Origin of the sequence: Actinomadura sp. KC216, assembly GCF_004348535.1 — a bacterium.
Taxonomy (GTDB): domain Bacteria; phylum Actinomycetota; class Actinomycetes; order Streptosporangiales; family Streptosporangiaceae; genus Spirillospora.
This window is the reverse complement of sequence record NZ_SMJX01000003.1, coordinates 1-56,222: the sequence shown is the minus strand read 5'-3', so window position 1 is coordinate 56,222 and position 56,222 is coordinate 1. Positions and strand designations below refer to the sequence as shown.

General features: G+C 72.1%; 57 protein-coding genes and 1 pseudogene (1 of these 58 running past the window's edge). 30 read left to right on the top strand and 28 right to left on the bottom strand.

Translation table 11 applies throughout. The annotated features are described in order from the left end of the window. The 5 genes in view from E1264_RS00995 to E1264_RS00975 are tightly spaced (at most 23 nt apart) and all read right to left on the bottom strand, a layout consistent with a single transcriptional unit that may run on beyond the window. On the bottom strand, positions 1-1,257 hold the 5' portion of the coding sequence (locus E1264_RS00995) for an ABC transporter ATP-binding protein (RefSeq protein ID WP_132168540.1). It extends 516 nt beyond the left edge of the window; 1,257 of the gene's 1,773 nt are visible here — the first part of the coding sequence; the start codon lies at positions 1,255-1,257; its stop codon lies off the left edge, out of view. Continuing rightward, entirely contained in the window at positions 1,254-1,700 is a 447-nt protein-coding gene (locus tag E1264_RS00990; protein ID WP_132168538.1) for a lasso peptide biosynthesis B2 protein, read from the bottom strand. Before E1264_RS00990 ends, E1264_RS00995 begins: the two co-directional genes overlap by 4 nt. Then, complete coding sequence (locus E1264_RS00985; protein ID WP_132168536.1) at positions 1,697-1,954, bottom strand: lasso peptide biosynthesis PqqD family chaperone; 258 nt, start codon at positions 1,952-1,954, stop codon at positions 1,697-1,699. Before E1264_RS00985 ends, E1264_RS00990 begins: the two co-directional genes overlap by 4 nt. Positions 1,955-1,965: 11 nt before the next feature. Further along, positions 1,966-3,846, bottom strand: a complete 1,881-nt coding sequence (locus E1264_RS00980) for a lasso peptide isopeptide bond-forming cyclase (RefSeq protein ID WP_132168534.1) — start codon at positions 3,844-3,846, stop codon at positions 1,966-1,968. 23 nt (positions 3,847-3,869) lie between these two features. Further along, entirely contained in the window at positions 3,870-3,977 is a 108-nt protein-coding gene (locus E1264_RS00975) for a keywimysin-related RiPP (RefSeq protein WP_132168532.1), read from the bottom strand. A 508-nt stretch (positions 3,978-4,485) separates the two neighbouring features. On the opposite strand from E1264_RS00975, the gene E1264_RS00970 reads away from it, so the two are divergent. Then, positions 4,486-4,983: a GNAT family N-acetyltransferase gene (locus E1264_RS00970; RefSeq protein WP_132168530.1), complete on the top strand. Its 498-nt coding sequence runs from the start codon at positions 4,486-4,488 to the stop codon at positions 4,981-4,983. Between the two features lie 88 nt (positions 4,984-5,071). After that, positions 5,072-6,109, top strand: coding sequence for an SGNH/GDSL hydrolase family protein (locus E1264_RS00965; protein ID WP_132168528.1), 1,038 nt, complete (start codon positions 5,072-5,074; stop codon positions 6,107-6,109). A gap of 15 nt (positions 6,110-6,124) precedes the next feature. Here the strand turns inward: E1264_RS00965 and E1264_RS00960 are convergent, their stop codons facing one another. Then, positions 6,125-6,697, bottom strand: coding sequence for a TetR/AcrR family transcriptional regulator (locus E1264_RS00960; RefSeq protein WP_132168526.1), 573 nt, complete (start codon positions 6,695-6,697; stop codon positions 6,125-6,127). Between the two features lie 72 nt (positions 6,698-6,769). Between E1264_RS00960 and E1264_RS00955 the strand changes: the two genes are divergently transcribed. Together E1264_RS00955 and E1264_RS00950 are read left to right on the top strand one after the other, a co-directional pair. After that, positions 6,770-7,345 carry a dihydrofolate reductase family protein gene (locus E1264_RS00955; RefSeq protein ID WP_132168524.1) on the top strand — a complete coding sequence of 192 codons (576 nt, stop codon included), beginning with the start codon at positions 6,770-6,772 and terminating at the stop codon, positions 7,343-7,345. 36 nt (positions 7,346-7,381) lie between these two features. Then, positions 7,382-8,350, top strand: coding sequence for a CapA family protein (locus E1264_RS00950; protein WP_132168522.1), 969 nt, complete (start codon positions 7,382-7,384; stop codon positions 8,348-8,350). On the opposite strand, the gene E1264_RS00945 is transcribed toward E1264_RS00950, so the two are convergent. After that, positions 8,345-9,256: an SDR family oxidoreductase gene (locus E1264_RS00945; protein ID WP_132168520.1), complete on the bottom strand. Its 912-nt coding sequence runs from the start codon at positions 9,254-9,256 to the stop codon at positions 8,345-8,347. The genes E1264_RS00950 and E1264_RS00945 overlap by 6 nt on opposite strands. Beyond that, positions 9,253-9,849 (bottom strand): TetR/AcrR family transcriptional regulator, encoded by a 597-nt coding sequence (locus E1264_RS00940; protein WP_132168518.1) that lies wholly within the window; start codon positions 9,847-9,849, stop codon positions 9,253-9,255. The genes E1264_RS00945 and E1264_RS00940 overlap by 4 nt, the downstream gene beginning before the upstream one ends. A 158-nt stretch (positions 9,850-10,007) precedes the next feature. Between E1264_RS00940 and E1264_RS00935 the strand changes: the two genes are divergently transcribed. Then, positions 10,008-10,979, top strand: a complete 972-nt coding sequence (locus E1264_RS00935) for an endonuclease/exonuclease/phosphatase family protein (protein ID WP_243710683.1) — start codon at positions 10,008-10,010, stop codon at positions 10,977-10,979. A gap of 12 nt (positions 10,980-10,991) precedes the next feature. Here E1264_RS00935 and E1264_RS00930 read toward each other — a convergent pair whose 3' ends face one another. Genes E1264_RS00930 through E1264_RS00915 form a run of 4 tightly spaced genes read right to left on the bottom strand, consistent with a single transcriptional unit; the run spans position 10,992 to position 14,731 of the window. Beyond that, on the bottom strand, positions 10,992-12,128 hold the full coding sequence (locus tag E1264_RS00930; protein WP_132168514.1) for a nitronate monooxygenase: 1,137 nt from the start codon (positions 12,126-12,128) through the stop codon (positions 10,992-10,994). A gap of 33 nt (positions 12,129-12,161) precedes the next feature. Further along, on the bottom strand, positions 12,162-12,557 hold the full coding sequence (locus E1264_RS00925) for an OB-fold domain-containing protein (RefSeq protein ID WP_132168512.1): 396 nt from the start codon (positions 12,555-12,557) through the stop codon (positions 12,162-12,164). Positions 12,558-12,559: 2 nt separating this feature from the next. Then, positions 12,560-13,723, bottom strand: a complete 1,164-nt coding sequence (locus E1264_RS00920) for a thiolase family protein (protein WP_132168510.1) — start codon at positions 13,721-13,723, stop codon at positions 12,560-12,562. A 36-nt stretch (positions 13,724-13,759) separates the two neighbouring features. Continuing rightward, positions 13,760-14,731, bottom strand: a complete 972-nt coding sequence (locus E1264_RS00915) for a helix-turn-helix domain-containing protein (protein WP_243710682.1) — start codon at positions 14,729-14,731, stop codon at positions 13,760-13,762. A 54-nt stretch (positions 14,732-14,785) separates the two neighbouring features. Between E1264_RS00915 and E1264_RS00910 the strand changes: the two genes are divergently transcribed. Further along, positions 14,786-15,439, top strand: coding sequence for an HD domain-containing protein (locus E1264_RS00910; protein ID WP_165963899.1), 654 nt, complete (start codon positions 14,786-14,788; stop codon positions 15,437-15,439). 61 nt (positions 15,440-15,500) lie between these two features. Here the strand turns inward: E1264_RS00910 and ehuA are convergent, their stop codons facing one another. The 10 genes from ehuA to E1264_RS42905 form a co-directional block, all read right to left on the bottom strand. Next, positions 15,501-16,283, bottom strand: coding sequence for an ectoine/hydroxyectoine ABC transporter ATP-binding protein EhuA (gene ehuA, locus E1264_RS00905; protein WP_132168578.1), 783 nt, complete (start codon positions 16,281-16,283; stop codon positions 15,501-15,503). A gap of 145 nt (positions 16,284-16,428) precedes the next feature. Further along, a complete protein-coding gene (gene ehuD / locus E1264_RS00900; protein WP_207935640.1) occupies positions 16,429-17,082 on the bottom strand; it encodes an ectoine/hydroxyectoine ABC transporter permease subunit EhuD in 654 nt (217 codons plus the stop codon). Then, the gene (gene ehuC, locus E1264_RS00895; protein ID WP_132168502.1) at positions 17,082-17,798 is read right to left on the bottom strand and encodes an ectoine/hydroxyectoine ABC transporter permease subunit EhuC; all 717 of its coding nucleotides are present in this window, start codon (positions 17,796-17,798) and stop codon (positions 17,082-17,084) included. The genes ehuD and ehuC overlap by 1 nt, the downstream gene beginning before the upstream one ends. A 3-nt stretch (positions 17,799-17,801) precedes the next feature. Then, positions 17,802-18,695, bottom strand: coding sequence for an ectoine/hydroxyectoine ABC transporter substrate-binding protein EhuB (gene ehuB, locus E1264_RS00890; RefSeq protein ID WP_132168500.1), 894 nt, complete (start codon positions 18,693-18,695; stop codon positions 17,802-17,804). A gap of 106 nt (positions 18,696-18,801) precedes the next feature. Then, positions 18,802-19,767, bottom strand: a complete 966-nt coding sequence (gene thpD / locus E1264_RS00885; RefSeq protein WP_132168498.1) for an ectoine hydroxylase — start codon at positions 19,765-19,767, stop codon at positions 18,802-18,804. Further along, the gene (locus E1264_RS00880) at positions 19,764-20,159 is read right to left on the bottom strand and encodes an ectoine synthase (protein ID WP_132168496.1); all 396 of its coding nucleotides are present in this window, start codon (positions 20,157-20,159) and stop codon (positions 19,764-19,766) included. The genes thpD and E1264_RS00880 overlap by 4 nt, the downstream gene beginning before the upstream one ends. A 169-nt stretch (positions 20,160-20,328) precedes the next feature. Next, positions 20,329-21,591 carry a diaminobutyrate--2-oxoglutarate transaminase gene (gene ectB, locus E1264_RS00875; protein ID WP_132168494.1) on the bottom strand — a complete coding sequence of 421 codons (1,263 nt, stop codon included), beginning with the start codon at positions 21,589-21,591 and terminating at the stop codon, positions 20,329-20,331. 52 nt (positions 21,592-21,643) lie between these two features. Next, on the bottom strand, positions 21,644-22,192 hold the full coding sequence (gene ectA, locus E1264_RS00870) for a diaminobutyrate acetyltransferase (RefSeq protein WP_132168492.1): 549 nt from the start codon (positions 22,190-22,192) through the stop codon (positions 21,644-21,646). A gap of 615 nt (positions 22,193-22,807) precedes the next feature. Beyond that, complete coding sequence (gene pip, locus E1264_RS00865) at positions 22,808-23,776, bottom strand: prolyl aminopeptidase (RefSeq protein ID WP_132168490.1); 969 nt, start codon at positions 23,774-23,776, stop codon at positions 22,808-22,810. A gap of 186 nt (positions 23,777-23,962) precedes the next feature. Continuing rightward, positions 23,963-24,109 carry a hypothetical protein gene (locus E1264_RS42905; RefSeq protein WP_165963898.1) on the bottom strand — a complete coding sequence of 49 codons (147 nt, stop codon included), beginning with the start codon at positions 24,107-24,109 and terminating at the stop codon, positions 23,963-23,965. Positions 24,110-24,139: 30 nt separating this feature from the next. Between E1264_RS42905 and E1264_RS00860 the strand changes: the two genes are divergently transcribed. The 14 genes from E1264_RS00860 (at position 24,140) to E1264_RS00795 (ending at position 37,622) form a co-directional block, all read left to right on the top strand. Further along, positions 24,140-25,789, top strand: coding sequence for a hypothetical protein (locus tag E1264_RS00860; protein WP_132168488.1), 1,650 nt, complete (start codon positions 24,140-24,142; stop codon positions 25,787-25,789). 164 nt (positions 25,790-25,953) lie between these two features. Then, positions 25,954-27,660: a CTP synthase gene (locus E1264_RS00855; protein ID WP_132168486.1), complete on the top strand. Its 1,707-nt coding sequence runs from the start codon at positions 25,954-25,956 to the stop codon at positions 27,658-27,660. Further along, positions 27,657-28,286 (top strand): NUDIX hydrolase, encoded by a 630-nt coding sequence (locus E1264_RS00850; protein WP_243710681.1) that lies wholly within the window; start codon positions 27,657-27,659, stop codon positions 28,284-28,286. The genes E1264_RS00855 and E1264_RS00850 overlap by 4 nt, the downstream gene beginning before the upstream one ends. A 58-nt stretch (positions 28,287-28,344) precedes the next feature. Then, positions 28,345-29,379: a site-specific tyrosine recombinase XerD gene (gene xerD, locus E1264_RS00845; RefSeq protein ID WP_243710680.1), complete on the top strand. Its 1,035-nt coding sequence runs from the start codon at positions 28,345-28,347 to the stop codon at positions 29,377-29,379. A 190-nt stretch (positions 29,380-29,569) separates the two neighbouring features. Then, on the top strand, positions 29,570-30,436 hold the full coding sequence (locus E1264_RS00840) for a ParA family protein (protein WP_347813354.1): 867 nt from the start codon (positions 29,570-29,572) through the stop codon (positions 30,434-30,436). A gap of 79 nt (positions 30,437-30,515) precedes the next feature. Further along, positions 30,516-31,172 carry a hypothetical protein gene (locus E1264_RS00835; protein WP_132168484.1) on the top strand — a complete coding sequence of 219 codons (657 nt, stop codon included), beginning with the start codon at positions 30,516-30,518 and terminating at the stop codon, positions 31,170-31,172. 117 nt (positions 31,173-31,289) lie between these two features. Then, positions 31,290-32,159 carry a segregation/condensation protein A gene (locus E1264_RS00830; protein ID WP_132168570.1) on the top strand — a complete coding sequence of 290 codons (870 nt, stop codon included), beginning with the start codon at positions 31,290-31,292 and terminating at the stop codon, positions 32,157-32,159. Beyond that, the gene (gene scpB / locus E1264_RS00825) at positions 32,152-32,793 is read left to right on the top strand and encodes an SMC-Scp complex subunit ScpB (RefSeq protein WP_132168482.1); all 642 of its coding nucleotides are present in this window, start codon (positions 32,152-32,154) and stop codon (positions 32,791-32,793) included. The genes E1264_RS00830 and scpB overlap by 8 nt, the downstream gene beginning before the upstream one ends. After that, positions 32,790-33,521 (top strand): pseudouridine synthase, encoded by a 732-nt coding sequence (locus tag E1264_RS00820; RefSeq protein ID WP_132168480.1) that lies wholly within the window; start codon positions 32,790-32,792, stop codon positions 33,519-33,521. The genes scpB and E1264_RS00820 overlap by 4 nt, the downstream gene beginning before the upstream one ends. Positions 33,522-33,574: 53 nt before the next feature. Then, positions 33,575-33,937: a chorismate mutase gene (gene aroH, locus E1264_RS00815; protein ID WP_132168478.1), complete on the top strand. Its 363-nt coding sequence runs from the start codon at positions 33,575-33,577 to the stop codon at positions 33,935-33,937. A gap of 26 nt (positions 33,938-33,963) precedes the next feature. After that, positions 33,964-35,100, top strand: coding sequence for a prephenate dehydrogenase (locus tag E1264_RS00810; RefSeq protein WP_243710679.1), 1,137 nt, complete (start codon positions 33,964-33,966; stop codon positions 35,098-35,100). A gap of 84 nt (positions 35,101-35,184) precedes the next feature. Then, positions 35,185-35,847 (top strand): (d)CMP kinase, encoded by a 663-nt coding sequence (gene cmk, locus E1264_RS00805; protein WP_243710678.1) that lies wholly within the window; start codon positions 35,185-35,187, stop codon positions 35,845-35,847. Between the two features lie 50 nt (positions 35,848-35,897). Then, positions 35,898-37,271 (top strand): ribosome biogenesis GTPase Der, encoded by a 1,374-nt coding sequence (gene der / locus E1264_RS00800; protein WP_207935644.1) that lies wholly within the window; start codon positions 35,898-35,900, stop codon positions 37,269-37,271. Between the two features lie 138 nt (positions 37,272-37,409). Continuing rightward, on the top strand, positions 37,410-37,622 hold the full coding sequence (locus E1264_RS00795; protein WP_132168474.1) for a hypothetical protein: 213 nt from the start codon (positions 37,410-37,412) through the stop codon (positions 37,620-37,622). 41 nt (positions 37,623-37,663) lie between these two features. Here E1264_RS00795 and E1264_RS00790 read toward each other — a convergent pair whose 3' ends face one another. Beyond that, positions 37,664-38,275 carry a hypothetical protein gene (locus E1264_RS00790; RefSeq protein ID WP_132168472.1) on the bottom strand — a complete coding sequence of 204 codons (612 nt, stop codon included), beginning with the start codon at positions 38,273-38,275 and terminating at the stop codon, positions 37,664-37,666. A 106-nt stretch (positions 38,276-38,381) separates the two neighbouring features. Between E1264_RS00790 and E1264_RS00785 the strand changes: the two genes are divergently transcribed. The 7 genes from E1264_RS00785 (at position 38,382) to soxR (ending at position 45,339) form a co-directional block, all read left to right on the top strand. Further along, entirely contained in the window at positions 38,382-39,512 is a 1,131-nt protein-coding gene (locus E1264_RS00785) for a nucleoside 2-deoxyribosyltransferase domain-containing protein (protein WP_132168470.1), read from the top strand. 94 nt (positions 39,513-39,606) lie between these two features. After that, positions 39,607-40,002 carry a TOBE domain-containing protein gene (locus E1264_RS00780; protein WP_132168468.1) on the top strand — a complete coding sequence of 132 codons (396 nt, stop codon included), beginning with the start codon at positions 39,607-39,609 and terminating at the stop codon, positions 40,000-40,002. Positions 40,003-40,014: 12 nt separating this feature from the next. After that, positions 40,015-40,800, top strand: coding sequence for a molybdate ABC transporter substrate-binding protein (gene modA / locus E1264_RS00775; protein ID WP_132168466.1), 786 nt, complete (start codon positions 40,015-40,017; stop codon positions 40,798-40,800). Continuing rightward, entirely contained in the window at positions 40,797-41,624 is an 828-nt protein-coding gene (locus E1264_RS00770) for an ABC transporter permease (RefSeq protein WP_132168464.1), read from the top strand. Before modA ends, E1264_RS00770 begins: the two co-directional genes overlap by 4 nt. Beyond that, positions 41,621-42,676 (top strand): ABC transporter ATP-binding protein, encoded by a 1,056-nt coding sequence (locus E1264_RS00765; RefSeq protein ID WP_207935639.1) that lies wholly within the window; start codon positions 41,621-41,623, stop codon positions 42,674-42,676. The genes E1264_RS00770 and E1264_RS00765 overlap by 4 nt, the downstream gene beginning before the upstream one ends. 178 nt (positions 42,677-42,854) lie before the next feature. Further along, on the top strand, positions 42,855-44,672 hold the full coding sequence (locus tag E1264_RS00760; RefSeq protein ID WP_243710677.1) for a phosphoenolpyruvate carboxykinase (GTP): 1,818 nt from the start codon (positions 42,855-42,857) through the stop codon (positions 44,670-44,672). 118 nt (positions 44,673-44,790) lie between these two features. Further along, entirely contained in the window at positions 44,791-45,339 is a 549-nt protein-coding gene (gene soxR, locus E1264_RS00755) for a redox-sensitive transcriptional activator SoxR (protein ID WP_132168460.1), read from the top strand. Positions 45,340-45,382: 43 nt separating this feature from the next. Here soxR and E1264_RS00750 read toward each other — a convergent pair whose 3' ends face one another. After that, positions 45,383-47,782, bottom strand: coding sequence for a glycosyl hydrolase family 65 protein (locus E1264_RS00750; protein ID WP_243710676.1), 2,400 nt, complete (start codon positions 47,780-47,782; stop codon positions 45,383-45,385). Next, on the bottom strand, positions 47,779-48,528 hold the full coding sequence (locus tag E1264_RS00745) for a beta-phosphoglucomutase family hydrolase (protein ID WP_132168560.1): 750 nt from the start codon (positions 48,526-48,528) through the stop codon (positions 47,779-47,781). The genes E1264_RS00750 and E1264_RS00745 overlap by 4 nt, the downstream gene beginning before the upstream one ends. A gap of 156 nt (positions 48,529-48,684) precedes the next feature. Between E1264_RS00745 and gndA the strand changes: the two genes are divergently transcribed. After that, on the top strand, positions 48,685-50,103 hold the full coding sequence (gndA, locus tag E1264_RS00740; protein WP_132168458.1) for an NADP-dependent phosphogluconate dehydrogenase: 1,419 nt from the start codon (positions 48,685-48,687) through the stop codon (positions 50,101-50,103). 13 nt (positions 50,104-50,116) lie between these two features. Here gndA and E1264_RS00735 read toward each other — a convergent pair whose 3' ends face one another. From E1264_RS00735 to E1264_RS00730, 3 genes and pseudogenes are all read right to left on the bottom strand, one after another. Further along, positions 50,117-50,611, bottom strand: coding sequence for an SDR family oxidoreductase (locus E1264_RS00735; RefSeq protein ID WP_279489415.1), 495 nt, complete (start codon positions 50,609-50,611; stop codon positions 50,117-50,119). A gap of 112 nt (positions 50,612-50,723) precedes the next feature. Further along, positions 50,724-50,777 (bottom strand): annotated as a pseudogene (locus E1264_RS45810) (hypothetical protein); the annotation flags it as partial. 59 nt (positions 50,778-50,836) lie between these two features. Further along, positions 50,837-51,022, bottom strand: a complete 186-nt coding sequence (locus tag E1264_RS00730) for a hypothetical protein (RefSeq protein ID WP_132168456.1) — start codon at positions 51,020-51,022, stop codon at positions 50,837-50,839. A 224-nt stretch (positions 51,023-51,246) separates the two neighbouring features. Here E1264_RS00730 and E1264_RS00725 point away from each other — a divergent pair, with 224 nt between their 5' ends. Beyond that, complete coding sequence (locus E1264_RS00725; protein WP_132168454.1) at positions 51,247-55,401, top strand: hypothetical protein; 4,155 nt, start codon at positions 51,247-51,249, stop codon at positions 55,399-55,401. A gap of 10 nt (positions 55,402-55,411) precedes the next feature. Further along, the gene (locus E1264_RS00720) at positions 55,412-56,002 is read left to right on the top strand and encodes an HD domain-containing protein (protein ID WP_132168452.1); all 591 of its coding nucleotides are present in this window, start codon (positions 55,412-55,414) and stop codon (positions 56,000-56,002) included. Positions 56,003-56,222 lie beyond the last annotated feature (220 nt).

Here is a 56,222-nt window from a genome sequence, read left to right as displayed (position 1 = left end):
CCGGTGGCGGGACCTGCCCGTCGCGCCGGCCGCCACCCCGCCGGCCAGTACCTCCCCGCCGTCCGGGTCGTAGAAGCGCGCGGCCAGCGCGAAGATCGTCGACTTGCCCGCGCCGGACGGGCCGATCAGCGCCACATGGCCGTGCCGCGGCACCTCGAACGACACGCCTCGCAGGACCGGCCGCTCCGGCTGGTAGCCGAACCGGACGTCGCGGAACTCCAGCGCCGGGTGACGCCCGTCCTCCGGAGCCGCGTCGAGCGCCTGCGGCGGATCGCCGCCGGTCTCCCGTGCGCCGGTCTCCCGCGGGAGGGCGAGGGCCTCGGTGATGCGGTGCGCGGCGCCCGTCCCCTGCTGGACGGCGCTGAGCGACTCGAACAGCGCGCCCAGCGGCCCCGTCAGATAGAGCATGTAGAGCAGGAACGCGACGAGATCGCCGACGGAGCCGGCCCCGCCCGCGACGCGCGCCCCGCCGATCAGCAGCACCAGCAGGAACGACCCCGTCACCGCCAGCTCCGTCGCGGGCGCGACCAGCGCGTCGAACCCGGCCATCCGGACGCCGGCGGCGTGGGCGGCCCGGGCCCGGCCGCCGATGCGCTCGCTCTCCCGCGCCTCGGCCCGCGCGGCCTTGACGGTCCGGATCGCGCTCAGCGCCCGCTCCATGTCGGCGGCCATCTCGCCGGTCGCCCGCCGGCCGCGCAGCGACGCGGCCCGCATCCCGCGCAGCGCCGCGGCGAGCGCCGTCCCGGCGATCAGGACGACGGCGGCGACGCACGCGAACAGCGTCCAGTCGAGCCAGAGCATCAGCGCGATCGTGGCGGCCAGGCCGACGCTCCCCGTCACGGCGTCGGTGAGGCCGCCCGCGACGATCTGCCGCAGCGCGTAGGTGTCCGCGTCCGTCCGGGAGATCAGGTCGCCGACCCGGTGCCGGTCGTAGGCGGGCATGCGGAGCCGCAGCAGCCGGTCGATCAGGTTGAGCCGGATGCCGAGCACGATCCCCTCGCCGGTGCGCCCGAGCTGGAACCGGACCAGCGCCTGGACCAGTGCCTGGACGGCGAACAGCCCGACCAGCGCCGCCACCCCTCCCCACACCGTCCGGCCCGCTCCCGCGGCGTCGATCACGTCCCGCGCGACCAGCGGCTGGGCCAGCCCCAGCGCCGACGCGGCGAGGGTCAGCGCCACGGTGGCGGCGATCGGGCCGCGGTGCCCGGCGGCCAGCCGCAGCACGTCGCGCAACCCGCCGGGCGCGCCGGAGGTCACGGCGCCGGGCGGTCGCGCCGGCGGGGACGCGGCGGGACGGAGATCAGCGGGACGAGGTAGCCGTCCGGGACGTTCTCCTCGACGAGCCGCCCCTCCGCCTCCACCCACGCGTGCGCGCCGAAGGGGGGCAGCGTCCGCGCGCCGACGCACCACGTCGGCCAGCCGCCCCACAGCCGGCACAGCAGCGCCGTCGCGAGGGACCGGGGCAGGCAGCCGCGGGGACCGAGGCAGGTGAGGCTGACGCCGGTCACCGCGTCGCGCGCCGCCCGCGCCTGCTCGTAGGTGGCGGGCCGGGCGCCCGCGCGCAGGACGGCGAGGACCGTCTGGATGCGACCGGGCGGCAGGTGGGCGAGGAGCCGGGCCAGCGACACCGCGACCCTGGCCGCCGCGCGCCGCGCCGGCGGGCCCCCGGACGGGCGGTGCAGCGCGCTCGGCACGGTCACGAGGTCACCAGCCGGGCCGTCCGCAGGTGTTCCACCAGCGCGGTCACGTCCTGCAGCGCCTGCGCCGGGTCGACGTCGAACTCGTCGGCGAGGGCCGCGGCGGCCTGCGTCTCGCTGTCGCCCGCCGCCAGCCGCCTGAACACCGTCGCCGCGGTCGGGTTGAGCTGCCAGTAGTCTCCGCTGCGCTCGTCGAGCAGGACGGTCCCGTACGCGGTGTCCGCCGTGGACACGCCGGGACGCAGTCGCAGTGTCATCCGGTCTCCTCTCAGGTGGAAGGGGTGCCGCCGCCGGGGGAGGGCGCGGCGGCGGGCGGCGAGGCGGCGGTGGTCGCGGCGGGCCGGTCCAGGGTGCGGAGCCAGACTTCGCAGCCGACGGTGGAGTACAGGATCGCGTCACGCAGCTCGGGGGTCGCGGGACGCGCGGCCAGCGCCCGCAGCCGGGCGGCGTCGACCAGCCCGAGCCGGGCCAGCCGGGAGCCGTCCCACAGCTCCATGAGGTCGCCCTGGTGGGCGCGCAGGCCGTCGGCGGCGTCCATCGACGCCTCCGCCTTGTTCGACCGCGCCAGGCACTCGTCGGGGACGATGCCCCGCATCGCCGCGACCAGGAGCGGCTTGTACCGCCACGGCGTGACCCTCTCCTCGGGACGGACGGCGAGGGAGGCCTCGATCACCCGGTCGTCCAGGAAGGGGGAGGACATCGGGAGCCCGGCGCGGGCGCTCATCTGCTCCCACTGCCGGATGATGCGGGTGCACATCCGGACGCTCTGCAGGTCGGCGTGCTGCCCGCGGTCCGGCGCCAGCGGCTCGGCGGTCCGGGCGGCGTCCCGGATCAGCTCCTTGGCGGCGTGCTCCGCGTCGGGCGTCACCCAGTCGAAGAGCCGGGGTGCCATGTCCCAGCCGAGCGCGCCGACCACGGTCGGCTCCGGGGGGCGGCGGAGGTCCGCCGCCGCGCCGGCCAGCCAGCGCCGGTACGGGCGGCCGTCGGCCAGCGCCCGCGCCGTCGGGCCGAGCGGCCAGTCGAACAGCGCCCGGAACCCGCGGAGCCGGCCCAGCGCGGGCAGCGGCCGGCGGCGCAGCAGCCCGTGGTAGTGCGCCTCCGAGCACCAGGCGAGCTGGTCGCCGCCGATGCCCGTCAGGTGCAGGCGGCTGCCCTTCGCGACCAGCCGGGGGATGTGGCTGAGGACGCGGGCCCGGTCCATCATTCCGATGGTCGGCTCGTCCAGGGGGTCGTCGATGTCGAGGAGGCCCGCGTAGACCAGGGGCGACTCGTCCGCGGGCCATACCGCGTGCTCGACGCCGGGCAGGTGCTCGTGAGCCCGGCGGGCCCACAGCAGGTCCTCGTCGATGGGGTCGCGACCCGGCCACGTACTGGCGATGAGCTCGGCGGGGCCGCGGGCGGCGAGGAAGCAGACCGACGTGGAGTCCAGCCCGCCGGACAGGTCGCAGCTCATGGTGCCGCCGCCCTCCGTGCGCACCCCGACCGCCCGGGCGAGCGCGGTGCGCAGCTCGGCGGCCCCGGCGGCCAGGGGCTGCTCGGGTTCGGGCGGCGACCACCAGCGGCGCGTCCGGGCGCGGCCCTCCGCGTCCAGGAGGAGGTGGGCGCCCGGCTCGACGCCGTGGACGTCCCGCCACATCGGCGTGTGGGTGAGCGGATGGGGGACGGGCCACATCAGCCGCACCGCGATCTGCCGTTCGTCCAGCTCGGCGCCGGCCAGCGCGGCGAGGACGTCGGCGCGGTCGGCCGCCACCGTGACGCCGTCCACCCGCGCGTGGAAGACCAGTCGCAGCCCGGCCGCGTCGCCCTGCACGCGGGTCCGGCCGCCGAGGGCGGCGACCAGGTGGAAGCTGCCGGGCAGTGTGTGAGCGAGCCGGTCGAGCGTGGTGAGGGCCGTGAGCCGCTCCGCCTCCCGCTCGATCCGCTCGACGTCGTGTGGGCGGGTGCCGATCAGCGCCAGCCGGGCGTCGCCCGCCCCGGCCGCGGTGATCTCGGCGTCCGTCCAGTTCCCGATCAGCCACGGCCGCCCGGAGGGGTGCCGCAGCGTGCGGACGTGGGGCACGCCCGCGGCCACGGCGAGGGCGGCCTCGTGGTCCGGCAGGACCACGAAGAACGCCTCGCCGTGACCCGGCATGCCGCTGTGCTCGGACATTGGCATGGTGGAGGGCGCCGTCGTCAGTTCTTGCTGAGGATCAGACGGTCGTTGCCGCTGGTCTGGAGGAGGCCGGTCACCTTGCGGAAGGAGCCCGCCGCCACGAGGACGGGCGTTTCGTAACGCTTCATCTTCTCTCCTTTTCTCGTCGTGATTTCCCTTTGGGGAGCTCCCTGTTTCGCCCTCGCGAATGGCGAAACGCGCTGAAGCATCGCACGGCGGGAACGGTCTGGCCACCCTTCCGTCCCGATGACCTCGGACGGTGCCGCACGTCCGATGTGACCGAACCAGACCGGACAAATCCGAAGTATGCGAATAAATTCGACTGAATCGTCTCGTATAAGCGCGTCCGATAGGGCGATACGGCTAGCCTGGCGGATATTTTTCGATGACCATCCGGTGCATCACGCTTCGACCGCACGCCAGTGCCATGGCACGGGAATTTTGATTCCCGTCGCACCGAAATGGGGGCCAAGCCGCAGTGTCCCGGCAATGGCGATCAAAGGGGCGGCCCGTCCCGCCATATCGCGCTTCAGGCGGTGAAGCGGACCATTCCGAGCTCCCTCCTTCGCGGGTGCATGGCCGAATCTGTCCTTGAGGGGAGGGACCGGGGCGGCGGGGACGACCTACGATCATGGGATGGGGTACGAGGTCCGGGCGGCGCGGCCCGGGGACTTGGCGGGGCTGCCGGCGATCGAGAGTTCCGGGGACGCGATGTTCGCGGAGATCGGCATCGTGTTCCCGCCCGCGCCGACCGTGGTGGAGCAGATGATCGGGAAGGGCGCGGAGATTCTCGTGGCCGGGGACCCGCCGGTCGGGTTCGCGGCGGTGGAGGAGGTCGACGGGGCCGTCCATCTGGAGCAGATATCGGTGCGCGGCGACCTGGCCGGGCGCGGCATCGGCGCCCGCCTGCTGGACGAGGTCAAGGCGCGGGCCGCCGCGGCGGGATCGCCCGGGGTGAGCCTCCTGACGTTCCGGGACGTCCCATGGAACGGCCCCTGGTACGCCAGGCACGGGTTCGTGGACCTGCCCGAGGAGCGCTGGGGCCCGGAGATCCGCTCGTACTGGGACGCCGAGGTCAAGGCCGGGCTGCACGAGCTCGGCCCGCGCCTCGTCATGTGGGCGCCGCTCGCGTGACGGCCGGGAACCTTAGAAATCTACAACGTAAAGGCGGGAACCGGGACGGCGGCACGGACGTCTCGCCCATGTACAGCGAAGGAGGACGATGATCAGCCCGGTGTCGTGGCTGCGGGACCGTCTCGGCGAACGGGGTCCCGGGCTCGCCGTGCTCGTGGGACTGCTGGCGCTGGCCGTCGTCCCGCTGGTGGCGCTGCCCGCCGTGCGCTGCGAGGTGTTCGGCGCCGGCTGCCGCGAGCCGGCGCCGGGGGAGGTGCGCGCCGATCCGGTCGCGCAGCGGAGGGCGCCGACGCCGATCGAGGCGGCGACGCGCGGCTCCTACGTGGCCCTCGGCGACTCGTACTCGGCGGGGCTCGGCGCGGAGGCGACCGTGGCCGACAGGAACCCGCTCGCCCGGTGCCACCGGACGTCGAAGGCGTACTACCACGAGGTGGCGCGGTCGTTCCGGTTCGCGAAGGGCACCTCGTTCTGGGCCTGCTCCGGCGCGACCATCAACGACTTCCTGAACGGGCGGAACGGAGAGCCGTCGCAGCTCGGGCGCATCAGCGCCGACACCAGCCTCGTCACCCTGAGCATCGGCGGCAACGACGTCGGGTTCTCCACCGTCCTGTCCGGATGCGTGGTGAAGATGCCGTGGAGCAAGGGATGCACCCGGCAGGGCGAGGACGTCGCCGGGCGGATGGCCGAGCTCCGGCGGAGCCTGCCCGACCTGCTCGACAAGATCACCGCGCGGGCGCCCAGGGCGCGGGTGGTGCTCATGGGGTATCCGAAGGCGTTCTCCGAGGTCAGCGGTGTGGACGGGGACAACATCACCGTCGCCGACCAGCGGTGGCTGAACGCGCGCGCCTACGACCTGAGCCGGCTGATCCGCCAGTCCGCGCAGGAGGCCGACGCGCGGATCGCGGCGCGGAACGGGCAGGGCAGCGTCGAGTTCGTCGACGCCTACAGCGCGTTCGCCGGTCACGAGGTGGGCAGCAGGCACGCGTACATGAACGGGCTGCTGCTGAACCTGTCGGCGTTCTCTGCGGAGCCGCGCAGCTACCACCCGACCATCGCGGGCCAGCGCGCCCTGGCCGGCCTGTTCATCGAGCAGATCAAGAAGGGCCCCGGCCGCCCGCTGGCCTGAACCGGGAGGGTCCGCCTAGCGCGGGACGGCGCGTTCCACGGCGAGGGCCACCAGGTCCTGGACGTCCTCGTCGGTGAACACGCCCGGCAGGGTGAGGTGCTCCACGATCAGCCAGTTGAGGGCCAGGTAGAGCAGCCGGACCGTGGTGGCGTCGCCGGGCAGCCCGGAGTCCAGGTGGTAGGCGATGTTGGCCTCGACGTCCGCGCGGACCCGCTCGGTCAGGACGGCCCGCAGCTCGGGACGCCGTGTCGCCTCCAGCCGCAGTTCCAGCAGCGCCAGGTAGCCGGTGCGGAAGTCGGCGATCCGGCCGACGGTCTCGCGCAGCAGTTCGGTGACCTTGGCCAGGTCGCGCGGGCCTTCGAGCCGTCCGGCGAGGACGGACGCGTCCGGCTGCAGGCGCTCGTAGATGCGCCGGCCCGCCTGCGTGAACAGGTCGTCGCGGTTGGCGAAGTAGTTGGACGCGGTCCCTACGGGCACGCCCGCTTCGGCGTCCACCGCCCGGAACGTCAGCCCGCGGGCGCCCTCCCTGGCCAGCACCTCGATCGCGGCGTCGACGAGCGCCGCCCTCCGTTCGACGTTCCTCCGCATGGTTGACACCACTCCATCCGTAGTACTACTTTCAAACCACTTCATATAGAGTACTACGAACGGAGTGTCAATATGCGAAAGCTCGTGTACTACGTCGGTGCCAGCCTCGACGGCTACATCGCCGGGCCCGGCGGCGAGTTCGACTTCTACCCGCTCGGCGACGACATGATGGCCTGGATCAACGAGCGCTATCCGGAGACCCTTCCCACGCACATCCGCGCGCAGGTCGGCCTGGAGGGCGCGCCGAACCAGCGGTTCGACACGCTGGTGATGGGCCTCGGCACCTATCAGCCCGCACTGGACATCAACGTGACCAGCCCGTACGCGCACGTCCGGCAGTACGCCGTGTCCACCACGCTGGACGAGATCGCCGACCCGTCCGTGGAACTGGTCAGGGAACCGGCCGGGCTCGTCCGCGACCTCAAGGCCGAGGACGGCGACAAGGACATCTGGCTCTGCGGGGGAGGCAGGCTCGCCGCCGCGCTGCTCCCCGAGATCGACGAGCTGATCCTCAAGAGCTATCCGGTCGTCGCCGGGACGGGTGTCCCCGTCTTCTCCGGCGAGTTCCGTCCGACCCTCTTCACGCCCACCCGGCAGGAGTCGTTCGGCAACGGCGCCCAGGTCACCTGGTTCACCCGCGCTTCGTAGGCTGGACGGCGGAACTCCCGTCGATTGGGGGCCGCGATGACCGTCACCATGGCGCTCGCCGGAGACACCATGCTCGGACGCGGCGTGGCGGACGAGATCGCCCTGTCCGGTCCGCACGTCCTGTTCTCCGGCGGCGTCCGCGAGGCGTTCGCGGAGGCGGACCTCGCACTCCTGAACCTGGAATGCTGCGTCTCCGCGCGCGGCGAGAAATGGGCGGCGCCGGGCAAGCCCTTCCATTTCCGGGCGCCCCCGGACGCCGCCGAAGCCCTCACCGACCTCGGCGTCGACTGCGTGACCCTCGCGAACAACCACGCCCTCGACTACGGGCCGGACGCGCTCCAGGACTCCCTCGACATCCTGGAACGGGCAGGGATCGGCTGCGTGGGCGCAGGCACCGACGCCGAAGAGGCGCGGCGGAGCGTCGTCCTGGAGGCGGACGGCCTCCGGGTCGCGGTGGTAGGCGTCACCGACCACCCGTCCGACTTCGCCGCGGGGCCGGGCCGTCCCGGCGTCGCCCTTGCCGACCTCGAAAAGGGCGTGCCGGGCGACCTGCTGGAGCAGATCGGCCGCCTCCGCGCGGACAACGACGCCGTGCTCGTCCTGCCGCACTGGGGCCCGAACATGACGACCGAGCCGCTGCACTACATCCGGCGCGCGGCCCGAAGGCTCCTGGACGCCGGCGCGACCCTCGTCGCGGGGTCCTCGGCGCACGTCTTCCACGGCGTGGCCTGGCCCGTCATCTTCGACATGGGCGACTTCATCGACGACTACGCCGTCGACGAGCGGCGCCGCAACGACCTCGGGCTGCTGTTCCTGATCACGCTGGACGGCTCGGGCCCGACCCGGATCGAGGCGGTGCCGCTGCGCCTCGACTACTGCCGCACCCGCCTGGCCGCGGACGGCGACCACCGCTGGATCACCGACCGCTTCACCCGCGCCTGCGCCGCCTTCGGCACGCGCGTCGAGCCCCGCGGCGACCGGCTGGTCATCGACCGGCCGTCATAGCGGGTCGCCGAGCGGGCCGTACTCGTCCACGAGGGCTTCGGCCCAGTGGGCGGCGAAGTCGGGCTGCGTCCCGTCCACGTCGGTGAACCCGTACTCCTTGTAGAGGCCCCAGGTGGCGAGGGCCCGCCCGGTCTTGGCCATGACGCCGGGGTCGGCGGCGAGGGCGGCGACGGCCCGTCCGACGTAGGCGGGGGTCTCGGAGTAGGCGAAGTGCGGGTCCTTGGCGATGGCGTCCCGCCAGTTGTCCTCGGTGACGCCGAAATGGTCCAGGACGGCCTCCGAGCGCAGGAAGCCGGGCGTGATGGCCACGGCCGCGACACCGTGCGGCTTCAGCTCGGCGGCCTGCGCGAACGCCAGCCGGATCACCGCCGACTTCGCGAGATCGTAGAAGAACGAGCCGCGGTAGCGGGCGGTGTTGCCGTCGGTGACCTCCACCACGAGGCCCCGGCGGCGGGCGACCATCAGCGGCAGCGCGAACCGGCTGGTGATCACGTGGGTCTCCACGGCCTGCCGCAGCAGCCGCAGCCCGGTGCCGAGGTCCTGCTCCCACAGCGGATGCTCCCAGTCGGTCAGCGGGTCGCCGCCCCACACGGAGTTGACGAGCACGTCGAGCCGCCCGTCCTGCTCCCGCGCGATCCGGTCGACCAGCGCCCGGACCTCGTCCGGGCGGCTGTGGTCGGTGCGGACGGGGATGCCCGTCCCGCCCGCCGCGGTGACCTTCTCGGCGGTGTCCTCGATGGTCTCCGGGCGCCCGATGTCCGAACTCGCGGCCCCGCTGCTGCGGCCCGTCACGTACACGGTCGCGCCCGCGGCCCCGAGCTGGACGGCGATGCCCCGCCCGCCTCCGCGTGTCCCGCCCGCGACCAGGGCCACGGCGCCGCTCAGCGGACGCTTCTCCACGGTCATGACTTCCTCCGAACGTGTGGTGCCAGAACTGTGCCGATCTCGTGTTCGACCCGCTCCGCGAGCGTGCCCTGCCGGTCGAGCGCCCAGGTCAGCCCGGCCCCGGCGACGGCCGCGTGGACCGACCCGGCGAGCAGCGCCGCGTCCGCCCCGTCCCGCAGCTCGCCGCCGGACACGGCCGCTTCGAGGAGCATCTCGATCGCCCGCCGCTGCGCCCGGTGCATGGCGAGGGCGTGCTCGTAGAACTCGGGGTCGGTGAGGTCCATGCAGAGAAGGGCGAGGTGGTTGGCGTACTTCTGCGGCGTGGCGACGTCCGACACCCACTCCCGTGCCAGCGCGAACACCGCGGCCAAGGCCGAATCGCACTCCTCGCGCGCCCGCTCCTGAAGGACCTGCGCGTCCGGGACGGACCGGGCGGCCAGCGCGAGCAGCAGCCCCCGCTTGGACCCGAACCGCTGGACGAGCGTCCCCGGCACCAGGCCCACCTCGTCGGCCACCGCCGCGAGCGTCAGCCTCGCCGGACCGACCCGCCCGATCACCTCGACCACCGCCCGCAGGATCACCGCGTCATCGACCCCTCGCGGCCGACCCGCCATCCTCGACCCCCTCATTAGTAAATGAACGTACATTTATTAAACCACATGCCCGGCGGTGGACCGGCTCCGCGAGGGCACGCGCCGCGGAACGACCTTGGAATCCGTCCCGTGAGAAGATGCCGCGACCAGGCCGTTCGTCGAGTGGATCAGGATCCGTGGTGGAACAGTCCCGACCGGACGGCGCGGAGGCGGACGACGACCGGTCGGCCTGGACGCGGGGCCGGGTCCTCGCCGCGCTCTCGGCGTTGACGGCCGGGCTGCTGGCGTTCCATCGGGCCGTCCCCAACACCGTGGGCCGCCTGGGCAGCCTGCTGGAGACGTTCCTGCCCTGGCTGGGCCTCTTGGTCGCCGTCCTGCTCGTCGCGGCACTGCTGCGCCGTTCGGCCCTGGCGCTGGCGGCCCTGCTCCTCCCCGTGGCGGCCTGGGCGTACCAGTTCGGCGGGCTGCTGCTCCCGGTGCACGATCCCGGCGCGAAAAGCCTGGTCGTCGTCCAGCACAACGTCAGCGACGAGAACCGCGACCCCGCCGGGACCGCCCGTGCCCTGGCCGACGCCAAGCCCGACCTCATCGCGATGGAGGAACTGGAGCCCCCGGCCCTGTCCGTCTACGAGAAGACCCTCGCCGCCGGGTTCCCGTACCGGGCGGTCCACGGCACCTTCGGCCTGTGGTCGAGGCACCCGCTGACCGGCGTCCGGCCGCTGGACGTCAAACCCCCGGGCATCACGGAGTCCTGGGACCGCGCGCTGCGGGCCGTGGCCCGCACACCGCACGGCCAGGTCGCCGTGTACGTCGCGCACCTGCCCTCGGTCCGCGTCCGGCCGAGCGGGCTCGCGTCCACCTGGCGGGACGAGAGCGCCCACCGGCTGGGCACGGCCCTCACCGCCGAGGAACTCAAGACCGTGATCCTGCTGGGCGACCTCAACGGCACGGTCGACGACCGCGGCCTGTCCCCGCTCACCGCACGCCTGGACGGGGCGAAGCGCGGCCTGGCCTTCAGCTACCCCGCATCGTTCCCGGTGGCCCGGATCGACCAGGTCATGGCCCGGTCGGCGACCGTCCGCCACATCCGCACCCTGCCCGCCACGGGCAGCGACCACCTCCCGGTCGCCGCCCACCTGACCCTCGCCTGAACGGGCGACAGGTCAGTCCGCCCTGGTGATGGCGTTGAGGCGGTCGACGGCGGTGGCGAAGTCGTCGACCATGTCGTAGACGACCTGGCGGGCGGGCTTGACGGTGTTCATCAGGCCGACGCACTGGCCGACGAAGTAGTTGGCGAGGGCCCGCGCGCCCGGGTTGCCCGACTCGGCGATCTTGGTGATCTGCCGCATGGCGCCCTCGGCGACGATCATCTGGAGCGGCATGCCGAGCGGGCCGGGGCTGGACGGTGCCTCCCACTCGTCGGTCCAGGCGGAGCGGAGCTGGCGGGCGGGCTTCCCGGTGCGGGAGCGCGAGCGGACCGTGTCGCGGGACGTGGCGGCGAGCATCTTCTCCTTGACCGCCGGGGACGTCTCCGCCTCCTCGGTGGTGAGCCAGACGGACCCGCACCACACGCCGGACGCGCCGAGGGCCAGCGCGGCGGCCATCTGGCGCCCCGTGGCGATGCCGCCCGCGGCGAGGACGGGGACCGGCGCGACGGTGTCGACCACCTCCGGGACCAGGACCATCGTGGAGACCTCGCCGGTGTGCCCGCCCGCCTCGCCGCCCTGCGCGACGATCAGGTCGGCTCCGGCGGCGACCTGGCGGCGGGCGTGCTCGGACGTCCCGACCAGCGCCGCCACCGGGATCCCGGCCGCCCTCGCCTTCTCCACCATGAGCGGCGGCGGGGTGCCGAGGGCGCTGGCGATGAGGCCGACCGGGTGGGCGAGGGACACGTCGATCAGCTCGGTCGCGCCCTGGTGCGTGACCTGCGTGCCGCCGCGCGCGTTGGACCGCCTGGCCCGCTCGAAGTCGGGCAGCGGGACGTCGTACTTGGCGAACAGGCCGATGAGGAACGTCCAGTGCTCGTCGGGGATGGCGGCGAGCAGGGCGTCCAGGCCCCCGCCGCCCTCCGCCGCCTTGTCGATCTTGCCGGGGACGAGGACGTCCACGCCGTACGGGCGGCCGTGCACGTGCTCGTCGATCCACCGCAGCTCCTCTTCGAGCCGGTCGGGGGAGTAGGCGACGGCGCCGAGGACGCCGAAGCCGCCCGCGTTGGTGACGGCCGCGACGACGTCCCGGCAGTGGCTGAAGGCGAACAGCGGGAACTCGATGCCGAACCGCGCGCAGACCTCGGTGTTCATGCCCAGACGCTAGATGACCGAACCGTATTCGGTCTAGAGGTCGGAAGTGCTCTGGGGGCGGAAGAGGACGTACGACTCGCCCTCGTCCGGGTGGACGAAGGCCGCGCGGAGGGGGAGGCCCTCGCGCAGGCCGTCGCGGTCGACGCCGTCCAGGCGGGCGTGCAGCCACGGGCCCTCGGCCAGTTCGACCAGCGCGAGGAAGGCGGGCGGCTCGTCGGGGCGGTGGACGATCGTCCAGGTCACGAGGGTCGCCTCGCCGCTCGCCTCGGCCCAGCCCGGGTCCTCGTCGCCGCAGCCGGGGCAGGCCGCCGCGTCCGGTGCGAGCCAGCGGTCGCAGGGCGCGCAGCGCCTGACGACCAGCCGGCCGGCGGCGGTGCCGTCGAAGAACGGGTCGGTCCGGCCGTCGCGCCGGAGGACGCCGATCCGCATGGCTAGACCGCCCCCTTCGCGTGCGGGCTGACGATCAGCGTCGAGTGGTGGTCGAGGATGCCGCCGTTGCCGCTGACGAGGATCACGTCCGTGGACGGCGCCTGCCGCTCGCCGCCGTCCCCGCGCGCCTGGATCACGGCCTCCGACAGCGGCGTCATGCCCCACATGTAGTAGGCGGACAGCTGCCCGCCGCCGGTGTTGGTCGGCAGCGACCCGCCGGGCCCGAGCGCGCCGGACGCGGCGAACGCGCCGCCCTCGCCCTTGGCGCAGAACCCGTAGTCCTCCAGCGACACGAGGACGGTGTAGGTGTAGCAGTCGTACAGCTCGCAGACGTCGACGTCCGAGACCGTGATCCCGGCCATCTTCATCGCCGCCGCACCGGACGCCGCGGCGCCCGTCGTCAGGCCGAAGTCGCTGCCGCGCTCCTTGCGGTGCCCGGGATGCCCCTGCCCCCAGCCCCACAGGTGGACGGGCGGGCGCGCCAGATCGCGGGCCCTGCCGGAGCTCGTCACGATGACGGCGATCGCGCCGTTGGAGACGAGGCAGCAGTCGAGGAGGTGCAGGGGCTCCGACACCCAGCGGGAGTTCTGGTGGTCGTCGAGGGTGATCGGGTCGCGCATCTGGGCGAGCGGGTTGCGGGTCGCCCAGCCGCGGGTCGAGACGGCGATCGCGCCGAGCTGCTCGCTGGTGGTGCCGTAGCGGGCCATGTGCCGCTGGGCCGCCAGGGCGTAGTACGAGTTCACGCTGCGCAGGCCCAGCGCGGCCGTCATCCCGCCGAAGCCGTACCACTCGCGGGCGTCGCGGTCGTAGGCCGAGCCGGACGGCTGCTTCGGCTTGAGCGGCGCGTCGGCGAACACGCAGGCGACGGCGCTCGCCGACCCGCTCAGCACCGCCGTCGCGGCGTACGACACCATCGCTCCGGCGGTCGCGCCGAAGGAGTTGATCTGGGAGAGCAGGCGCAGGTCGCGGAGCCCGAGGGTTTCGGCCAGCTCGATACCGGGGGAGCCGCCCATGCCGTGGCTGACGAGCAGCCCGTCCAGGTCGGCGGTGGTCAGGCCCGCGTCGGCGGCGGCGAGCCGCACCGCGTCGGCGGCGAGCCGCCGAGGGCTCCGCCCGTACACCTTGCCGAGCTCGGTCATGCCGAGCCCCACGATCGCAGCGTTCATCATTCCCACCGTACCGAACGGCATTCGGCACGCCGTTCAGCGGGCGCGGAACGCGTTGCGGTACGCCAGCGGCGACGCGCCGACGCGGCGGGCGAAATGGGCGCGCAGCGTCACCGGCGAGCCGAACCCGGCCTCGGCCGCGACGCGCTCGACCGGCAGATCCGTGCTCTCCAGGAGCTGCTGCGCGCGGTGGACGCGGGCGCGCGACAGCCACTGCAGCGGCGTCGTGCCCGCCTGCTCGCGGAACCGGCGTGTCAGCGTCCGGACGCTGACCGACGCCTGCCGCGCGACGTCGTCCAGCGTCAGCGGACGGTGAAGGTTGGCCTCCAGCCAGGCCAGCGTCGGCTGGAGGGCCGTCTCGCCGTGCTCCGGGTCCTCATGGCGGATGAACTGGGCCTGGCCGCCGTCCCGCTGCGGCGGCATGACGATCCGGCGCGCGGTCCGGGCCGCGGTCGCCGAGCCGTGGTCGCGGCGGACGAGGTGCAGGCACAGATCGATTCCCGCGGCGACGCCCGCCGACGTGAGCACGTGGCCGCCGTCCACGTACAGCACGGCCGGGTCGACTTCGACGTCCGGATGGCGGCGGGCCAGCGAGGCCGCGTACCGCCAGTGCGTGGTCGCCCGCCGTCCGTCCAGCAGGCCGGCGGCGGCGAGCACGAACGCGCCCACGCAGATCGACGCGATCCGGGCGCCGCGCGACGCCGCGCCGCGCAAGGCGTCCAGCACCTCGGCGGGCGGATCGGCGCGCACGTCCTGATGCCCGGGGACGACGATCGTGTCGGCGGCGGCGAGGGCGTCGAGCCCGTACGGGCTGTCCACGCGCATGTGACCGAGGAACGGGGACGTCCGCGCCCCGCCGGGCTCCGTGCACACCCGCACCTCGTACAGCGGGACGTCGCCGGACGTGGTCGTCACCCCGAACACCTGGCCGGGGACGGCGAGGTCGAACGCCACCACACCGTCCATGGCGAGCACCGCGACCACATGCATGGCCAGAACGTAGCGCATATCGGCGGTCTGGACACTTCCGGGAACCCCGGCCTGCACCGGACGATCAACGGCATGACCGACCACTTCGCCGAATTCTCGATGCCCGACACCGACCTGACCCGCATGGCCTACGACCTGGTGTTCTCCCTGGGGCCCGAGCCGCTCGCGCGCCACAGCGTCCGCACGTACCTGTTCGGGCGCGCCATCGGAGAGGCGCAGGGCGTGCGTGCGGGAGCCGACTACGACGACGAGACGCTGTTCCTGGCGTGCCTCCTGCACGACGCGGGCCTCACCGAGCGCGGCGACGGCGCCGGCCGCTTCGAGGTGGACGGCGCCGACCTCGCCGCGGAGTTCCTGAGCCGGAACGGCCTGGACGGCGAGCGCGTCCGCGTCGTCTGGGAGGCGATCGCGCTGCACACCAGCGTGGGGATCGCGCACCGGATGCGCCCCGAGATCGCGCTCACCCACGCCGGGAGCGGCGCCGACATCGTCGCGCTGGGCGCCGGGGCGCTGCCCGAAGGTCTCGCCGACCGCGCGCACGCCGCCTTTCCCCGCGACGACGCGGGCCGCCGCCTGACCGGGATCATCATCGACCAGATCATCCGGAACCCGGCCAAGGCCCCGCTCGGGTCGTTCCCCGGCGAACTCGCCCGCCAGCACGGGGCGGGCGCCCCCGTCCCCGAATGGGCGGAGCTCGTCGCCGCCGCCTGGCCCGGCGTGCGTTGACAGCGGGCCGCCCGCGTCCCCGGGGCGTCGGGGGCGCGGGCGGCGGAACCTTCTCGGCCGGTCAGGACGCCAGGACGGCCTGGAGGAAGTCCCGGGTGCGCTGCTCGGACGGCTCGCCGAAGATCCGGTCCGGCGGGCCCTCCTCGACGATCTGGCCCCCGTCGAACATGAGGACCCGGTCGGAGATGTCCTTGGCGAAGGTCATCTCGTGGGTGACGCACAGCAGGGTCAGGTCGCTCTGCCGGGCGATGTCGCGCAGCAGGTCCTGGACGCCGACGACGAGCTCCGGGTCCAGGGCGGAGGTGACCTCGTCCAGCAGCAGCACCCTCGGCTGCATGGCGAGCGCCCGCGCGATCGCCACCCGCTGCTGCTGGCCGCCCGACAGCTGCGACGGATGCGCGTCGATCTTGTCGCCGAGCCCGACCAGGTCCAGCAGGTCCCGCGCCCGTTCGACCGCTTCGTCCTTGGACACCCCGAGCACCCGCACCGGCCCCTCGGTGAGGTTGCGCAGGACGTTCATGTTCGGGAACAGGTTGAATTGCTGGAACACCATGCCGACCTGCTTGCGCATCTCGTGCAGGTGCTTCTGGTTGGCCGGGACGCGCTTGCCGCCGCGCTCCATGTGCCACAGCGTCTCGTCGCCGATCCAGATGAGGCCCTCGTCGAGCTTCTCCAGCGTCATCAGCAGCCGCAGGATGGTCGTCTTGCCCGACCCGCTCGGCCCGATGAGCGTCACCCGCTCGCCCGGCGCCACGGTGAAGTCGAGCTCGCGGAGCACGACGTTGTGGCCGAACCGCTTGACCACCTTCTCGAAGCGGATGCCCGGCGCGTCGCCCTTCGGCAGCGGCGCGGCGGTCTTGCCCTTCTCCGTGGGGGCGCCCTTCTCCGTGGAAACGCCCTCGCCCTTCGGGGCCGGAGCATCCGGTGTCGTATCAGTTTTCTCCGAGGGGGGGCGACCCCCCACTCCCCCCGGGCCGACTTCGTCGGATTCAGTTGGTGGCATAACGCCTCTCCAAGCGGCGGACGAGTATCGAGGATATGACGCTGACCACGACGAACAACAGGCCGACCATCGTGATCGGCTCCAGGAACTGCAGGCTCCTCGACCCCACCTGGTAGGCGGAGAACAGCAGTTCCGCGACGTTGATCGCCAGCAGCATCGGCGAGTCCTTGAACATCGCGATCAGGTAGTTGCCGAGCGTCGGGATCACCCGGCGGATCGCCTGCGGCAGGATCACGTCCAGCCACACCCGCGACCGCGGCAGGTTCAGCGCGGTGCACGCCTCCCACTGCCCCTTCGGGACGTCGGCGATCCCGGCCCGGTACACCTCGGCGGTGTAGGTCGAGTAGTGGATCCCGAGCGTGATGATCCCGGCCGTCAGCGACCCGATCGTGATGCCCCACGCGGGCAGGACGAAGAACACGAAGTACAGCTGCGGGATCAGCGGCGTCGACCGGATGAACTCGGTGATCCACCGGATCGCCTGGTTGAAGGCCCGGCTCGGGGTGCGGCGCAGCAGCGTCCACACGAGCCCGAGGAGCAGGGCGATCACATAGCCGGCCAGCGTCGCGATGACGGTGTAGCGCAGCCCGTCGAGCAGGTCGGGGAGGATGTCCCCGGAGTACTGCCAGTCCCAGTCCATCAGCTGCCCACCCCCGCTCCGGGAGCGCCGGCCGCGATCGTGCCGAGGGACGGCTCACTGGGCAGCTTACGGCCCAGCATGCGGTCCACGCGGCGCTCGGCGTAGCGGACGAACAGCTGCAGGATCTGCGCGATCACGAAGTACAGGACGAGCACCACCGTGAACGCCGCGACGGTCTCGCCCGTGCTGCCCTGGATGTTCTTCGACACGCGGGTCAGGTCGACCAGGCCGACCAGGGACACGATCGCCGTCCCCTTCATCAGCTCGATGATCAGGTTCCCGAACGGCGGCAGCATCAGCGCGAACCCCTGCGGCAGCAGCACCCGCCGCATCCGCTGGTACGGCGTGAAGTTCAGCGCCACCGTCGCCTCGTACTGCGCCTTCGGGACGGCGTTGATCGAGCCGCGGACCACCTCGGCGCCGTAGGCGCCGACGTTCAGGCCGAGCGCGAGGACCGCCGCGAACATGGTGGTGAACCGCAGCCCGACCAGCGGCAGCGCGTAGAAGAACCAGTACAGGAGCACCAGTGTCGCGTTCCCGCGGAAGAACTCCACGTACACCCGGTTCAGCACGCGCACCCAGGCGTGGCGCGAGGTGCCCGCCAGCCCGAAGATCAGGGCGAGCACCAGCGCCACCGCGCCGCCGAATATCGTGAGCTGGATGGTGAGCCACGCGCCGTCCAGCCACTGGTTGTAGCTGTCGAGGACGTCAGCCACGGGTCAGCCCTGGCAGAACTTGGCGGCCGTGTCGCCCGCGGTGGGGATCTCCGCCTGGGTGAACCCGAACGGCCGCAGGATCGGCAGCAGCTTGTTCTGCTGCTTGAGCTTGTCGAGCTCGCCGTTCCAGGCGTTCAGCAGGTCCGAGTCGGCCTTGCGGAACGCGAACGCGCCCGCGCCGAACTGCTCCTTGCCGTCGATGACCGGGACGAACGGGTCGGTCACCTCGAAACCCTCGCCCTGGTGCTTGGACGCCAGGTCGGCCAGCGAGATGCGGGTCAGCCAAATGCAGTCGATGCGCCCGGCCTTGAGCCCCTCGAACGCGCTCGGCTGGTCGGCGTAGGTCTTGATGTTGCTCTTCTTGACGCCGGTCTTCTCGGCGTAGCCGGCCTCGACCGCGCCGGTCATGACGCCGACGCGGACGCCCTTCGCGGCCGGGTCGTTGGCGCCCTTGAGGCCCTTCGGGTTGCCCTCGGGAACCATGAAGGCGCTCTTGGCGACGTACTCGGGGTTCGCGAACGCCGCCGAGGCGCAGCGCTCCGGAGTGATGAACATGCCCGCGGCGATCGCGTCGAACCGCTTGGCGTTCAGGCCGCCGATCAGGCCGCCGAAGTCGACCTGGACGCCCTTGACCTCGTCGATCCCGAGCTGCTTGAAGATGACCCGGGCGAGCTCGGGGGCCTCGCCGGTCAGCTTCCCCGATTTGTCGGTGTAGCCGTAGGGCGCCTCGTTGGCGAAGCCCACCGTGATCGTCCCGGCGTCCTTGGCCTTCTGCAGCGTGCCCCCGCCCGCCTTCTCCTCTTCCGGATCCGTCGTGGAGCAGCCCGCCGCGGCCAGCGGTACCGCGGCGGACAGCAACACGGCGGTGCGCAGGAAGTCGCGTCTCGAGGAAGTCATCATCGAACTCCTGGATGTGTGAACCCCGCGCCCGCGGGGGACCGGAGGACGGCCCCCCGCGGGCGCGGGCCTGACGTGTGTCGGGTTATCGAATTGTTGTGTTCATTCAGCCGCCGACGGGTCCATTCGAGGGGGGACGACCCCCCACGCCCCCCGGTCCGCCTCCGGCGGAAACAGGGGTGAAGTCCCGGGCGCCGATGAACTCCGGACGCGGTGCGGGGGCGGAGAACGGCTCGACGCACGTGTTCTCGACGCTGTTGAACACGATGAACACGTTGGAGCGGGGGAACGGGGTGATGTTCCCATTGGAGCCGTGCATGCAGTTGCAGTCGAACATGGTGGCAGAGCCCGCAGGCCCTGTGAACAGCTCGATCCCGTGTTTGTCGGCCAGGATCGAAAGGCTCGCCGAGTCGGGCGTCCCGATCTCCTGCCCGCGCAGGGACTCCTTGTAGTGGTCGTCCGGGGTCTCCCCGACACAGGCCACGAAGGTCTTGTGCGAGCCAGGCATGATCATGAGCCCGCCATTGTGCACGAAATTCTCGGTGAGCGCGATGGATATGCTCACCGCGCGCATCCGGGGCATGCCGTCCTCCGCGTGCCAGGTCTCGAAATCCGAGTGCCAATAGAAGTCCTTGCCAGTGAATCCTGGCTTGTAGTTGACCCGGCTCTGATGGACGTAAACCTCCGAGCCGAGAATCTGCCTGGCCCGGCCCACCACGCGCGGGTCGCGGACGAGCCCGGCGAAGACCTCGCTGATCTTGTGCACCTCGAAGATGGAGCGGACCTCGTCCGAGCCGCGTTCGGTGACCGTCCGCTCGTCGGCGAGGACCTCCGGGTCGGCCGACAGCCTGCGCAGCTCGGCGCGGTAGTCCTCGACCTCGTCGGGCGCGAGCAGCTGGTCGACGGACAGGAAGCCGTTCGCCTCGTAGGCGTCGAGGGTGGCGGCGTCGATCGGCCCGTCCCCGGCCTCGCCGTGAACGACCAGGTCCTGCCGGTACAGCAGCGCCGCCTCGGCGCACTTGCGGGTGGGGTACGCGTCGTCGATCGTCGGATGGGACTCGATGATGCTCATGCGTCCTCCTCGGTCAGCAGCGGATACACCCCGTTCTCGTCATGGACCTCCCGTCCGGTGCAGGGCGGGTTGAACACGCAGACGGTCCGCACGTCCGTGTGAGCGCGCAGAGTGTGATGCTCGTGGCCGTCGAGCAGGTACATGACGCCCGGCTCGATCTTGTGCTTCTCGCCGGTCTCGTCGTTGGTCAGTTCCCCTTGGCCCTCGATGCAGTAGACGGCCTCGACGTGGTTCGCGTACCACATCTTGGTCTCGGTGCCCGCGTACAGGATCGTCTCGTGCATCGAGAAGCCGACGCCCTCCTTGGCGAGCACGAACCGGCGGCTGCACCAGGTCGGCGCCTGCACGTCGCGCTCGGTGCCGATGATCTCGTCAAGGGAACGAACGATCATGAATCTCCTCTTTTCAGCGGTGCCCGGGGCCGGGCCCGCGCGGGGCCCGGCGCGCCTCAGGCGGCGTAGACGGCGTGGATGGCATGGACGGCATGGACGGAGTGGACGAAACGGACAGGAGGGCGGTGCGGGGCGGGACGGGCCGCCTCGGCCGCCTCGGCGGTCCGGATCAGACGGCGACCTTCTGGCGGACGGCCTCCAGCGAGTCCGCGATGATCTCCAGGCCCCGGTCCAGCTCGGCCTCGGTCGTGGTGAGCGGCGGCAGCAGCTTGACCACCTCGCCCTCCGGGCCCGAGGTCTCCATCAGCAGCCCGCGCCCGAACGCCTCGGCGCACACCTTCGGCGCCATCTCCGCGTCGTTCATCACCAGGCCCCACGCCAGGCCGCGGCCGCGGACGGAGTCGACGGCGCCGGCGTGCCGGAGCGCGATCGACTCCAGCGCCGCCTGGACCTGCTGGCCCTTGGCGATCGTCTCCTTCTCCAGGCCGTCGCCGGTCCAGTAGTCCTCCAGCGCGGCGACGGCGGTGACGAACGCGGGGTTGAAGCCGCGGAAGGTGCCGTTGTGCTCGCCCGGTTCCCACACGTCCAGCTCGCGCTTCATCAGCGTGATCGCCATCGGCAGCCCGTAGCCGCTGAGGGACTTGGACAGGCAGACGATGTCGGGGACGATCCCCGCCTCCTCGAAGCTGAAGAACGGCCCGGTGCGCCCGCAGCCCATCTGGACGTCGTCGACGATGAGGAGGATGTCGTGCCGGCGGCACAGGTCCGCCAGGCCGCGCAGCCACTCGGCGGTGGCGACGTTGATGCCGCCCTCGCCCTGCACGGTCTCCACGATCACGGCGGCGGGCTTGTCCAGGCCGCTGCCGCTGTCGTCGAGCATCGTCTCGAAGAGCAGGAAATCGGGCGTCCTGCCGTCGAGGTAGTTGTCGTAGGGCATCGCCACGCCGTGGCCGAGCGGCACGCCGGCGCCGGTGCGCTTCATCGAATTGCCCGTGACGGCGAGGGCGCCGAGCGTCATCCCGTGAAAGGCATTGGTGAAGCTGACGACGGTCTCCCGGCCGGTGTACTTGCGGGCGAGTTTCAGCGCGGCCTCGACCGAGTTGTTGCCCGCGGGGCCGGGGAACTGGACCTTGTAGTCGAGCCCCCGGGGCGCGAGCACGTACTCGTTGAATCGTTCCAGGAACTCCCGCTTGGCCGCGGTGTACATGTCGAGGCTGTGGACGACGCTGTCCTCGGCGAGATACTCCAGGAGCCTGCGTTTCAGCTGCGGGTTGTTGTGCCCGTAGTTGAGCGTTCCCGCGCCGGCGAAGAAATCCAGGTAGGTCTTTCCGTTCTCGTCGGTCATGTGGCTGCCACGCGCCGTGGTGAACACCGTGGGCCAGCCTCGGCAGTAGCCGCGGACTTCCGATTCCAAGCGGGCGAAAACGTCCATTTTCTGCCTCCAGGCAGGTCGGTGGGGGAGCGGACGGAGGAGTTGAACGGGGTCAGTTCGCGTCGGCGATCGGGCCGATCCTGAAGAGCACCTCGGGCTCGTGTTCCCCCTCGGGGAAGTGCTCCGCGCCGAACAGCGGGGTGCGGGTGACATCGCACCCGCGACGCCGCGCGAACGCTTCGAACATCGCGGTGGAAGCGGTGTTGTCCGGTGTGACCGTGGCCTCGAGGTACCGGGCGCCGCGCGCCGCCAGGCGGTCCGCGAGGCGGTCCAGCATGCGGTGGGCCAGTCCCTGGCCGCGGTGGTCGCGGCCCACGGCGACCTGCCACACGAAGAACGTGTCGGGCCGGGACGGGCGAACGTATCCGGTGATGAATCCGCAGGGGACGCCGCAGTCGCGCGCGACGACGGAAGTGTCCGCGAAATCGCGGCACCAAAGCGTGTAGCTGTAAGGCGAGTTGACGTCCAGGACCCGTGATTCGCGGGCGAGCCGCCAAAGCTCCGGACCGTCGGAGAGGCTCGGCTCCTGGAGTTGCACGTCCGCGTTCGTCTCGCTTGCGCCTGGGCGCCGTGTCGGTGATTCCAGGGGTTGCGCTGCCATGTCCAGGCAACTTAGCGAATCGCGCGCCGTGATCGCAGGGGAATGTTATCGGCGAGATGTTTAGCCGGGTACCGCAGTGGGTAGGGTTAAACGCTTTGCCGAATTCGGTGCAATTCCGGGGAGGGCCGCGCCGGCGATTGTCCGCCTTTCCCCGTGATACGCAGGAGGTACTGCCGGTTTCGGCGCCGCCGCCGCCCGGACGCTTCCTGAACGCCAGCTTAATGTTCCGTCGTGAGCGGGCGCGGCGTTTTGTGTATCGGTTGTGTGAGGTAAGTCACTCAGATTTCATGTCAACGCGTCCGGTGCGGTGAGCGTCACGTCGCATCGCGCGTGGTCGCGCGGTCGCGGGCATGCTGGGACGCGTGTGAGCCAAGGCGTGGTACGCGGGCACTGTGAGGGCGGTAGGACTGGCCATCAAGGGGCATGTTTACCTCCCTGACGGTAAGACTTGGGTGGTGAAACAGTAAGAATCATGGCATTTCGGCCCGCTGATAAGGCGGCCGACCGGGTCGCGGCGACGCGCCCGGCCCCGCGATTCGGGTCCCGCCGCCACCGGCCTTCCGGCATGTCCGCTTTAAGGTTCTCTGGGAGCTATGGGGCGCACGCCCTCTCCGGTCAGGGTTTGCCAGCGAATCGGTCGGTGGCCTCGATCAACCGGTGCAGGATGCCCGGCTCGCTGTAGGCGTGCCCGGCGTCGTCGACGATGTGGAAGTCCGCCTCCGGCCATGCCCGGTGTAGGTCCCAGGCCGTCGCGACCGGCGTGCACACGTCGTACCGGCCCTGGACGATCACGGCCGGGATGTGGCGGATCCTGTCCACGTCCCGGATCAGCTGCCCGTCCTCGAAGAAGCCCTCGTTGGCGAAGTAGTGGTGCTCGATGCGCGCGAACGCCACCGCGTAGTCGGGCTCGGCGTACCCGCGCGCCAGCTCCGCGTTCGGCCGCAGCGTGAGCGTCGACCCCTCCCAGACCGACCACGCCTTGGCCGCGGCGACCCGCACGTCCCGGTCGGGGGAGTTCAGCCGCTCCCCGAACGCCGAGACGAGGTCCTCCCGCTCGTCCTCCGGGATCGGCGCGACGTACTTCTCCCACAGGTCGGGGAAGATCAGCGACGCGCCCTCCTGGTAGTACCAGTACAGCTCGAACGGCCGCAGCGTGAAGATGCCGCGCAGCACGAGCTCGGTCACCCGCTCGGGGTGCGTCTGCGCGTACGCCAGCGACAGCGCGCTGCCCCAGCTCCCGCCGAAGACCAGCCACCGCTCGATGCCGAGATGCTCGCGGAGCCGCTCCATGTCGGCGACCAGGTTCCAGGTGGTGTTGGCCTCCAGCGACACCTCCGGGTCCTTCGCGTGCGGCAGGCTCCGCCCGCAGTTGCGCTGGTCGAACAGGACGATCCGGTACGCCTCCGGGTCGAACTGCCGCCGGTGCGCCGGGCCGCAGCCCCCGCCGGGGCCGCCGTGCAGCATCACCGCGGGCTTGCCGTCCGGATTGCCGCAGACCTCCCAGTAGATTCGGTCGCCGTCGCCGACGTCGAGCAGCCCGGAGTCGTACGGTTCGATCGGCGGATACAAGGTGCGAAGCTCCATGGAGCGCGATTGTCGCACCCGTCGGCCGGATGTGACCCTTGGCACCGCCCGACAGGGCTGTCAGGGCCTCGACCAGGCCATCTGCGTGCGGGAACGTCGCGCGGCGGCCGAGAAAGTAAACCCCAAACTGGGCAAACGTTCCGCTGGTCGGGGCTAGAGTGCCTTCAGTGAGCGAAGCCACGAGGCTCAGGGCCGGTAGCGGAGCGAACGAGATGTGCACACCCACCCCGCGAGCGCGGCCGTATGCCGCCGGGCGAGGAGACACGTGAGCGAGATGACGAGCCGTCGGGCGAAGAACGCGGGCACCACGATGAGCAGAGCCATGCCGTCCATGTGGCTCCGAGCCGCGAGGCGGGGAGAGCAGTGAGCGAGCTGAACGGATCGGGCGGCGCCCGCGGCGGCCCCGACGCGGGGACCCCCTGGCCGCCCATGGGACGCGACCCGGGCCGCGCACCCGAGACACCGGTGCCGGCCGCGCAGCAGCCGATCCAGATGTCCAAGCCCCCGCAGCCCGGCCGCCCCGGCGCGCAGCCAGGCCGCCCGCGCGAGGCCGGGCGTCCCGACGTCGAGCAGCCCGAGGCGCAGCCGTGGGACATCGTCGAGCGGCTCCGCCAGATGGCCGACCTCATCGGCGACGCCCTCGCCGCCGGCGAGCGCAAGGTCAACGAGGCGCAGAGCGAGATCGCGCAGCAGGTCGCGGCCGTCACGGCGGAGAAGGAGTCCGCGCAGCGCGACGCCGCCGCCGCGTGGGGCGAGGTGCAGCGCGCCCGCGGTCAGGCCGAGCAGGCCGAGCGCCGCGCCGTCGAGGCGCAGAACGAGTCGGCCCAGCAGATCGCGGCCGTCACCGCGGAGAAGGAGAACGCGCAGCGCGACGCCGCCGCCGCGTGGGGCGAGGTGCAGCGCGCCCGTGGCCAGGCCGAGCAGGCCGAGCGCCGCGCCGTCGAGGCGCAGAACGAGGCCGTCGCGCAGATCGCCGCGCTGCAGACCGAGAAGGAGAACGCGCAGCGGGACGCGGCCGCCGCCTGGAACCAGGCCCAGCAGGGGCGCGCCCAGGCCGACCAGGCCCGCGCCCAGGCCGACCAGGCGCGCGCGCAGATGGAGCAGATCCAGGCCCAGGTCGAGCAGGCCGAGCGCCGGGTCGCCGAGGCCGAGGCGACCGTCCGGCAGGCCATCCAGCAGCGCGACGCGATGAGCGAGGCCCGCGACGACGCGCTGCGCGCCGTCGAGGACGCCGTCAACGGCCGCCGCGCCGCCGAGTCCGAGCGCGACCGCGTCGCCGAGCAGGCCGCGGAGCTGTCCCGGGGCCTGGAGGCCGCGCACGCCGAGCTGTCGGCGCTGCGCGCCAAGCTCACCGACGCCGAGATGACCGCGCAGAACCTGCAGCACGCCGTCGTCGGCGCCGGGAAGGAGGCCGAGGAGTCCCGCCGCCGCGCCGAGGTCGCCGAGCGCCGCGCCCAGGAGAACGAGCGCCGCGCGCAGGACGCCGACCGCCGCGCCCAGGACGCCGAGCGCCGCGCCCAGGAGGCGGCCGGGCGCGCCGAGGCCGCCGAGGCCGAGCGCCAGCAGGCCCTCGACACCGCCGCGCAGTCCCTGGAGGCCGCCAAGAAGGCCGAACGGGAGCGCGACGCCAACGCCAAGGGCCGCGAGGCCGCCGAACGGGCCCGCGAGGCCGCCGTCCAGGCCCAGGCACGCGCCGAGTCCGAGCTGACCCTGGCCCGCGGCCGGGCCGACCAGGCGGGCAGGGAACGCGACAAGACCGTCGCGGCGATGCGGCAGCTCGCCGCCGAGCGCGACGCCGTCGCCGAGAAGCTCGCCGAGCGCGACCAGTGGGTCGACCAGCTCGCCCAGGCCGTCACCGAGCAGCGCGCCCAGATCGCCGAGCTGTCCCAGGAGCGCGACGCCGCCCGCAACGCCGCCGACCAGGCCCGCTCCCTGATCGACGAGCTGACCCGCCAGCTCCGCACGATCATGCCGGCCGGGTCGAATGCACTGCCCTCCTCCTTCGGGCCCTAGGGAGGCCGCCGCATCGTCGTGAGCGGCGGCCGATCCGGGGGCTCGGGCGGTGGTATTGGCCGTGTTTCCTGGGCAAACGCGGTTTGGTCGTTGGTGGCTGTTATCCTGGTGGCCCGTGGACAGTGAGCATTCGTCCGCCTCGCAACGACCACGGGAGCACCTCTTTGCCATCGGCAGCCACTGGTAGATCACGTCCTACCAAGCATCTGTTCGTCACCGGCGGCGTCGCCTCCAGCCTCGGCAAGGGGCTGACGGCGTCCAGCCTGGGACGGCTTCTCACCCTCCGCGGCCTGCGGGTCACCATGCAGAAGCTCGACCCGTACCTGAACGTCGACCCCGGGACGATGAACCCGTTCCAGCACGGCGAGGTCTTCGTCACCGACGACGGCGCCGAGACCGACCTCGACATCGGGCACTACGAGCGGTTCCTCGACACCGAGCTGCACGGGTCGGCGAACGTCACGACCGGGCAGGTGTACTCCAGCGTCATCGCCAGGGAGCGGCGCGGGGAGTACCTCGGCGACACCGTGCAGGTGATCCCGCACATCACCAACGAGATCAAGGACCGCATCCGGGGGATGGCCGACGACGAACAGGTGGACGTCGTCATCACCGAGGTCGGCGGGACGGTCGGCGACATCGAGTCCCTGCCGTTCCTGGAGTCGGTGCGGCAGATCCGGCACGAGATCGGCCGCGAGAACTGCTTCTTCCTGCACGTGTCGCTGCTGCCCTACATCGGGCCGTCCGGGGAGCTGAAGACCAAGCCGACGCAGCACTCGGTGGCCGCGCTGCGCTCCATCGGCATCCAGCCCGACGCGATCGTGTGCCGCTCCGACCGGCCGATCACCGACGGGCTCAAGCACAAGATCAGCCTGATGTGCGACGTGGACCGGGAGGCGGTGGTGTCCGCGGTCGACGCCGCGAGCATCTACGACATCCCGAAGGTGCTGCACTCCGAGGGCCTGGACGCCTACGTGGTGCGCCGCCTCGACCTGCCGTTCCGCGACGTCGACTGGGGCGCCTGGGACGAGCTGCTGCGCCGCGTCCACAAGCCCGCGCGGGAGGTCACGATCGCGCTGGTCGGCAAGTACATCGACCTGCCCGACGCGTACCTGTCGGTCACCGAGGCGCTGCGGCACGGCGGGTTCGGCAACGACGCCAAGGTCCGCATCCGCTGGGTGAAGAGCGACGACTGCGAGACGCCCGAGGGCGCCAAGCGGGAGCTGGACGGCGTCGACGGCGTCCTCATCCCCGGCGGGTTCGGCGTCCGCGGCATCGAGGGGAAGATCGGCGCGGTGCGGTACTCCCGCGAGAACCGGCTCCCGCTGCTCGGCATCTGCCTCGGCCTGCAGTGCATGGTCATCGAGGCGGCGCGGACGCTCGGCGGGCTCGCCGACGCGGGCAGCGCCGAGTTCGACGCCACCACCGCCGACCCCGTCGTCGCGACGATGGCCGAGCAGGTCGACGTCGTCGCCGGGGAGCGGGACATGGGCGGCACGATGCGGCTCGGCCTGTACCCGGCCGACCTCGCCGACGGGTCCGTCGTCCGGGAGCTGTACGGGGAGGCGAAGGTGTCCGAGCGGCACCGGCACCGGTACGAGGTCAACAACTCCTACCGCGACCGGCTGGAGAAGGCCGGGCTGCGGTTCTCCGGCCTGTCGCCCGACGGCCGGCTCGTCGAGTACGTCGAGCTGCCGCGCGAGCAGCACCCGTTCTTCGTCGGGACGCAGGCGCACCCGGAGTTCCGGTCCCGGCCGACGCGCCCGCACCCGCTGTTCACCGGCCTCGTCTCCGCCGCGCTCGCCTACGCCGAGGCCCGCGCGGGCGGCGGCGCGGCGGGCGGCGCCGCCGGGAAGGTGACCGCGCCGTGACGCCGGACGACGTCCGCGACCGGCCCGAACGCTGGACGGTCGTGGAGCGGAGCACCGTCTTTCAGGGGCGCGTGTTCGGCGTCCGGCAGGACAGGGTCGAGATGCCGCGCGGCGACGGCACCGAGGTCGTCACCCGGGACGTGATCGCGCACGTCGGGTCCGTGGGCGTCCTCGCGCTCGACGACGATGACCGGGCGATGCTGCTGCGGCAGTACCGGCATCCGGTGTCGCGGCTGCTGTGGGAGGCGCCCGCCGGGCTGCGGGACGTGCACGGCGAGCCGCTGCACAAGCTCGCCGAGCGGGAGCTGCTGGAGGAGGCCGGGTACCGCGCCGACCGGTGGGACACCCTCCTCGACGTGTTCACCTCGCCCGGCATGACCGACGAGCGCGTCCGGATCTTCCTGGCCCGCGGCCTCACCGAGGTGCCCGCCGACGAGATCGACTTCGAGCGCGTCCACGAGGAGGCCGACATGCCGGTGGTGTGGGTGCCGCTGGACGAGGCCGTCCGCAAGGTGCTGGCGGGCGAGGTGCACAACGCGATCGCCTGCATGGGCGTCCTCGCGGCGCACGCGGCCCGCGCGTCCGGGTTCGCGGGCCTGCGCCCGCCCGACGCGCCGGAGGACTGAGCCCGACGCGCCGGAGGGCTGAGCCGGATGAGATCCCCCTCCGGTGGCCGGAGGGGGCATGATGGGCGGGTCCCCGGAGCCCACGGCCGGAAGAGGTGCCGCACTGTCCCCGTCGCCGACCCCCCGGAGCGCCGCGCGGACCCCCGCTCCCGCGCCCGACACCGGTTCCGCGCTCGGCTCCGCCGTGGGCACCTACCTGGGGCACCTCGCGGTCGAGCGGGGCCTGGCGGCGAACACGCTCAGCTCCTACCGCCGCGACCTGCGCCGCTACGTGCAGATCCAGGACGGGCGGGGCCGCGGGGCCATCGGCGACGTCACCGAGGACGACGTCCGCGCGTACCTGCTGACGCTGCGGGAGGGCGACGACGACCATCCGCCGCTGTCGGCCGGCTCCGCGGCACGGGCACTCGTCGCCGTCCGCGGGCTGCACCGCTTCGCGCTGCGCGAGGGCCTCGCCGCCCACGACCCCGCCGCCGACGTCAAGCCCCCGACGCCGCCGCGCCGCCTGCCCAAGGCCATCTCGCTGGACGAGGTCGAACGGCTCCTCGCCGCCGCGTCCGCGCCCGGCGATCCCGGCACGGCCCGCGGGCTGCGCGACCGGGCGCTGCTGGAGCTGCTGTACGGGTCGGGCGCGCGGATCTCCGAGGCCGTCGGCCTCGACGTCGACGACCTCGACCTGGCGGACGGGTTCGTCCGCGTCGCCGGCAAGGGCGGCAAGGCCCGGGTCGTGCCGATCGGCGACTACGCCCGCGAGGCCGTGGACGCCTACCTGGTCCGGGCCCGTCCCGAACTCGCGGCGGCCGGGCGGGGCGGCCCCGCGCTGTTCCTGAACGCGCGCGGCGGGCGGCTGTCGCGGCAGGGCGCGTGGATGGTGCTGCGCGCCGCCGCCGACCGCGCGCACCTGTCGGAGGTGTCGCCGCACACGCTGCGGCACTCGTTCGCCACGCATCTGCTGGACGGGGGAGCCGACGTCCGCGTCGTCCAGGAGCTGCTGGGGCACGCGTCCGTCACCACGACGCAGGTCTACACGCTGGTGACCGTCCAGCTCCTGCGCGAGGTCTACGCGACCTCCCATCCCCGCGCCCGCACCTGACATCCGCGCCTTCCGAACCTGACAAGCCGCGCGCCGAGGAGCTGACAAATCGCGACGATCGGCGCGCGTCGGCTTGAGACCGGGGAGGTACGGGCCTAGAGTCCCCGTTCTGGATGGCATTTCCGGGCCGCCGGGGAGGGATCTGGTGACCAGCACTAACGGTGCGGATGGAGTCCTTTCCTCCGCCACCATCGAGACCGATCCGAGCCGGGCCCTCGGGCCCACGCAGAGACCCGTGCCGGTGTTCCCCGAACCGGAACCCCTGGACGAGCACGGGCCGGCGCGGATCGTCGCCGTCTGCAACCAGAAGGGCGGCGTCGGCAAGACCACCACGACGATCAACCTGGGCGCCGCGCTCGCCGAGTTCGGCCGCCGTGTCCTGCTCGTCGACTTCGACCCGCAGGGCGCGCTCTCGGTCGGCCTCGGCAAGGGCGACCCGCGCCAGCTGGACGTGACGGTCCACAACATGCTGCTCGAACGCGACGTCGAGTGGGAGGACGTCGTCATCGAGACCGGCGTCGACGGGATGGAGCTGCTGCCGAGCAACATCGACCTGTCCGGCGCGGAGGTCCAGCTCGTCCACGAGGTCGGCCGCGAGTACATCCTGCAGGGCGCGCTGAAGTCGGCCGTCGAGCACTACGACTATGTCCTCATCGACTGCCAGCCGTCGCTCGGCCTGCTCACCATCAACGCGCTGGCCGCCAGCGAGGGCGTGCTGATCCCGCTGGAGTGCGAGTACTTCGCGATGCGCGGCGTGGCGCTGCTGATGGAGACCATCGAGAAGGTGCAGGGCCGGATCAACCCGAGCCTGGTGATCGACGGCGTCCTCGGCACGATGTACGACTCGCGGACCCTGCACACGCGGGAGGTCCTCGGCCGCATCGTCGAGGCGTTCGGCGACCAGGTGTTCCACACCGTCATCAACCGCACCGTGCGGTTCCCGGACGCGACCGTCGCCGGCGAGCCGATCACGTTCTTCGACCCCAACTCGATGGGCGCGAACGCCTACCGCGCTCTGGCCCGGGAGGTGCTCGCCCGGTGGGCGGAGGTCGCGTGAGCCCGTTACGCGGGCCCGTGGCGGCGCCCCGCCCCGCTCGTGACGCGCGGACACGCCGCTCCTGACGAACGGACACAACGTGAGCCAGCCCCCCGGCGAGCCCCCGCCCGCGGCCGTCCCGCCTCCGCAGCCGATCCCGCCGCAGCCGCCGCCGCAAGGGCGGGGCCCGAGGCCGGTTGCCGTCGTGGTGATCGCGGCGGTCGCGGCGGTGGTCGTGGCCGTCCTCGCCGTGACGGCCGTCGCGATCCTGGTGCTGGGGGAGGACGACGAGTCGTCCAAGCCGCTCTCCTCCGGGCCCGTCGACCTGCGCGAGCCGCTGACGTTCAGGCTGGTCGCGCAGGAGTCGCCGCCGCCCTGCACCGGTGGCGCCCTCGCCCCGCCCGACAAGTCCAACTGCTACCAGTTCGGCCCGGAGGCGCTGACGGTGCGGCGGCTCGAGAAGGTAGCGGCGGTGCCGCCCGACCCCGCGCGGGGCGCCGCCGGCTGGAGCGTCGCGCTGACGCTGGCGCCCGGGGACGCCTCCGGCTTCGCGGCCCTGACCGGCAAGGCCGCGCAGGCGTTCCAGTCCCGGCTTCCCGCCGGGAACATGGGCATGATCGTCGGCGGCGCGCTGGTGTCGTCGCCCGCCCAGGTGACCGCGCCCATCACCGGCAGCGAGGTCTCCATCGACGGTCCGCCGGAGACGTTCACCCAGGCGCACGTGGAGGGCATCGTCCGGCGGCTGATCGGTAGGTAGCGGGCCGCGGCGCGCCGTCACGGCTCGTGACCGGCCGTGGTGCGAGCACGCGCCGCGCGTGGGACGATATGGCCGGTGAGCACAGTGCAGGAGACGTCCTCCGCTACCGTGAGCGACGTGGACGAGACGTCGCCCCGGCCGGGGCACGAGGCCGAGGAGGAGCACGGCTTCCGCGTCCACCTGGACAACTTCGAGGGCCCGTTCGACCTGCTGCTCGGCCTGATCTCCAAGCACAAGCTCGACATCACCGAGGTGTCGCTGCACAAGGTCACCGACGACTTCATCGCCCACATCCACGCGCACGGCCAGGACTGGGACCTCGACCAGGCCAGCCACTTCCTGCTGGTCGCCGCGACCCTCCTCGACCTCAAGGCCGCGCGGCTGCTGCCGTCCGGCGAGGTCGACGACGAGGACGACCTCGCCCTCCTGGACGCCCGCGACCTGCTGTTCGCGCGGCTCCTGCAGTACCGCGCCTACAAGGAGGTCGCGCAGGTGATCGCGGCGCGGATCGCCGAGGCGTCCCGGCGGTTCCCGCGGATCGTGCCGATGGAGCCGAGGTTCGCGAACGTGCTGCCGGAGGTGCTGCTCGGCCTCGGCCCGGACGAGTTCGCCCGGCTCGCCGCCAAGGCGTTCACGCCGAAGGAGCCGCCGTCGGTCTCCGTCGAGCACATCTACCAGCCGAAGGCCAGCGTCAAGGAGCAGGCCGCGATCGTCGTGGAGCGGCTCCGGCGGCTCCGCCGGACGACGTTCCGCGTCCTCGCCTCCGACGCCGAGGGCACCTACGAGGTCGTCGCGCGGTTCCTGGCGCTGCTGGAGCTGTACCGGGAGCAGAACGTCGCGTTCGAGCAGGACGAGCCGCTCGGCGAGCTGCGCGTCACGTGGACCGGCGCCGACGAGGGCGACGTCGAGGTCGGCGACGACTACGAGGGCTCACCCCGGCCGGACGGCGAAGACCCGAAGAAGAAGGACGAGGCGGACGATGAGTGACGACCCCGGCGAGGCCGCGCCGGAAACGCCGGAGCCGGAGACGCCGGAGCCGGAGACGCCGGAGCCGGAGACGCCGGCGGAGCCTCCGGAGTTTCCCCGGCTGCGCGCGTCCATCGAGGCGATCCTGCTGGTGGTGGACGAGCCCGTCACCGAGATGACCCTCGCGCAGCTGCTGGAGCGCCCGCGCGGCGAGGTCGCGGAGACGCTGCGGGAGCTGGCCGCGGAATACACCGAGCAGGGCCGCGGGTTCGATCTCAGGGAGGTCGCCGGCGGCTGGCGCTTCTACACCCGGGACGCGTGCGCGCCCGTCGTGGAGCGGTTCGTCACCGACGGGCAGCAGGCGCGGCTCACGCAGGCCGCGCTGGAGACGCTCGCCGTCGTCGCCTACCGGCAGCCGGTGAGCCGGGCGCGCGTGTCGGCGATCCGGGGCGTCAACAGCGACGGCGTCATGCGGACGCTGACGCTGCGCGGCCTGATCGAGGACGCCGGGCAGGACCCCGAGTCCCAGGCGCACCTGTACCGCACCACCGGGTACTTCCTGGAGCGGCTCGGGCTCCGCGACCTCGACGAGCTCCCCGAGCTCGCCCCCTACCTGCCCGACGACCTGCCTGACGACATAGTTGAGGACACGTGAGCGAGAACGAGGGCGTGCGGCTGCAGAAGGTCCTGGCCGAGGCCGGGATCGGCAGCCGCCGCCACTGCGAGGAACTGATCGGCGAGGGCCGCGTCACCGTCGACGGGAAGCGGGTGTTCCGGTTCGGCGAGCGCGTCGACCCGCGCCGCGCCGTCATCCACGTGGACGGCAAGCGCGTCGAGACCCGCGCCGAGATGCGCTACTACGCGATCAACAAGCCGCGCGGCGTGGTGTCGACCATGTCGGACGAGCGGGGCCGCAAGTCCCTCGCCGACTACGTGGAGGTGCCCGAGCGGCTGTTCCACGTCGGGCGGCTCGACACCGACACCGAGGGCCTGATCCTGCTCACCAACGACGGGGAGCTGTCGCACCGCCTCACGCACCCGTCCTACGGGGTGCAGAAGACCTACCTGGCGGAGATCCACGGCCCGATCCCGCGCGACCTCGGCAAGCGGCTGCGGGCGGGCGTGACGCTGGAGGACGGCCCCGCCAAGGCCGACAAGTTCCGGATCTTCGACCAGGTCGGCAGGCGCGTCCTGGTGGAGATCACGCTGCACGAGGGGCGCAAGCACATCGTCCGGCGGCTGCTGAAGGAGGTCGGGTTCCCCGTCCAGCAGCTCGCGCGCATAGAGTTCGGGCCGATCAAGCTGGGCTCGCTGAAGCCGGGCACGATGCGGGCGCTGTCCGTGCACGAGGTCGGCGACCTGTACAAGGCGGTCGACCTGTAGCGGCAGGACGCGGGCTGGATGGCAGGACGGACTCCGAGGAGGGGGAGCAGGCTGTGACGGTACGGGCGGTCCGCGGGGCGACGCAGATCGACGCCGACGAGCGGGGGCAGATCCTGGAGGCGACGACGGAGCTCGTCACCGAGGTGATGTCCCGCAACGAGCTGAGCACCGACGACGTGATCAGCGTCATCTTCACGGTGACGCCGGACCTGACGGCGGAGTTCCCGGCGCTCGCCGCCCGCAAGCTCGGCTTCCACGAGGTGCCGCTGCTGTGCGCGACGGAGATCGGCGTGCCGGGCGCGCTGCCCCGGGTGATCCGGCTCATGGCGCACATCGAGACGGACCGGCCCCGCGCGGACGTCCAGCACGTCTACCTGCGCGGCGCGACGGCGCTCCGCCTCGATATCGCACAGTAGGGGTCACGACAGTAGGGTTTGTGGGCGTGAGTGAGGACGTGGTGCCGCAGCGGATCGTCGTCGTCGGGACGGGCCTGATCGGGACGTCGATCGCCCTGGCGATGCGGGAGCGCGGCGCCGAGGTGCTGCTGGCCGACCGGGACGAGGCCGCGCTGCGGCTGGCGGTCGAGCTGGACGCCGGCGAGCCGCTCCCCGACGGGCCGCTGGACGAGCCCGCCGACCTGGCGGTGCTCGCGGTGCCGCCCGCGGCGGTGGCCGTCACGCTGCTGGACGCGCAGAAGCGCCGCCTCGCCGCCGCCTACACCGATGTCGCGAGCGTGAAGGCGCTGCCGCTGGCGCAGGCCGCCGACCTGGGCTGCGACCTGGCGACGTTCGTGGCTGGGCATCCGCTCGCGGGCAGCGAGCGGTCCGGTCCGGGCGCGGCGCGCGCCGACCTGTTCCTCGGCCGCCCGTGGGCGCTGTGCGCGGCGCCGCAGTCGAGGCCGGAGGCCGTGGCCGCGGTCCGGGCGCTGGCGCAGGCGTGCGGCGCGATGCCCGTCGAGGTGGACGCCGCCGAGCACGACCGGGCCGTCGCGCTCGTGTCGCACGGCCCGCACGTGGTGTCGGCCGCGGTCGCCGCCCGGCTCACCGGCGCGGACGACGTCGCGCTCGGCCTGTCCGGGCAGGGCGTCCGGGACGTCACCCGGATCGCGGCGAGCGACCCCCGGCTGTGGATCGGCATCCTGTCGGCGAACTCCCAGCCCGTCGCGGACGTGCTGGAGGCCGTCGCGACCGACCTGGCCGTGGCCGCGTCGCTGCTGCGCGACGGCAGCGAGGAGGCCGCCGCGCACGTGGCCGACCTGCTGCTGCGCGGGAACGCGGGCCGGTCCCGGATCCCGGGCAAGCACGGCGGCGACCAGCCCGCGTACGCGACCGTCCAGGTCGTCATCCCGGACCGTCCCGGCGAGCTCGCGATGATCTTCCAGGCGGCCGGGATCGCGCAGGTCAACATCGAGGACGTGACGATCGAGCACTCGCCGGGCCGCCCGCTCGGCGTGCTGGAGCTGGCCGTGGTGCCGGAGTCGGCCGAGGCGCTGGCCGAGGAGCTGCGCGCCCGCGGCTGGTCCGTCCCGTCCCCGGCCGGAAGCGGGGGGACGGGGACCGCCGGGAGCGCCGGGACGTGACGGTGCCGCGAGGCCGGTAGCCTGGTTCGCTGGGGCTCGCGCCGGGGGACACAGCGCGCCCGACGGACTAGAGAGGGATCGATCGTGCCGCTCGTCATCGCCATGGACGGACCCTCCGGGTCGGGCAAGTCCAGCGCGTCCAAGGGCGTCGCCCGCGCGCTCGGGCTCCGCTACCTGGACACGGGCGCCATGTACCGCGCCGTGACGTGGTGGCTACTGGAGAACGGCGTGCCGGTCGAGGACGCCGCGGCGGTCGAGGCCCGCGCCGGGGAGCCGGCGATCGCGTCCGGCACCGACCCGGACGCGCCGACGATCACGGTGGACGGGACGGACGTGTCCGCCCCCATCCGCACCCGCGCTGTGACGAACGCGGTCAGCGCGGTCAGCTCCGTCCCGGCGGTCCGCGCCCGGATGGTCGCGCTGCAGCGCGAGATCATCGGGTCCGGCGGGATCGTGGTGGAGGGCCGCGACATCGGCACGGTCGTCGCGCCGGACGCGCCGGTCAAGGTGTACCTGACGGCCAGCGAGGAGATCCGGGCGGCGCGCCGCGCGAAGGACCTCGCGGCCGACCCGGGCGCGTCGGTCACGGTCACGCAGGCCGAGCAGGCCCGCCGCGACCGGCTCGACTCGACCCGGAAGGCGTCGCCGCTCACCAGGGCGGGCGACGCGTACGAGATCGACTCGACGGAGCTGAGCCTCGCCGAGGTCATCGAGGCGGTCGTCCGCCTCGCCAAAGAGCATGAGTGAACGGGCGGCCTGGCGGCCCCCGCGGGGAATTCACAGTGAGCGATAACGAGATCGAGACCGTCGACGTCGTCGAGGACGTCGCCGCCGACGAGGGGCCCGCGCCCGTCGTGGCGGTGGTCGGGCGGCCGAACGTCGGCAAGTCCACCCTGGTCAACCGGATCCTCGGGCGCCGCGAGGCGGTCGTGGAGGACGTCCCGGGCGTGACCCGCGACCGGGTCGCCTACGACGCGTCGTGGAGCGGCCGCCGGTTCACCGTCGTCGACACCGGCGGCTGGCTGCCCGACTCGGCCGGGCTCGCCGCGGCGATCGCCGAGCAGGCCCGCCTCGCGGTCGGGCTCGCCGACGTCGTGATGTTCGTGGTGGACGCGACCGTCGGCGCCACCGACGTGGACGAGGCCGTCGTGGAGATCCTGCGCCGCTCCGGCAAGCCGGTGGTGCTGGTCGCCAACAAGGCCGACAACGCCGCCGTCGAGGCGGACGCGGCGCTGCTGTGGTCGCTCGGCATCGGCGAGCCGCACCCGGTCAGCGCGCTGCACGGGCGCGGCAGCGGCGACCTGCTCGACGCGGTGCTGGCCGCGCTGCCGGAGGAGGCGCCGCCGGAGGATTTCGGCGAGGAGACGGGCGGGCCGCGCCGGATCGCGCTGCTGGGCCGCCCGAACGTCGGCAAGTCGAGCCTGCTGAACCAGCTGGCGGGGGAGAACCGGGCGGTCGTGGACGCGGTGGCGGGCACGACCCGCGACCCGGTCGACGAGCTGATCGAGCTCGGCGGCCGGACCTGGCGGTTCATCGACACCGCGGGGATCAGGCGGCGGCACCGCGAGAACCAGGGCGCCGACTTCTACGCGACGCTGCGCACCCAGTCCGCGCTGGAGCGCGCCGAGGTCGCGGTCGTGCTCGTGGACGCCGACCAGCCCCTCGCCGAGCAGGACCTGCGGATCATCTCGATGGTCGTCGCGTCGGGCCGCGCGATGGTCATCGCCTACAACAAGTGGGACCTGCTGGACGAGGAGCGCCGCCACTACCTGGAGCGGGAGATCGACCGGCAGCTCCACCACGCGCGCTGGGCGCCGCGGGTGAACGTCTCCGCCAAGACCGGGCGGCACATGGAGAAGCTGGTCCCGGCCATCGAGACGGCCCTGGACGGGTGGGGGACCCGCGTCCCGACGTCCAAGCTCAACCAGTTCTTCGCCGACCTGGTCAGCTCGCACCCGCATCCGGTGCGCGGCGGCAAGCAGCCGCGCGTGCTGTTCGCGACGCAGGCGGGCGTGCGGCCGCCGCGGTTCGTGCTGTTCACGTCCGGGTTCCTGGAGGAGGGGTACCGGCGCTACATCGAGCGGCGGCTGCGCGAGGAGTTCGGGTTCGACGGGACGCCCCTCGACATCGCGATGAAGATCCGCGAGAAGCGCGGCAAGGGCAAGAAATAGCGGAATTATCCGGCACGCGGCCCGCTGGGGATCTTTCCCGGCGGGCCGCGGCGTGTCAGGATGCCTCTACGACCGGCGAGTAAGTCTTCCATTACTCGTTGAGTCGGGTGACACCCGCATGCGTTCGAGGGGTGAAGTGTGAAGCTCTTGCTGCTCATCTCCTGTGCCGTCGTCTGCGTGGCGCTCAGCTTCGCCTGGCGCGAGCCGTGGATCGGCGGCGTCGGCCTGCTGGTCGCCTTCGTCGGCATGTTCACCGACCGCGACGACGTGCGGCTGGACGAGGAGCGGGGCAGCTACGAGACGACCAAGGCCGTCCGCGACATGCGACGCCGGGACCGCCACCGGCCGTAGCGGCGGCGGTCCCGGCGGTCGCGATGCTGATCGCGGGACGGCTACGAATTCTGGCGTGATTCACCGGCGATGCGCCGGTCGCCCGGCGGCGCGGTCGCAGGACCGGGCCCCGGAGGGTTGTCCCGCGCGTACCGCCCGTACACCAGGGGCTGCGTGGTGGTCGCGCCCGCCGAACCGGTGCCGTCCGGCGGAGTCGCCTCCCGGACGCCGATCACGGCGAACCGGCCGAGCGCGAGCCCGGCCAGGAACACGGCGACGACGCCGAGCCCGGTGAACCCGGACAGCTGCTCGGCGAGCCGCTGCTCCTCGCTCGAGCCGAGCGGGGCGCCGATGCCGGACACGTCCCAGAGCGTGGCGACGGACGTCCCGACCACGAACCAGGCGCCGCCGAGCGCGGCGAGCCAGGCGCCGAACATGGCGAACGCGCGGTTGGCGGCGGCGAGCACGATCAGCCCGCCGAGCGCGACGGCCACGGCGGGCGCGATCACGAGCTGGAGCCGGTCGGTGTCGTACACCCAGGTGTCGTCCGGGGCGAAGCCGAACCCGGCATAGGGCCCGACGAAGGGGAGCAGGCCGCCCCAGAGGCCGAGCAGCACCAGCAGCGTGCCGCTCAGACCGCCCCGGGAGCGTGGAGCGCGCATGGTCCCAGTCATGATCAATCCTCCTGACCGGGCGTGTGATTCTTGTTTAGGACACCATTACCCCTACCAGACCACTCCACACAGCGGGGTGGAAGGAACGAACCGGATGGGAGCCCGCATGGGTGCCGACCTCGAGGTCGTCTACGCGCAGGAGGAACCGCCCGGCCGCTGGGAGGCCGCCGTCTTCCTCGCCGGCCCGACGCCCCGGACGCCCGAGGTCGAGTCATGGCGTCCGGCGGCGGTCGCGGCGTTGCGCGAACGTTGGCGGGGCCCTGGGCTGCTCGTGGTGTTCGTCCCGGAGCACCGGCACGGCGTCTATGACGACTACGTCGGCCAGGTCGAGTGGGAGGAGCGCTGCCTGCACCTGTCCGACGAGGTGATCTTCTACGTGCCGCGCGACCTGGCGACCATGCCCGCGTTCACCACGAACGTGGAGTGGGGGATGTGGCACGACAGCGGGCGGGCCGTGTTCGGCGCCCCGCCGCGGGCGCCGAAGAACCGCTACCTGCTGCACTACGCCGCCAAGTCGGGCGTGCCGACGGCGCACGACCTCCCGGCGACGGTGGCGGCGGCGCTCGACCGGATCGGCGCGGGCGCGTCCCGGACGGGCGGGGAGCGGGAGATCCCGCTGCTGCTGTGGCGCGAGGAGTCCCTGCAGCGGTGGTACGCGGGCCAGTGCGCGGCGGGCAGCGCCCTGCTCGGCGCGCGGGTGGTGTTCCGGTTCGGCAACCACTGGGGCCTGCACGTCCGGATGCACATAGCGGCCGAGGACCGCGTGAAGGACAACGAGGTCGTCTTCGGGCGGCCCGACATCTCCGTCGTCGTCCTGCACAGGCCGGGGGAGACGCTGGACGAGACGGAGGTCGTGCTCGTCCGGGAGTTCCGGAGCCCGTGCGTGAACGGGTTCGTCCACGAGCTGCCGGGCGGCTCGGGGGCGGGCGACCCGGCCGAGGTCGCGCTGGCCGAGGTCGCGGAGGAGACCGGCCTGACCCTGGACGCGGCGCGGCTGCGCGCGCACGGGACGCGGCAGGTGAACGCCACGATGTCCGGGCACCGGGCGCACCTGTTCTCGGCCGCGGTCACCGGCGACGAGCTGGCGCGGCTCCGCTCGTCAGGCCCGCACGGCCTCGCGGCCGACAGCGAGCGCACCTACGTGGAGATCGCCGCGTTCGGCCGGATCAGGCACGAGCGCCTCGTGGACTGGGCCTGCCTCGGCATGATCACAGAGGTCCTGCTGGACGTGCAGTGACCCGCAACTGCGACGGGCTTTCCTACTCCTGACTTGCATTCTCCATGGTTTCGCGCTCTTCTCCTCGCAACTGCGGGTCGTTAGGCTTGGCCGCGTGACGACGTTCAGGATCAGTGAGGCGGCGGCGCTGCTCGGGGTCAGCGCGGACACGGTCCGGCGCTGGGTGGACGGCGGGCGGCTCACCGCGTCCCGCGACGAGCACGGCCACCGCCGGGTGCCGGGCGCCGAACTGGCGGCGTTCGTCCGGGACCAGGCGCGCGGGACGTCCGACCAGGTCGAGCGGTTCTCCTCGGCGCGCAACCGGATGCGGGGCATCGTGACCGACGTCGTCCGCGACGGGGTGATGGCGCAGGTGGAGATCCAGGCGGGGCCGTTCCGGGTCGTGTCGCTGATGAGCCGCGAGGCCGCCGACGATCTCGGGCTGCGCGTGGGCGTGGTCGCGGAGGCGGTCGTGAAGTCCACCAACGTCATCGTCGAGCTGCCGGACTGAGGAGGGGTTCCCGTGCGCACGTGGATCGCGATCGCGGCCGCCGCCACCCTGCTCGGTACGGGCGCGGCGGGCTGCGGCGAGGTCGGCGACGGCGCGTCCGGGACGGGCGGCGGCGACGGCGATGGCGGGACGCTGACGGTGTTCGCCGCGGCCTCGCTCACCGAGGCGTTCACCGCGCTCGGCGCGACGTTCGAGAGGGGGCGGCCCGGCGTGAAGGTCAGGTTCAACTTCGGCGGCAGCTCGACGCTCGCGCAGCAGATCACGCAGGGCGCCCCGGCGGACGTGTTCGCGTCCGCGAGCCCCGCCACGATGCAGACCGTGACGGACGCGGGTGACGCGTCCGGGGCACCGCGGGTGTTCGCCCGGAACCGCCTGGTCATCGCCGTCCCCAAGGACTATCCCGGCAAGGTCTCCACGGTGCGCGATCTGTCGAGGCCGGGGCTCAAGGTCGTGCTGTGCGCGGCGCAGGTGCCGTGCGGGGCCGCCGCGGCGAAGGCGCTCGGTGCGGCCGGGGCCGAGGTCGAGCCGGTGTCGCGGGAGAAGGACGTCAAGGCCGTCCTCACCAAGGTCGGGCTCGGGGAGGCGGACGCCGGGCTCGTCTACCGCACCGACGTCAGGGCGGCTGGGGACAGGGTCAGGGGCATCGAGTTCCCGGAGGCGGCGCAGGCCGTCAACGACTATCCGATCGCGGAGGTGGCCGAGGCGCCGCAGGGCGCGCTCGCGAAGGAGTTCATCCGGCTCGTGCTGGGGCCGCAGGGCAGGACGGCGCTGGACCGGGCCGGTTTCGAGGCACCGTGAAGCACGCCGCCGCCGACGCTGACGCAGGCGCCGACGTCGACAGGCTGGTCGGGCGTCCGCCGTGGATCCTGCTGGTGCCGGCGCTGGCCGGGCTCGCCTTCCTGGTGCTGCCGCTCGCCGGGCTGCTCATCCGCGCCCCGTGGTCCACGCTCGGCAGCCGCCTCGTCCAGGACCAGGTGCTGGACGCGCTCCGCCTCTCGCTGGTCACCGCGACGCTCGCGACCGTCCTGTGCCTGCTGTTCGGTGTCCCGCTGGCGTGGATGCTCGCCCGGGTCCCGTTCCGGGGCGTCCGGCTCGTCCGGGCCCTGGTGACCGTGCCGCTGGTGCTGCCGCCGGTGGTCGGCGGCGTCGCGCTGCTGCTCGTCCTCGGGCGGCGCGGGCTGGTCGGCGGGTGGCTGGACGACACGTTCGGGATCACGTTCCCGTTCACCACCGCCGGGGTCGTGCTGGCCCAGACGTTCGTGGCGATGCCGTTCCTGGTGATCAGCGTGGAGGGCGCGCTGCGCGCCGCCGACCTGCGCTACGAGGAGGCCGCCGCCACCCTCGGCGCGGACCGCTGGACGATCTTCCGCCGGGTCACGCTGCCGCTGGTCGCGCCCGGCGTCGCGGCCGGGGCGGTGCTGTGCTGGGCGCGGGCGCTCGGCGAGTTCGGCGCGACGATCACGTTCGCGGGGAACTTCCCGGGCCGGACGCAGACGATGCCGCTGGCCGTCTACCTGGCGCTGGAGACCGACCCGCAGGCCGCGATCGTGCTCAGCCTCGTCCTGCTGGCGGTGTCGGTGATCGTCCTGGCGGCGCTCAGAGACCGCTGGATGAGCACATGATGCGGCGGCGGCGGGGGCTGGAGGCGCGGCTCGTGGTGCGGCGCGGCGCGTTCGACCTCGACCTCGCGCTCGCCGCCGCGCCCGGCGAGGTGGTCGCGCTGCTCGGCCCGAACGGGGCGGGCAAGAGCACCGCGCTGCGCGCCCTCGCCGGGCTGGTCGCGATGTCCGGCGGGCACATCCGGGTGGACGGCGCCGACCTGCGCCCGCTGCCGCCCGACCGGCGCCGCATCGGCATGGTCTTCCAGGACTACCTGCTGTTCCCCCACCTCAGCGCGCTGGAGAACATCGCGTTCGGGCTCCGCTGCCAGGGCGCGGGCCGCCGCGACGCCCGCCGCCGGGCCGCCGGATGGCTCGACCGCGTCGGGCTGGCGGAGTTCGCGTCCGCGCGGCCCCGGGCCCTGTCGGGCGGGCAGGCGCAGCGGGTGGCGCTCGCCCGGGCGCTGGCCGTCGATCCGGGGCTGCTCCTGCTGGACGAGCCGCTCGCCGCCCTCGACGTCCACACCCGGATGGACGTCCGCGCCGCGCTCCGCCGCCATCTCGCCGGGTTCGCGGGCGCGGCCGTCCTCGTCACCCACGACCCGCTGGACGCGATGGTCCTCGCCGACCGCATCGTCGTCATCGAGGGCGGACGGCTCGTCCAGGAGGGGACGCCCGCCGAGGTCGCCCGCCGCCCGCGCACCGACTACGTCGCGCGGCTGGTCGGCCTGAACCTGTACCGGGGCCGCGCGGAGCGCGGGACGGTGACGGTCGGGGACGGCGCCGGGACGCTCGACACCGCCGACTCTCTCGAAGGTGACGTCTTCCTGGCCTTCGCTCCGTCCGCCGTCGCGCTGTACCGGACGCGTCCCGACGGCAGCCCCCGCAACCTGTGGCGCGCCCGCGTCGCCGCGATCGAACGGCACGGCGACCGGGTCCGGGTGCGGGTGGCGGGGCCGCCTTTCGACGCGGTCGCGGAGGTGACTCCGGCGGCCGTCGCGGAGCTCGAATTGTCCGAGGGCAGCATGATCTGGGCGGCCGTGAAGGCCACCGAAACCCACGTTTACCCAGCTTGAGCGCGTCCCGGCCGGACAGTCCCGGCGCACCGCCCAAGATCCCCGCAGACCGGTGATATCTATCACAAAATCGGGCATGAACGGCCAAAGGCGGACGGGATTGGTCCAGACCAAATGGCAAAAACAGCGGGTCTTGTTCATCATGCAAACATCCTGCGAACAGCTGAAGGAGTTGCCCGTGTCCAACCAGGTCCCCGGGGCCGACCAGGCCCCTACCGGCCACACCGAACTGACTGAGTGGGTACGCGGGATCGCCGAGCTGACGAAGCCCGACCGCGTCGAGTGGTGCGACGGCTCGGACGAGGAATGGGAGCGCCTGACCGGCGTCCTCGTCGAGCAGGGCACGCTCACGCGGCTCGACCCCGCCAAACGGCCGAACAGCTTCTACGCGGCGTCCGACCCCACCGACGTCGCCCGCGTCGAGGACCGCACGTTCATCTGCTCCGAGAAGGAGGAGGACGCCGGTCCCACCAACAACTGGATCGCGCCGGACGAGATGCGCGCGACCCTCGGCGGCCTGTTCGACGGCTGCATGAAGGGCCGCACCATGTACGTGGTGCCGTTCTGCATGGGCCCGCTCGGGGGCAACATCTCCCAGCTCGGCGTGGAGATCACCGACTCCGCCTACGTCGCGGTGTCCATGCGGATCATGACGCGGATGGGGACGGCTGCACTCCGTTTGATCGAGGAGCGCGGCTCGTTCGTCAAGGCCGTCCACTCCGTCGGCGCCCCGCTGGAACCGGGTCAAGCCGACGTCAAATGGCCGTGCAATTCCACCAAATACATCACGCACTTCCCCGAGACGCGGGAGATCTGGTCGTACGGGTCCGGGTACGGCGGCAACGCGCTGCTCGGCAAGAAGTGCTACGCGCTGCGGATCGCGTCCACGATGGCGCGCGACGAGGGCTGGATGGCCGAGCACATGCTCATCCTCAAGCTCACGCCGCCGGAGGGCGAGACCCGCTACGTCGCCGCCGCGTTCCCGTCCGCGTGCGGCAAGACCAACCTGGCCATGCTGGAGCCCACCATCCCGGGCTGGAAGGTCGAGACGATCGGCGACGACATCGCCTGGATGCGGTTCGGCGACGACGGCCGCCTCTACGCGATCAACCCGGAGGCCGGGTTCTTCGGCGTCGCGCCCGGCACCGGCGCGAGCACCAACGCCAACGCCGTGAAGACGCTCTGGGGCAACAGCATCTTCACCAACGTCGCGCTCACCGACGACGGCGACGTGTGGTGGGAGGGCCTCACCGACGAGCCCCCGGCCCACCTCACCGACTGGCGCGGCAACGACTGGACCCCGGAGTCGGAGACCCCGGCGGCCCACCCGAACGCCCGCTTCACCACCCCGGCCGGGCAGTGCCCGATCATCGCCGACGAGTGGGAGGACCCGAAGGGCGTCCCGATCTCCGCGATCCTGTTCGGCGGGCGGCGCGCGTCCGCGGTCCCGCTGGTCACCGAGTCCTTCGACTGGCAGCAGGGCGTGTTCCTGGGCGCGAACGTCGCGTCCGAGAAGACCGCCGCCGCCGAGGGCACGGTCGGCGAGCTGCGCCGCGACCCGTTCGCCATGCTGCCGTTCTGCGGCTACAACATGGGCGACTACTTCGGACACTGGCTCGACATCGGCAAGGCCACCAACGCCGAGAAGCTGCCGCGGATCTACTACGTCAACTGGTTCCGCAAGAACGCCGACGGCACGTTCATCTGGCCGGGCTTCGGCGAGAACAGCCGCGTCCTCAAGTGGATCGTGGAGCGGCTCAACGGCCGGGCCGACGCCGTCAAGACGCCGATCGGGCACCTGCCGACCAAGGACGCGCTCGACACCGAGGGCCTCGACATCGACGACGCCGACCTCGACACGCTGCTGTCGGTCGACACCGAGGTGTGGAAGCAGGAGGCCGCGCTCGTCCCCGAGCACTTCGAGAAGTTCGGTGACCACATGCCGAAGGCGCTGTGGGACGAGTACCACGACCTGGTCCGCCGCCTGGAGCACTAGCCCGGACGGCCACGAAGCGCCCGCCCGCCGGCGACCTCGGCGGGCGGGCGCTTCACTCTGGCCGCTGCGGGCTCCCCCGGAAACCTCGACCGCGGTTGAGGTCACATAGGATGCGGTCATGACGCGGCTTGAGCACCGGTTGCACGAACTGACCGTCGGGCAGCTCGCCGAGCGGAGCGGCGTGGCCGTCTCGGCGCTGCACTTCTACGAGTCCAAGGGCCTGATCAGCAGCCGCCGCACGGCGGGCAACCAGCGGCGCTTCACCCGCGACACGCTCCGCCGCGTGTCGTTCATCAAGGTCTCCCAGCGCGTCGGCATCCCGCTCAGCGACATCCGCGACGCGCTCGCCACCCTCCCGGAGGAGCGCACCCCGACCGTGGACGACTGGGCGCGCCTGTCGGAGAACTGGCGGACCGTCCTGGACGACCGCATCCGCCAGCTCGAACGGCTCCGCGACGACCTCACCGACTGCATCGGCTGCGGCTGCCTGTCGATCAGCAAGTGCGCCCTCGCCAACCCCTACGACCGGCTCGGCGACGAGGGGCCCGGGCCGCGCCGGCTCCTCGTCCGGCACGGCGGCACGTCCGCCCCGCCGCCGGCGGCGGGCGAGACGGGCGGGCGCGACGCCCCGAACCCCTGCCGCCCGGAACCGTGCCCCTCTGAGTGAGCGGTCACGCGGGCTGAGAGTGAGCGGTCACAGGGCTGACCGGTCAGCGGCGGCGCGGGTCGCGGCCGTGCGGGTCGATGCGGCGCGGCATCGGCTCGCGGCCGGCCGGCTGCGTCACCGCCGGACGCGGCTGGATCTGCTCGATCGGCAGCTCGACCGGCTCGTCCCCGAGCGTGAACTCCTCGCCGTGGTGCCACAGCTTGATGCCGGGACCGTCCAGCAGCTCGTAGGTCGCGGCATCGCCCGCCACGTTGACCTTGATCAGGCTGCCGCGGTACCGCATCCGGAACGCCAGCCGGCTGATCCCGCCCGGCAGCCGCGGCGCGAACCGCAGCCTGCCGCCGCCCGCCCGCATCCCGCCGAACCCGGCGACGAGCCCGCTCCACGCCCCCGCCATCGAGGCGATGTGCAGCCCGTCGCGGGTGTTGCGGTTCAGGTCGTGCAGGTCCATCAGCGCGGTCTCGCCGAGGTAGTCGTGCGCCAGCTCCAGCTGCCCGACCTCCGCCGCCACGACCGCCTGCGTCTGCGCCGAGAGCGACGAGTCGCGGACGGTCAGCCCCTCGTAGTAGGCGAAGTCGCGGATCTTCTGCTCCTCCGTGAACGCCTCCCCGCACAGGTGCAGCGCCAGCACCAGGTCGGCCTGCTTCACGACCTGCTTGCGGTACAGGTCGAAGTACGGGAAGTTCAGCAGCAGCGGGTAGTGGTCGGGTTTGGTGGCGGCGAAGTCCCAGCGGGCGTGGTTGGTGAACCCCTCGCTCTGCGGGTGGACGCCGAGCCGGTCGTCATACGGGATCAGCATCGCCGCCGCAGCGTCCCGCCACGACGCGGCCTCCTCGGCGTCCACGCCCAGCCGGTCGGCCACGTCCGGGTGGCGCATCGCCATCTCCGCGGCCTCTTGCAGGTTCCGGCGCGCCATGAGGTTGGTGTAGACGTTGTTGTCCACGATCGCGCTGTACTCGTCGGGGCCGGTGACGCCGTCGATGCGGAACACGCCGCCGACGTCGTGGTGGCCGAGGCTCCGCCACAGCCGGGCGGTCTGCACCAGGATGTCCAGGCCGATCTCCCGCTCGAACTGCACGTCCTCCGTCGCGTCCACGTACCGGACGACGGCGTCGGAGATGTCGGCGTTGATGTGGAACGCGGCCGTCCCTGCGGGCCAGTACCCCGAGCATTCGTGGCCGCGGATCGTCCGCCACGGGAAGGTGGCGCCGTCCAGGCCGAGCTGCGTCGCGCGCTCCACCGCCAGCGGCAGCGTCCGGTGCCGCCACGCCAGCGCGTCCTTCGCCGCGCCCGGCGACGTGTACGTCAGTACCGGCATGACGAACGTCTCGGTGTCCCAGAACGTGTGCCCGTCGTAGCCGGGGCCTGTCAGGCCCTTGGCCGGGATCATGCGGCTCTCCGCGCGCGCCCCCGCCTGGAGGACGTGGAACAGCCCGAACCTGACCGCCTGCTGGATCTCCGCGTCGCCCTCGACCTCGACGTCCGCGCCCTCCCAGAACTCGTCCAGGTAGGCGCGCTGCTCGGCGAGGAGCCCGTCCCAGCCGGTCTGCCGCGCGCCCGCCAGCGCCCCGACCACCTGGTCGTGCAGCGCGGGCCGGGAGCGCCGGCTCGACCACCCGTACGCGATGTACTTCACGATGCGCAGCCGCTGCCCCGGCTCCAGCCGCGTCGCGACCGTCAGCCGGCCCACGTCCTTGGAGCTCTCGGTGTCGATCGCCATCGACTCCGGGCCCTCGATGTTGTGCGCCATGCCCGCCGCCATCCGCAGCCCGCTCCGCCGCGTCCGGTGCAGCAGCAGGACCTTCGTGCCGTTGGCGACGTGCTCCTCGCTGACCAGCGGGCTCTCCAGGATCGCGGACTCGCGCGGGTCCTTCCCGCCGCCGGGCAGCGCCTCGTTGGCGACCAGCTCCGACTGCGCGACCACCCGGACGGCCTCGTCCACCGGCTCGACCTCGTAGCAGACCGCCGCGACGGCCCGCTGCGTCAGCGACACGATCCGGACCGAGGTCACCTTGATCGTCTTGTCGGCGGGGGACGTCCACTCCACATGCCGGGTCAGCGTGCCCGCCCGCATGTCCAGGTTCCGCTCGTGATGCAGGACGCGCCCGTACCGCACGTCCAGCGGCTCGTCGTCCACCAGCAGCCGGATCACCTTGCCGTTGGTGACGTTGATGACCGTCTGCCCCGACTCCGGATACCCGTAGGCCGTCTCGGCGTGCGGCAGCGGGCGCTGCTCGTAGAACGAGTTCAGATACGTGCCCGGCAGCCCGTGCGGCTCGCCCTCGTCGAGGTTGCCGCGCATCCCGACATGCCCGTTGGACAGCGCGAACACCGACTCGGTCTGCGCCAGCCGGTCCAGCCGCAGCTCCGGCTCCCGCACGCACCAGGGCTCCACCGTGAACACGGGCCGATCGGCCGTGTTCAGCCCTTCCCGGTCAGTCACTTGCCCTCCATCAATTCGGACAGGTCGGACACCACGATGTCGGCGCCGTGCTCGGCGAGGGCCTGGGCGTGCGCGCCGTCCACCCGGTTCACACCCACAACGTAGGCGAACCCGCCGGCCCGTCCCGCCTCGACGCCCGCGAGCGCGTCCTCGAACACCACCGCCCGCTTGGCCGGGACGCCCACCTCCTCGGCCCCCGCGAGGAACATGTCGGGCGCGGGCTTGCCCGGCAGGTTCCGCTCCGCGGCGATCACACCGTCCACCCGCGCGTCGAACAGGTCGGTGATGCCGACCGTCCGCAGCACCTGCACGGTGTTGGCGCTGGACGACACCACCGCCGTCTTCAGCCCCGCCGCGCGCGCCGCCCGCACGTAGTCGATCGACCCGTCGAACGTCTCGACGCCCTTCTCCTCGATCAGCTTCAGGACGAGCGCGTTCTTGCGGTTGCCGAGCCCCCGGACCGTCTCGTTCTCGGGCGGATCGTCGGGGTCGCCCTCCGGCAGCTCGATGCCGCGCGACCGCAGGAACGAGCGCGTCCCGTCCTCGCGCTTCTTGCCGTCGACGTACCGGCCGTAGTCCTTGACCGGGTCGAACTCGGTGAAGGGCCCGCCGTCGCGCCGTGCCCGCTCGCGCAGGTAGCCGTCGAACATCTCCTTCCAGGCGGCGGCGTGCACGGCCGCCGTCCTGGTCAGCACCCCGTCGAGATCGAAGAGACACGCCGCCGCATCGTCCGGCAGTCCCAGCATTCGCACCCCCTGGAGAATGTCACCATCGAAGAGATCGGCACCGCGCGTCCCGTTCCCGCAGCCTGCGCGGGCATGCGTTCGCCGGCGCTCGAACGGGGGACCAAGGACCCGCGTACAACCCCTTGATCAGGGTGGCACACGAGGAGGAGCGATCCAATGGAAACGGCGCGTATCGGAGTCACGGGGCTCGCGGTGATGGGCCGCAACCTGGCCCGACACGGACATCGCGTCGCCGTCCACAACCGCACTTCCGCACGGACGAAGGCTCTGGTGGACGAGTTCGGCCACGAGGGCGCCTTCCTCCCGGCCGACACGCCGGAGCAGTTCGTCGCGTCCCTCGAACGCCCGCGCCGCCTGGTGATCATGGTGAAGGCCGGCGCCCCGACCGACGCCGTCATCGGCGAGTTCGCGCCGCTCCTCGACCCTGGCGACATGATCGTCGACGGCGGCAACGCCAACTTCGCCGACACCCGCCGCCGCGAGTCGGCCCTCCGCGAACGCGGCGTCCACTTCGTCGGCACCGGCATCTCCGGCGGCGAGGAGGGCGCCCTGCACGGCCCGAGCATCATGCCCGGCGGCTCCGCCGAGTCCTACGAGGCCCTCGGCCCCCTCCTGGAGGACATATCCGCCGAGGTGGACGGCACGCCGTGCTGCACCCATGTCGGCCCCGACGGCGCCGGGCACTTCGTGAAAATGGTGCACAACGGCATCGAGTACGCCGACATGCAGCTGATCGCCGAGTCCTACGACCTCCTCCGCCGCGCCGCCGGCCTCGCCCCCGCGGAGATCGCCGAGGTCTTCCGCACCTGGAACACCGGCCGCCTGGAGTCCTACCTCATCGAGATCACCGCCGAGGTCCTCGCGCACACCGACGCCGCCACCGGGCGCCCGTTCGTGGACGTCGTCCTCGACCAGGCCGACCAGAAGGGCACCGGCCGCTGGACCGTCCAGACGGCCCTCGACCTGGGCGTCCCGGTAGGCGGCATAGCCGAAGCGGTCTTCGCCCGCTCCGTCTCCGGCCACGCCCCCCTACGCGAAGCCGCCCAGAACCTCCCGGGCCCGTCCCGCAACGACGCCTTCGCCTCGGTCGGCCTCCCCGACGCCGTGGAGAAGGCCCTGTACGCGTCCAAGATCGTCGCCTATGCCCAGGGCTTCCACCAGATCCAGGCGGGTAGCACCGAATACGGCTGGAACATCGACCTCGGCGCCATGGCCACCATCTGGCGCGGCGGCTGCATCATCCGCGCCCGCTTCCTCGACCGCATCCGCGCCGCCTACGAGGCCGACCCGGAGACCCCGACCCTCCTGACCGACCCCCACTTCACCGAGGCGGTGGGCGACGCCCAGGACGCCTGGCGCGAGGTCGTCGCCATCGCCGCCAAGCTCGGCATCCCGGTCCCCGGCTTCTCCACCGCCCTCGCCTACTACGACTCGCTCCGCGCCCCGCGCCTCCCGGCAGCCCTGACCCAGGGCCAGCGCGACTATTTCGGCGCCCACACCTACCGCCGCACAGATCGGGAAGGCACCTACCACACCCTCTGGTCCACCCCCGACCGCACCGAAGTCCCCTCCTGAGCCGGAGGGCGCCTCAGCCCTCCCGCCAGCCGGACGACTCCAGGGCTCCGGCGGCCTGCGGGCCCATGAGGCCGAGCCCGCCGTCGACGAACAGGGAGGCCCCGGTGACGTAGGACGCCTCCGGCCCGGCGAGGAACGCGATCGCCTCGGCGACCTCCCGGGCGTGGCCGGGACGGGCCAGCGGATACCCGGCCCGGCTGTCCGGCTCTGGCGGCTGGTCGTGCTGCCCTGTCATCGGCGTCGCGATCTCCCCGGGCGCCACCGTGTTCACCGTGATCCCGTGCTCGGACAGCTCCAGGGCCAGCGTCCGGGCCAGCATCTTCAGGCCGCCCTTCGCGGCGCAGTACGGCCCGGCCCCGACCCGCGGGTACTCCTCGTGCACGCTCGTCACGTTGACGATGCGTCCGCCCTCGCCCCTGCGGATCATCCGGCGGGCGGCCCGCTGGGCGCACAGGAACGCGCCGTCCAGGTCGACCGAGAGGACCTCGCGCCATTCCCCGAACTCCATGTCGAGGAGGGACCGCATGCTCCCCGTCCCGGCGTTGTTGACCAGCACCCCGCCGGACGGCCGCCCGCCGTCCCGCCTCCGCGACCTCCGCCGCCGTCCCCTCGGCCCCCTCGCGGTCGGTCCGGTAGGTGATCCCGACATCGAACCCCTTCCCGGCCAGCGCCACCGCCGTCGCCTTCCCGATCCCCGAGTCGGCGCCCGTGATCACCGCGACCCGGTCGTAGGTCACGACTCGTCCGCGTCCCGCTCGACCCCGGCGATCGGATCGCCTTCCCGGGTGCCGCTCTCGGCGTCCGACTCGTAGCCTTCGGCGGCGCTGTCCGTCCCCGGGACGACCCGCTCGTGCGGCCGGTCCTCAAGCCCCGAACTCGCGCCCGGCTCGTGCTCCGCGGGCTCGCCCTTCTTCCCCATGACCCTGCCCCCTTCCCTCGGGTGGCCCCGCTTCCCGTGAGGCCCGTCCCATCCCGGACGTTCCTTGCCGGACAGCCCGCCCTAAACCCCCGGCTTGCGCCCAACGAGGGGAAGGATGCGGCCGAGACCGCGATACGGGTCGCGCTTCCCGGCCTCAAGCTCGACAAATGACCGACATGCGCAAGGGCCGTGTAGATACGTTTTAAGGGCGACGGGAGGCGGACGTGGCGGGTGGGCATCGCATCGACCGGAAGGCGTGGCCTGAGAACGGGCCTTACCGGCAACTGCTCGAACTCCTCGAAACGGTCTACCTCGACAACGGCCGGAAGAGCCTCCAGGCCATCGCGGACAAGATGCATTTGAAGTCGCGCACGCGCGTCAACGACCTCCTTCGAGGATTGGGCCGTCCCACCGACGAACGGCAGCTCCGGGACCTGGTCCGGGCTCTCGGCGGGGGAGAGGACGACGCCCGCGCCGCCGTCCGCCTGTACGCGCTGGCCCCGCCCGCCAAGCCGGAGCCGCATCCCTGGGCAGCCCACGTCACAGGACACTTCGCGTGGACGCTGGTCGACCCGCAACGCGACGCCTCCGCCTTCAAGGACGCGGCGACCGGCATCGCCGGGCGGCTGGGCGTCCTGAGCGAGGGGGCCGAGGCGGCCCTGGCGGAGGACCCTTGGTTCGACGCGGAACTCGCCACCCGGTTCGGCAAGAGGACGGATTGGCTTCTGCGCACCCGGTTCGCGGAGTCGCTGTGCGATCTGTCCCCGGCCGAGGCTGCGTTGCTGGTCCTGGTACCGCTGGTGCACCACACGCACATGGCCAGGACGCTTGCCGCATTCTGCGAGATCGACCCGCTCCACCTCAGCACTGAGGTGGGCGACGGCCCACGCCGTCGCGAGTTCGAGGCATTCCTCGGCGGCCAACGGGAGCTGGTGGACCGCGCACAGGCCCGGAGCCTCCCGGATCGCGACTCGGCGGCCGAAGAGATCGGCTGGTGGCTGTTCCACCGCTGGGCGGCCCGATTCCCGCAGGCCTACGCGCTGGGGGCCGTGCGCGAACTGCTGAACGAGGCGGAGATCGCGGACGATCGCGTGCGGGACGAGGTGCTGGACGCCAAGGCCGTCCAGCGGTTCCTCGCCGCGCTGCACCGCGACCTCTCCGAACTCGGCGACACGGACCGGAAGAACGCGCCGCAGTTCGAGACGATCCTCTTCGTTGGCGAACCGCATGAGCAGCACGTCCGGGAACTGCTGATCGGTCAGATCCTCACGGTCGCCTACGCCCTCACGCTCGACCTGGCCCGGCTGCCGGACATCGTGGTCCGCCACCTGGGAATTCCTGATCCGGTCGATCTCGCCGGGCTGCGGGAAACGGTGATGGGCGGAGCGAGATGGGTGCTCCAGTCGGACTGCCTGGTGCTGCGCGCGGACTGTCATCACCCCGCGGAACTCGAAGGTCTGCGCCAATACGCGAGCCAGGTGGACGCCCTTCTGCACACGATCAGGCAGGGCTGCGGGGACCATGCCACGATGCAGGTGCTCACGCGGTTGCCCGCCCGCGCGTCCGCCGACGATGTCAGGCCGGGTACCGACGATGACGGACGCCTGCTCTTCCAGCGCGTCAGCCGATTCCGGCTGGACGAACGCCGCGTCCAAGACCTGCTGATGGGAGAGCAGCTCTACCAGGATCGCGGGCTGGCCATTCGCGAGCTGTACCAGAACGCCCTCGACGCCTGCCGATACCGCCGCGCCCGTCACGCCTACCGCAGCCGGGCCGACTGGCTGGACGACTGGGAAGGCCGCATCCACTTCACCCAAGGGGTGGACGAGAACGGCCGCGCCTACCTCGAATGCCGCGACAACGGCATCGGCATGACGGAGTCCGTCCTCACCGACGTCTTCGCCCAGGCGGGCACCCGCTTCACCGACACCACGGAATTCCTGGTCGAGTCGGCCGACTGGAAGAACGCCGACCCGCCCATACCGTTCCACGCGAACAGCCGCTTCGGCATCGGCGTCCTCAGCTACTTCATGATCGCCGACGAGATCGAGGTCGTGACCCGGCCGCTGGACCGCGGCCACCGCCCACACCCCACCCTGAAGGTCTCGATCTTCGGCCCGGGCCACCTGTTCCGCATCGAACACCTCGCCGCCGACCGTTCCCCGGGGACCTCGGTGAAGCTCTATCTCCGCGAGAACGAGGAAGCTCCGTCCTGCGTCGATGAATTGCGCCGCGTCCTGGGCATCGCCGAATTCCGCACGGTGGCCGAGCATGACTCGCAGGACGAAATCTGGAGGCCGGGCGAACTGCAGCGCCGTGCGCGCCCGGGCTGGGAGGAGGGCGGCGGCCTCGACGCGCACGGCAAGCTCGTGGCGGGGAAGGGCGACGTGGCGGGCCAGGTCGTGTGGTGCGAGAAGGGTGGGGGCCTCCTGGTCGACGGTATCCACGTTCAGCCCGCCGTCCACCGTGGAGTATTCGCCGGACCGGAAGACGGGACGCTGCGCGGCGTGGTCGTCAATCTCGTCGGCAGCCATGCGCCCGAACGGCTTTCTGTGGACCGCAGGCGAGTTCTTTCCGACGTTTCCAGCATGACGGAGGAACTGCTCTCGTCGGCGGTCGGCGAACTGATCTCGGCAGGGAACCACCTGCTGGATGTGCGCTGGCTCAGCGACGTCACGGCGACGAACCCGAGACTCGGGGACCTCATCAGTGAGGCGGCCGCCGAGTCCGGTGCGTCCATCGCGATGGGCGAGGACGCGTTGGACGTCGCGGATGTCGGCTGCTTCCTCCAGGACTCCACGCTGGTCATGAACGCTGACCACAGCGCCACGCGAGCACGTACTCGTATCGAGTCCGATGGGGGAAGGTTCTGGCGGCAGAGTTTCGACGGTGACGTTCCGGATCATGTGCTGCTCTGGCGCATGGCCTCTCATCGACTGCGCCCGCGACTGGCCGAACTCGGCATCGGTGACCCCGGACCGGTTCGCCGCGCGCGGCCCTCCGACACCCTGCTGTTCGGGACCATTCCCTATGGATACGTTCCGGAGTTTCTTGGAGAAATCACCTGGGGCTTTGAAGACGTGCGGTGCTGCCCGGGGCATGTGGTCTCGATGGCCCTCCTGACCGGCGCCCGGCCACGGGACGTCGCACGCCGTGCGGTAGACCTGGGTGTCCATGAAATCGACCCGGATCGTTTTCCCGACGATGGCCATGCATCCGGCCTGGACCTTGCACTGCTCAGTGTCGAAGGCGACGGCAGTCCGCCGTGGTGGAGGCGAAATGAGATCGTTCCCCTCGGCCACCTCGTCGCCATCGCGCTGGAACACGGCGTCGGTGTTCCAGAATTGCGGCAGCGGCTTGAACGCTATGGCTTTCCCGCGCCGACGGAGGCTCCACCGGACCTCGCGCCGCGGTCAGCCGACCTGAAGTTGCTGTTCTGGGACGGCCGGGGTTATCCGATTGCCGATGGCTCTTCGATCCCGGCGAGTCATTTGGTCAAATGCGCGCGAGAGCTGGACCTGCCGGTTCCGGATGTCTGCGCAAGGCTGATCGATTACGGCTTCCGCGTCGACCCTCTCGCGTTGCCGGCGCACCCTTCCGCAGAGGATCGGCAACTGTTCCACTGGATGCTCGGGGGAGAGGAACGCGGCCGTTTCGATACCACCGCGCCGCTTCCGCCGGCTCATCTCGTCCGCGCCGCTCTAGAGCTTGATCTTCCTCTTTCGGAGGTGGCCGCGCGGCTGGCGGGCTATGGCGTTCCGATACCGGGGCGAGTCCCGGACCGGGTCCACGACGGCGACCTGCGCTTGCTCAGCCGTGATGGGAATGGCTGGCCGCCGTCATTGTCCGCCGGGGAGGAGGTCCCGCTGCACTGGCTCATGATTCTCAGCGCCGAGATGGATAAGGATCCAGGTTCGATCGCCGCCCGACTCGAAGAATACGGCTTCGGTGTGCCGACCTGTGAGGTGCTGGATTCCGCCGAACGTGTCAGCCTTGCCGATCTCTCCCTTCAATTGCGGAATGATATCCGAAAACAGGCGCCCGGCGTTCCGCTGTCCCGTGCGCATGTGACGATGTGCGCGGCCGAACGCGGATTTGGATTGCGGGAGGCGGGTGACTGGCTCGCGGCCTGCCGGTTCTCTCTCCCGAGTGACCTCCCGGAATCTGTGGGGCCGAACGATCTCGACCTTCTGAGTAATTGCGAGCCTTCCTGGCTTGAGACGATGAAACCGGTGTCGTTGCAGCTCCTGATGTTGATTGCGCGCGAAACCGACATGAGCGTTGAGCAGGTTGCGGAGCGATTGAGATGGCTAGGTGTGAATTGCTTGCCATTGGACGAGATGGTCGCGCGGGCCATGCAAAGGCTCCCTAGAGCGTAGGCTCACGCAAATGAGGATTCCCACGGACGACGAGATCCGGGCGTTGCATGAGCGGTATGCGCCGACTGCGGAAGCCCTTGAGCTGGTCTGGACGCATTGCGCGATCGTCTGCGAGATCGCCGAACAGGTCATGGACGGCGGCGGGTTCGATGTGGACAAGGACCTCGTCCGGGCAGGGTGCCTACTGCACGACATCGGCGTCTACCGGCTCTACGACGCGGCCGGAACCCTCGACCACAAGAATTACGTCAAGCACGGCCTGCTGGGTCATGAGCTGCTGCACGCCGAGGGCTTTCCCGAGCCGATCTGCCGGTTCTGCTCCCGCCACACCGGGCTGGCGCGGGACGACATCGAGCGGCAACAGCTCCCGATACCCGCCGGCGACTACCTCGCCGAGTCCGCCGAGGAGCGGCTCGTGGCGTACGCGGACAGGTTTCACAGCAAGACCGATCCGCCGACCTTCGTCACCGCCGACTCCTACATCGTCCGCGCGCGGCGGTTCGGTGAGCGGAAGATCGCGGATTTCCAGGCGATGCGCGAGCACTACGGGGAGCCGGATCTCACGTCGCTCGCTGCCGACCACGGCCACGCCATCGTGTGACGCCCGGCATGCGCCCGCGTGCGCTTTCCTCCGCCGTACGTCCAGGTCGGAGATGGGATCTAAGAAGCGCACGCGACAGGTCACAGCGGCGCACGGCCACGGTCGAAGAAGCCGGGTCAGCATGAGCCCGTTCGTCCGGTACGGAACGGGAACGAGGGGTCATGCAGACGGTGGTGGCGATGGCGCCGGTGATCGGCGGGGTGCTCAATGTGGTGGCGGC

Bases quoted from the DNA above. Each gene is read 5' to 3' on its own strand.
- E1264_RS00985 (WP_132168536.1), bottom strand. From the start codon at position 1,954: ATGACACTGCGACTGCGTCCCGGCGTGTCCACGGCGGACACCGCGTAC.
- E1264_RS00980 (WP_132168534.1), bottom strand. From the start codon at position 3,846: ATGTCCGAGCACAGCGGCATGCCGGGTCACGGCGAGGCGTTCTTCGTG.
- E1264_RS00975 (WP_132168532.1), bottom strand. From the start codon at position 3,977: ATGAAGCGTTACGAAACGCCCGTCCTCGTGGCGGCGGGCTCCTTCCGC.
- E1264_RS00970 (WP_132168530.1), top strand. From the start codon at position 4,486: ATGGGGTACGAGGTCCGGGCGGCGCGGCCCGGGGACTTGGCGGGGCTG.
- E1264_RS00965 (WP_132168528.1), top strand. From the start codon at position 5,072: ATGATCAGCCCGGTGTCGTGGCTGCGGGACCGTCTCGGCGAACGGGGT.
- E1264_RS00960 (WP_132168526.1), bottom strand. From the start codon at position 6,697: ATGCGGAGGAACGTCGAACGGAGGGCGGCGCTCGTCGACGCCGCGATC.
- E1264_RS00955 (WP_132168524.1), top strand. From the start codon at position 6,770: ATGCGAAAGCTCGTGTACTACGTCGGTGCCAGCCTCGACGGCTACATC.
- E1264_RS00950 (WP_132168522.1), top strand. From the start codon at position 7,382: ATGACCGTCACCATGGCGCTCGCCGGAGACACCATGCTCGGACGCGGC.
- E1264_RS00945 (WP_132168520.1), bottom strand. From the start codon at position 9,256: ATGACCGTGGAGAAGCGTCCGCTGAGCGGCGCCGTGGCCCTGGTCGCG.
- E1264_RS00940 (WP_132168518.1), bottom strand. From the start codon at position 9,849: ATGGCGGGTCGGCCGCGAGGGGTCGATGACGCGGTGATCCTGCGGGCG.
- E1264_RS00930 (WP_132168514.1), bottom strand. From the start codon at position 12,128: ATGAACACCGAGGTCTGCGCGCGGTTCGGCATCGAGTTCCCGCTGTTC.
- E1264_RS00925 (WP_132168512.1), bottom strand. From the start codon at position 12,557: ATGCGGATCGGCGTCCTCCGGCGCGACGGCCGGACCGACCCGTTCTTC.
- E1264_RS00920 (WP_132168510.1), bottom strand. From the start codon at position 13,723: ATGAACGCTGCGATCGTGGGGCTCGGCATGACCGAGCTCGGCAAGGTG.
- E1264_RS00915 (WP_243710682.1), bottom strand. From the start codon at position 14,731: ATGCGCTACGTTCTGGCCATGCATGTGGTCGCGGTGCTCGCCATGGAC.
- E1264_RS00910 (WP_165963899.1), top strand. From the start codon at position 14,786: ATGACCGACCACTTCGCCGAATTCTCGATGCCCGACACCGACCTGACC.
- ehuD (WP_207935640.1), bottom strand. From the start codon at position 17,082: ATGGACTGGGACTGGCAGTACTCCGGGGACATCCTCCCCGACCTGCTC.
- ehuB (WP_132168500.1), bottom strand. From the start codon at position 18,695: ATGACTTCCTCGAGACGCGACTTCCTGCGCACCGCCGTGTTGCTGTCC.
- thpD (WP_132168498.1), bottom strand. From the start codon at position 19,767: ATGAGCATCATCGAGTCCCATCCGACGATCGACGACGCGTACCCCACC.
- E1264_RS00880 (WP_132168496.1), bottom strand. From the start codon at position 20,159: ATGATCGTTCGTTCCCTTGACGAGATCATCGGCACCGAGCGCGACGTG.
- ectB (WP_132168494.1), bottom strand. From the start codon at position 21,591: ATGGACGTTTTCGCCCGCTTGGAATCGGAAGTCCGCGGCTACTGCCGA.
- ectA (WP_132168492.1), bottom strand. From the start codon at position 22,192: ATGGCAGCGCAACCCCTGGAATCACCGACACGGCGCCCAGGCGCAAGC.
- pip (WP_132168490.1), bottom strand. From the start codon at position 23,776: ATGGAGCTTCGCACCTTGTATCCGCCGATCGAACCGTACGACTCCGGG.
- E1264_RS42905 (WP_165963898.1), bottom strand. From the start codon at position 24,109: ATGGACGGCATGGCTCTGCTCATCGTGGTGCCCGCGTTCTTCGCCCGA.
- xerD (WP_243710680.1), top strand. From the start codon at position 28,345: ATGATGGGCGGGTCCCCGGAGCCCACGGCCGGAAGAGGTGCCGCACTG.
- scpB (WP_132168482.1), top strand. From the start codon at position 32,152: ATGAGTGACGACCCCGGCGAGGCCGCGCCGGAAACGCCGGAGCCGGAG.
- E1264_RS00790 (WP_132168472.1), bottom strand. From the start codon at position 38,275: ATGACTGGGACCATGCGCGCTCCACGCTCCCGGGGCGGTCTGAGCGGC.
- E1264_RS00785 (WP_132168470.1), top strand. From the start codon at position 38,382: ATGGGTGCCGACCTCGAGGTCGTCTACGCGCAGGAGGAACCGCCCGGC.
- E1264_RS00765 (WP_207935639.1), top strand. From the start codon at position 41,621: ATGATGCGGCGGCGGCGGGGGCTGGAGGCGCGGCTCGTGGTGCGGCGC.
- soxR (WP_132168460.1), top strand. From the start codon at position 44,791: ATGACGCGGCTTGAGCACCGGTTGCACGAACTGACCGTCGGGCAGCTC.
- E1264_RS00745 (WP_132168560.1), bottom strand. From the start codon at position 48,528: ATGCTGGGACTGCCGGACGATGCGGCGGCGTGTCTCTTCGATCTCGAC.
- gndA (WP_132168458.1), top strand. From the start codon at position 48,685: ATGGAAACGGCGCGTATCGGAGTCACGGGGCTCGCGGTGATGGGCCGC.
- E1264_RS00735 (WP_279489415.1), bottom strand. From the start codon at position 50,611: ATGGAGTTCGGGGAATGGCGCGAGGTCCTCTCGGTCGACCTGGACGGC.
- E1264_RS00730 (WP_132168456.1), bottom strand. From the start codon at position 51,022: ATGGGGAAGAAGGGCGAGCCCGCGGAGCACGAGCCGGGCGCGAGTTCG.
- E1264_RS00720 (WP_132168452.1), top strand. From the start codon at position 55,412: ATGAGGATTCCCACGGACGACGAGATCCGGGCGTTGCATGAGCGGTAT.